Here is a 57,671-nt window from a genome sequence, read left to right as displayed (position 1 = left end):
CTGAAAGCCCCTTTGAGGTAAAACTGGAGTGTGCAAGGATCGAAGAGCTTGAGGCTCTGGAAACGGTTGCAAAAGCCTATAAAGAAAAATTCGGGGAAACCTTAAAAGTCCGGATCTGTGTAACCGGTCCGACCGAGCTTTATCTGAAGGAATTCGGAGGTACACGGTATACGGATATATATTCTCTTTTTGCAAAAAACGTAAACAAATTCGTCCGGAACTCTATGAAATCTGCAAAACATTTCAAGATAGCAACAGTTTCAATTGATGAGCCAAGCATAGGGCTGAACCCTGAACTTGCCTTTGAGGAGAACGATATCGTCTCTGCCCTTACCGAAGCCTCCAAGGCAGCGAGTAAGAGGGGGGCTGATGTGGAAATCCATCTTCATTCACCCCTCTACTACAATTTTGCCTGTGAGACTCCTACAATCAATGTGATAGGGGTGGAGTCTGCAGGCACGCCTTCCTATCTGGAGCTTATTGACAAAAAAGTGCTTGAAGATACGGATTCTTTCCTGAGGCTCGGAATCGCAAGAACAGATATTTACTCCCTGGCAGGAGTCCTGAATGAGAAATACTGTACCAACGTCTGGAAGGATCAGCAGTATCTTCCCGAAATTGTTACACAACTGGAAACTCCGGCTGTTATTGCAAAAAGGCTGAAGCTGGCTTACAGACGGTTTGGCGACCTGATAAAGTATGTGGGTCCTGACTGCGGTCTGGGCGCCTGGCCCAACCAGAGGATAGCTTTTATCCTGCTTTCGAACGTTGCGCAGGGTATCAGGGATTTCAGGGAAAGTTGTTAACCCTGAAACCATTTCTTTTTTATAAGTCAACAAGAAATGTTCAGAAAATTCTCTTAACTATTCCCAGGCCAGCCCTCATTTTTCTTTCCAGTGGAAACTCAGCTAGATCGTAGAAATCTCATGAAATTAGTCTTCTGATGTCAAAACACAGTAGAAATAACGGGGTGTTTTTTTTAGGTGTCTTCGACAATTTTCGAAAATTTTCTGGTTCAGATCAGCCTTCTGATTAAGTTTCTGTTTTTGCTTCCGCGTGACTTTTCCTGTCTTCTGGCTCCATGAGCTTCTCTTTGAATTTCACAAGTTACTCATTCAACCTTCCGCGCCTTCTATCTATGTCGTCCATCATGTCCAGCATTTTACGAATGGAAGTTCGGATAGCATCAGACTGGCTGACGAATTTTTTGTTATCTCCCACATGCCTGTTGAGGTCATCCAGGAGTTCCTGAGGGATTTCAACACTTACTTTTGGCATCAGGGTCGCACTCCAATGTTTTTCTTTTTTTGACTTCGAATTTTATCTTTTCTGGTTGATAACTTCTTCCTTTAACTCTTATTTCTCTCTTCCAGACTCGATTGGTTCTGGCTCGATTGGTTCTTTTACTGATGGGGTTTCAGAAAGGTCTGTTAGAGTTGTTTAGAAAGATATCTGTTAGAGTTGTTTAGAAAGATATTTGTTAGAGTTGTTTAGAAAGATGTTTGTTAGAGTTGTTTAGAAAGATATTTGTTAGAGTTGCATAGATTTGAGAGTTGTACAATGCTTATGAGAGCATAGGGCATAAGGTTTCTCATCAGCATACTGCTATAAGGCTTAAGAAACATTCTTTAGCCGGGTTATATGAATCATCCGCGGCTAAGATTTAAAGAGTCGGAGAACGGTTTAAAAGTGATTTCCGAAAACGAATTCTAAGAAAGAGAACTATAAAAAGAGATTAGTGAGATTAGCGGGCTCGAAGGGATTTGAACCCCCGGCCTATGGATTAAGAGTCCATCGCTCTGCCTGACTAAGCTACGAGCCCACGCATTGTAGTTCTCATTTTATGAGCGACTCTCACAATGTATTTCAATTATTTATAGATTGCGCTTAAGGAAGCACTCAATACATTTTTTAGAAAATGAACGCAGAGTTTTTTTCTGCGTCCCCTTAAGATCCGGGATAATTTTACTTTTATATGAAATTGTTACGTTTTATAGTAAGACTATCTTTTATTCGGGCTTGTTTTATCTTTTATATTAATTATTAATGACTGTCATTACTTGTTGTGTTTTTGAAGTAAGAATCCTGAACTCCTGAAATCAATTTTCAGATAATCTCCCAACTTCTTTATTTTTCTTTTTTGAAATGTATTAAAGCAAAATATTATATACAAGCGGATATGAGTATGACCAATTAATTAACTTATCTGAAGCTCTATTGGGGATTAGTTCACCGTAATAGATTAAGTAGAATGCGTACTTCCTAAATTTGGTTTTTCAAGTTTGGCTTGTTAAGTACTGTTTTTACTCTTTTCTGTTCTATCGATGGAGCTTTCATAAGCTGATTAAAAAAGTCAAAGGAATGAATCTAATGTTTAGAGAAGAACGTATTTCTGTGCCCGTTGAAGAGGGCGAAACTTACGACGTAACTATTCAGGATATCGCTCGCCAGGGAGACGGCATCGCCCGTATCGAAGGCTTTGTAGTTTTTGTCCCGAATACAAGTGTTGGCGACGAAGTCCAGATTAAGGTCGAAAGGGTACTTTCGAAATTTGCATTTGCAAGCGTTGTCGAGTAAGTTTGGGTTGAGAAATCAGTTAATTATGTTAAATTTTAATTAAAGTAATATTAAAGGAATGATTTATAATGTTCAGAGAAGAAAGTCGCTCAGTCCCTGTCGAAGAGGGCGAAGTTTATGATGTTACAATTCAGGATCTCGCTCGCCAGGGAGACGGCATCGCTCGTATTGAGGGTTTTGTAGTCTTTGTTCCTAACACCAGTGTTGGAGACGAAGTCCAGATTAAGGTCGAAAGGGTTCTTCCCAAGTTTGCATTTGCAAGTGTCGTCGAGTAAGTGTGGGTAAAAGAATCAATTTAATTAATGCTAAAAATTAACTCAAATAATTAAGGAATGGTTTTCATGTTCAGAGAAGAAAGTCGCTTAGTCCCTGTAGAAGAGGGCGAAGTTTACGATGTTACAATTCAGGATCTTGCTCGCCAGGGAGACGGCATTGCTCGAATAGAGGGCTTTGTAATCTTTGTCCCAGGCACCAAAGTCGGCGATGAAGTTCGCATTAAGGTCGAAAGGGTACTTCCGAAATTTGCATTTGCAAGCGTTGTCGAGTAAGTGCAACCGGAAAAACGACTCTGTTACGCTAAATATTACTAAATTAAGGAATGATTTTAATGTTCAGAGAAGAAAGTAGCCCTGTTCCTGTTGAAGAAGGCGAAGTCTACGATGTTACAATCCAGGACCTTGCCCGCCAGGGAGACGGCATTGCCCGCATAGAGGGCTTTGTAGTCTTTGTCCCGGGCACCAAGGTCGGCGACGAGGTCAGGATCAAAATCGAAAGGGTACTTCCCAAATACGGTTTTGCCAGCCTCGTTGAGTAAGCAGGACAATTTAATATAAGGACAATAGGACTGAAAAATCATAAATAGAGCATTTTTCAGTCTTTTTGTTGCTAATTTCAGATATTCCCACTAATTTCCGGCTTCCAGAATGTGTCGGAATCTCTTTTTTTCAGTCTGTTCTTCCTGGTTTAGTTTCCTTTGTTCATACATTAACCTTTACCAATCTTTGTTGGGATCTCCAATAGTGAACATTCGATGCTATTATATAATAGGTGTTCAATCATACTTTGAAATCCAATTGACAAAGTTTTTCCCGATGTCTTAAAAACCAGTTGTTTGCGGCTTTCTTTGATTGATAGTCGGGGACAGTAACCCAGAGTGATTTTTAATGATGCGCTTTATCAAGTACCACCCCCGGTCTAACACTTATGTGATTGAAAAAAGAGCTTTTTTTGAAGAGGACCTTATGCTGAACGGCAATGTTATTGTCGGGCAGGAAGTGAAGTTCTGGAAAAGTCTCACCGTATCGGGCAGGCTTGAACTCGGGAAAGGTTCGATTATTCAGGGCAATGTGAAAGCCGAAAGTGCCCTTATCTGTGCGGCAGCAAAAATTCTGGGTAGTATAGAAACGGCTTCCGAACTTGTTCTCCTTGACAGAGCAAGGGTAAATGTTGCGGCCTGTGAGGGGGACATCCGTGCAAGACCTGGCTGCTCTCTCAGTTCAGTAAAAGCGGGAGGGACTCTTGAGCTTGTGGGGAAGGTTGCTGTGAAAAGAGTAGAGCCGCTAACAAAAGTAATTATTCGGGCCGAACAATGATCTTCGTTTTGTTCACGATTTATTCGCACTTTTTTCAGTAAATTCCTTTAGCAGCTTCCTCTTTAGCAGTTTCTTTTCCTTCAAGCCTTCAAGGAGCCCCTTCTTCGATAACTTCCTCTTTCGATAACTGCACTTTTTTCAACAATTTACCTGCTGAACCGTTCCTCTTCCAGAAGTTTGAGGACATGGTCCCTTAAACTGTTTACTTCCGGACTTGTGCGGCTACGTGGGCGTGGTAAGTCCACCTTTACAATCTCCTTTACCCTTCCGGGCCTTGAGGTCATAACCACTATCCTGTCTGAGAGGAAGACAGCTTCGTCCACGCTGTGCGTTACAAAAATGAATGTTACATGTTTTTGTTCCCATATCTTCAGGAGTTCATCCTGGAGTACATTTCGAGTCTGGGCATCAAGAGCTCCGAAGGGTTCGTCCATAAGGAGGACCTCAGGCTCGTTAGCAAGAGCTCTTGCAATGGCTGCTCTTTGCTGCATACCTCCTGAGAGCTCGTGTGGATAGCTGTTTTTGAACTGGCCCAGACCCACAAGGTCCAGGTACTTTTCCACCTGTTTCCGGGCTTCGCTCTTTTTGATTCCCTGCATTTCCAGCCCAAAGGTGATATTATCTATAACGGTTCTCCATGGAAAGAGAGAATACTGCTGGAAAACCATGCCCCTTTTGGGATCAGGGCCTGTTATAGGAACTCCATTGAGTGTAATCTCCCCTGAGGTCAGGGTCTCAAGCCCTGCAGTTATCCGGAGCAGTGTTGTCTTCCCGCAGCCTGAAGGCCCTAGGAGGCAGATAAATTCTCCATCCTGCACATCAAAACTTATGTTAAGCAGAGCTTCGGTCCCGTGCCCCTCTTCTTTTTTTCCGAAGATCCGTGAAACCTTTTTTACACTTACTTGCCCCATTTTATACCACAGTTCCTGATTTCCATTTTAACATTTTTTCATCCACATAGTATCTGAAGAAGCGGTCTATTAAAAGACCTATGAACCCCAGCAGGAGCATATAGACGAGTACAAAATCCATCCTGTGCAGGTAATAATTGTGCCATATCTGGTAGCCGAGCCCCATGCTGCTGACTCCGAACATCTCTGCAGCTACAAGGCACATCCAGCCTACACCCATTGCAATCCTGATTCCTGCAGCAATTGAGGGCATGGCTGAGGGAATCGCAACGAAGCGGATGAGGTCTATGTTCCGGTTACAACCGAGAACCTTTGCTGCCTCAACATAAACCCTCGGTACATTTTTGAAACCCGTATAGGTATTGATGATAATGGGAAAGATCATTCCTGCAAACACAACAAAACCTGCTGCCTGATGGGTAAGCCCGAACCATATTATTGCAAAGGGGATCCAGGCAAGAGGAGGAATCGGACGCAGGATTTCTATTATAGGGTCGAGTGCCCTGTTTGCTGCTTTGAACCATCCCATGGCTATTCCCAGAGGGATTCCGAGTATAAACGCAGCAGCAATACCAATTGAAAAGTGAAGTAAACTTGTCAGGGTATCCATAAAAATTAGCCCGTTTTTGACAATCACGGAAAAAGCGATTACCACATCATAAAAACTCGGCAGAAGCAATTTGTTCTGTACGATCCTATCCGCGACAAGTTGCCATACAGCAACTGCGAATATAAGTGATAATGCTTCTACGCCTTTTTCTTCAATTGTTTTTATGAAATTAATTTTCATGTCTTATTAAAAGGATTCTTAGTTTTTTATCTTTCCGGCAGTTTCCCGTTTTTTAGAACAAATTTGAGTTCAAACTGCCCCTTCTTGTAACAGAGGCAGTTGAACTTATCTCAAAAATTTTCTTTAAAACTCTTTTTTATTCCTCTTTTACGGCTGCTTCGTAAAAGCTGGTGTCAAATATTTCTTCTTCTGTCAGATTTTTCTCGTTATATTTGAGTTCATACTGAATGTTAGCATACTCGACAGTTGAGTTTTCAATCAGTGCAGGATCTGTAATCCAGGCTCCATCCCATTCCTCAAGAGAAGTCTTTACAGTTTCAAGATCTGTAGTAGTCTTATTTGAATATATCTGGGCAGCTTCATCGATGTTTTCCGTGTTGTATTCGGTTGCCTTTATATGGGTCTTCACAATCTGCTCCACAAGATCCGGATGTTCCCTGATAAGTTTTCCACTAACAAGGAGCACACAGCAGGCATGGTTTGGACTCATTTCTCCAGATTGTACGATAGTACGTCCATTACCTTCTTCTTCGATAATTGTGGGGGATGGGTGAGGAAGGAATACCGCATCAACCTGCTTGGCTAAGATAGCAGTGACAGCGTCTCCAGGGCCCATTGGAATGATTGTCACATCTTTCTCAACGTCAAGTCCATTTTTCGCGAGCCAGTCTCTGAGCAGGGTATCCTGAATTGTTCCTGGTGGGAAGGTGGCGATTTTGAGTCCCTTCAGGTCTTTAGGGCTTTCATACTCTTTCTCAGGCCTGAGAACCAGACTTGAGCCATTTATCTGTACAGGTTCAATAATCTTTGCATCAAGTCCACTGCTAAGGGCTTTAATAGCAGGGGCTGCCCCAACATAGGCTATGTCCAGGTCTCCGGCCATCATAGCCTGCATTTCGGGAGCGCCTGTCGGAAACTGGTATTCATTTATTTTTTCAATTCCGTAAGGTGCAAGATCTTCTTGCCACCATCCTTTCTCATAGGCAGTCATGTATGCAATCTGATGGGTACTCGGCTGGTAGCCGATGTTCAGTTCAGTAATTGCAGGAGCCTCTCCAGTTACGTTTACATCCGTATCTTCGGATACACAACCGGATATGAAGATAGATGCGACCAGCAACAAAGTCAGGATAAGTATGCTTGATTTTCTCAAAACTTCACCTCAATAATTATCTCTTCTGACAATAATATCTCACCTGCTAAATAAGATATACTGGAATCGGGTTTTCTTCGGGAAAATCTGCAGGTCTTTTCCCCTCCCTTTTGTTGGCTTTTTACAAATTTATTAAAAAGCCATTCTCTCCTCCCAGTCTTTCATTTATTGTTTGAAAGAACAATTCCCGTGAAAATAAAGAGCAATCCCTTACGCGTTAATATTCTTTGAAATTTGCTATATATAGTTTCTCAAATGCCTTTCTATTATGACCCAAATGTATTAATACATCTGGAGATATTTCTCATTCAGGAACAAAACTCCTGTGAAACGTGAATCCTTTATGCGTATATAAATTGTTTACAGTGTAAGAGGTTGAATTTTAATGAATGTTGCAGACAAGGTCATTAAATCCGCATTCGAGTCCGATGAAGTGTTTCAGAAAACACTTTCCGCTGTAATTAAGGAAGACCTTAATCTGACTGCCGTGGATTTTGCGAAAAAAGCAAGCATCCCTCCGAGTACCCTTTATAAGATCCTATCGGGTAACCGGGACCCCAACATCAAAACCCTCCGCCAGATCGTTAAAACGATCCGTGAAATAAAGGAGTCCGACAGCGGAGACTTTATCGCCGTAATTGCTGCCCGCTCGGTGCTCGATAACATCGTTGAGACGAAGAAAAAGATCGGTGGCAGGCTTGTCACCATCAGGGAATACTCGGCAACATCTATGGAAGAAGCAATTATCTCAGCCGTAAATGCCGAAAGAGACGGAGCAAAAGCCCTGGTCTGTGCCCCAATCGTGGGCCCCACCGTGGAAAAAATACTGAACATCCCCGTCACAACCATCGCACCGAAGAACAGCCTGATAGATGCCATAGAACGTGCGATCAAGAAGATGGAGTGAACTACCTGCTCAATCTAAATATTTAATACAAGTACTTAATAATCAAAATAAGTACTTAATAATCGAATCTCTTTTTAAAAATAGAAAAAAACCCGCGTTTTTCAGTTAACGCGGGAATTTAAATTCTTTTTTGTTTGAGTTTCCTGTTTTCTCAGCTTTTCCATTACTTTTACTACTTTTACTTTTTCAGGTTTGCCGACCTTATAAGTTCATCTATCTTTGCCTGCATGGTTGCTGCATTCCAGCCGCCTTTGGTAAACATGTAAGCCATCCCGCCGCCCAGTAACAGGATAATAGTTATCAGGGCATAAAGCAGCATAGAAGACTTTTCTTTTACCTTATAGGTGGCCTCCTGCCCTCCTATTTTTACATTATAGATGCCTGGTTCCTCTTCACTGTGTTTGAAGGTTACTGGTGTGCTTTCTCCTATATCAAGGGAAATCTGCTTTGAATCAACCGAACTTCCGTTCACAAACAGTTCCACGCTGTAATTCCCTGCAGCATTACCTGTGTTTTCGGCATCAATAGTGATTGTTGTTTCCTTTCCGGCTCTGACCTCTATCGGGTCAATTACCAGGTTGGAGAACTCGAAGATAGCTTCATAGTCCTTCACATTGACTTCAACGCTCTTTTCAAGGAAGCCCTCTCTGGCAGCGCTTATTTTGATTTTGCCGACGTCTTCCGTGGTGAACGTAATCTTTCCGTCGGATCCGGTTTTTCCGAGGGCTTTACTATTGATTGAGACGTTTACACCTTCAATAGGGTCTCCACCAATTGTTTTTAATGCCTCTATGGTAATCGTATCTCCCTTATACACTGTTTCAGGAGAGACATTGATGCTCATCTTTTCTTTCGGAGGAATGACTTTTGCGTTCTTGTTTGCGGTGGTGTACCCGTCCTTCTCGGCGGTTATCTTGAAGGTCCCTTCCTTTTCGGCAGTGTACTCAACAATCCCATTTGCATTGGTTTTGCCTGCGCTGTCCGTGTCGATTTTTACGTTGACGCCTTCGATTGGATTTTCACCTGCATTCACCTTGATCTCAAAAGTGTCGCCTACAATAATCTCATCAGGCAAACTTATCTTGAGTTCCTTGCTGGCTCCACCTTCAGTTTCGACTTCAACTAAGGGGTAGAACCTGAGAGTGCCGGAATCAGCTGTCTTGAACTTGACGTCGCCCATAATGTCAATGGTTTCGTCATCATCAAGCCCGATGGAACCATCGTTCTTCATTGTGATGCCGCTTTCTGAGACACTGGAGATCTCCATCTCGTCGTAGGTCTCCCCATTATTAATTTCAATGTACTTATCCGAGATCTGGAATGTACCCTGTGTGAAGACAGCAGAGGTCTCCCTGCTTTCAAAAACTGTCCCGAAATGGATTATGATTATTGGTACGTCTTCTGCTTTTCCGAGGTCGGTTTCATAGATGTAGTCCTGGCCAGAAGTGATGAAATCTTCATCCACCACTTCTCCGTCCTTTTTAAGCTGGACCCAGACGGAGTCTCCATTAACATCAACATCTTTGATCTCCAGAGAATACCCTTCCTCAAGCACAAGGGCAGAACCTGTGTACATGGACTCTTTATCGTCACTGTCTGTAAGGACTTCGGAAAGGACATTATCCGAAAGAAGGCTCACATCGTCAACTTTTCCTTTGACGGCATTATCCGGGTATCCTGCAAAGAATTTTTTTGCCATAAACCCGACAACTGTGAAATTGCCCCACTCGGAATGTTCAAACTCAACGGGCTGGGGTGAGGACTGGTAGACCAGTTTTCCTAAGGGGATTTCCCTGCCATTAAGCTCCTGTAATTCCAGCTTTTCTGTCCCTATTCCTTCATCTATGTTGTAATAGAAGCCTTCAAAGTTGAAGGGCGTCCAGGTCGGAAGAGAGTTCCCATCGACACCTTTATCGTAGACAGTCCCGCGCAGTTCGTAAGTTCCTGCCTCTGAGGTATCAAGGACAGGGGCAAAGCGCAGTTTGCTGTCATCAGCCACCTGAATCTTTATCTTGCCCATGAGGTCGATAGTTTCACCTTTATCAAGGCCGATATCGTCCTCGTTCTTCATTCTTATTTCATTGCTGCTGAGGGATGTTACTTCCATTTCCCCGTAGGAATCTCCTTTTGTAAGTTCCACATAGTTGTCCGAGATCTGGAAGAGGCCCTGTATGAAGACAGCAGAGGTTTCCCCCCCCAAAAACACCGTGCCGAAATGAGCAATGATTATGGGCACGTCTTCTGCCTCTCCGAGTTCGGTTTCATAAACATAGTCCTGTTCCGAAGAGATGAAGGCGTCATCCACCACATCTCCGTCCTTTTCAAGCTGAACCCAGACGGAGTCTCCTTTGACGTTGACTTCCACAATGTTCAGAGAATAACCATCTTCAAGTGCAATGGATTCTCCTGTATACGCGGACTTTTTATCATCACTGTCGATCAGGATCTTGGCAAGTATACCGTCGGATATCGGGCTTACATCATCGTTTATAACAGAAGAGTTCGTTTTACTGTAACCTGCGAAGTATTTCTCTGCCATGAATCCTATTACCTGGTATGAACCCCATTTCCCGTATTCAAACTCGGTTTTAGTAGGTCTTGTGATGTACTCGATGTTTCCATCTTTTATGTTTCTACCTATGTCCTTGATCGTCATCTCTTCAGAGGACACTCCGGTATCAAGGTCATAGTAGAAGCCTGAGTAGCTCTGAGCATTCCATGTGTATGTAGTGGCCATCCCAAGGCTTTCATCCCAGATCCTGTTCCCGCTTGAGTAGTACTTGGACTGGACTTTTACAGTCCATGTTTTTGTCGATGAAGAATAAGTGTTGCTGGGGTCGCTGACCACTGCTTTAAGAGTGTACTCGCCGGAAGTGTCTCCTTTAAATGCATATGAAGCAGAAAGTCCTTCTTGGGACCCTTTCGTTTCGTTATTGACAAACCATTCAACCTTTATATTCTGGCCATTTGTAGAATTGACATAGAAATTCCTGGTCACTCCCTGAGCTACCTCAACTGTCCCTTCCGAGGGATCAACATTGACAGGTACGCCGTTTGTTCCTACTGTCCATGTCCAGGATTTTGATTCTGCAGTTCCGTTAACGTTTGCTGCTTCCACTTTGATTGTATGTGTACCCACTTTTGCAGAACTGTTCGTATATGAAGACGAATCTACAGACTGGTTTGTATAAAGGAAATTTCCATCAAGGTACCATGTCATATTCGATATCTGGTTCACAGTTGCGGTGAATTTCTTTGAGTCTCCTACGTTGTTGCTTACACTTGATGATGAAGGGTCAGATAAGGTAATCACCGGAACTGCTGTTCCTACCGTCCATGTCCAGGATTTTGATTCTGCAGTTCCGTTAATGTTTGCTGCTTCCACTTTGATTGTGTGTGTACCCACTGTTGCAGAACTGCTTGTATATGAAGACGAATCTACAGACTGGTTTGTGTAAAGGAAATTTCCATCAAGGTACCATGTCATATTCGATATCTGGTTTGCAGTTGCGGTGAACTTCCTTAATTCTCCTACGTTGTTGCTGACACTTGATGACGAAGGGTCTGATAAGGTAATCACCGGAACTGCTGATGTACCTTCCACATTCCAGGTTGCTATTTGTCCTACTCCTTCTATGGAAGCGACCACCTGGTAAGAACCCAACTTGAACACGTGATTGAGAGTTGTAATATTGTTTGCTTCAGTTGGTATTGTTGTGGTCACACCATTTTCAGTCCATATAACGCTTGCTGTTTCGTTTAAAGGAATGGTGAACGTTTGAGTTGCACCCACTGTTCCTGTAACAGGAGAATTCTGTGAGGGCGTGACATCTCCTATTATACTTGGAACTGCAGATGCAGTCCCACAGAATAGCCCCAGCACCAGAATTGCTGTAAATATTTGTAAACTAGCTTTTTTCATATTCTATCCTTCTGAACCTTGTGCATAAATTATATAGTTACTAATTTTATAGTTACGAATTTAGTATGTTTAGCCTGAAGTTTGCTCTATTTTTGTGATCGTGTGAGCTTTTTCAGCCAATAATTTTTAATTTTTTTACTCTCACTCCAGGCTTTTAGTTTATGGGGGGTTAACATCAGTTTATTCAGGAAAGCTAATCAGCCGGTTCGGCTTTTAGCTGCTGGTATCCCCTCTGTTCTATAGTTGTTAGCTTGAATTCCGGGGATTCGAGTACAATACCCGTTTCGTACTTTGTGCATTCCCCTATGATAGTCAAGTTACATATATTTTGTACTTTTTTCAGCCGTTCCGGGTCAACTGTAAAAATGAGTTCGAAGTCCCCTCCTGTGTAAAGGGCAAGTTCCAGCAGTTCCCCGGGACCTGAGGCAAACTTTCTGACTTCCGGGAGGATTGGGAGGGCATTTTCCCGGATCCTGAAACCTACCTTACTCTGCCTGGCAAGGTCGTAAAGAGACATTGCAAGTCCGTCACTTGTATCCATCATGGATGTGACTGCACCTGACTCAGCAAGTTTCCTGGCTTCTTGCGTGCGGGGTACAGGTTCAAAAAGAGCCTTCAGGACGGTTTCGCTGACTGACTTTTTTGACTGAATCGCTTCAAGGGCGGCTCCGGCCGACCCTGTATATCCTGTAACACAGACAAGATCTCCGGGCTTTGCCCCTTTTCGCAGGAGGAGCTGGCTTTTTTTAACTCTTCCCAGAGCTGTTCCTGTAATTGTCAGTTCTGCGTGGGTATCGAGGTCGCCTCCTACAACAGCAGTCCCGCAGAACTCGGCGCACGCCTGTATACCTTTTGCAAGTTCTTCGACAAAAGCAATTTCAGTGTCTGCAGGCATGCCTATTGCCATAAGGAGCCCAGCAGGTTCTGCGCCCATGGCTGCAATATCGCTCAGGTTTACGGCTGCGGACATCCATCCCATCTGCCAGGGAGTCATCTCTACCGGAAAGTCCGTGGTCCTGTGCAGCATATCAGTCGTAACAACCAGACAGTCTTCACCTTTCAGGTCAAGGACGGCACAGTCATCGGAACCAGCGCCTATAATGATTCCTTCCTGTCCTCTTTCCTTTCCTTCAGGGGCATTGAAAATCTCAGATAAGCGGGAGATTAGAGAGCGCTCTCCGATTGAAGATACTTTTGTTTCTTTCATGGTCATTTTTTGGAAGCGATTACTTCTGCTTTCCTTTTTTATAGATACGTACCCTTCTCCGGGCTAAAATGGACTGAGTCTATCTCCTTTATGTAACTTTTGTAACCCCAGAGGTTACACAAAAGTTTGGTGGTATGGATACAGGAGTTTTCGATTATTGTCAGGAGTACAGCAGGAATATCCCCGGAAAAACTTTAGGGAAACTTTCCGGGATACCTGTACTTCCTGGATATCTGTACTTCTGGGTACAGGATAATTGAATTCCGGGTAAAGGGGTTTTACCAGGGGTTTAATCAGTTTCTTTTATGTTTTGGCATGTATAAGACTTTTGTAAACTTCAAATTCATTTGAACCTTTAACATGGTTTTTTGTAAAAATCTGGCAAGAGAAAAATGAATAAGATACAAATTTATAGAAAGATGAACGAGTGAACGGATCAAAATATATTCCCGGGAATTCAGGCAAAAAAGGGAAAAAGTGACAGTAAAATACCATCAAAATGCAATAAAATACCAGTAAAATACCAGCAAGTCAGGTTACAGTAAGGCTGTTTGATGGTGCCATATTATATCAGACACCTTCTTCTCCTTCTTCTTTTGTCCTGATCCTTACGTTTTCCAGGAATCCTTTTGCTACTTTCCCAAGTTCAAGAAGTTCTCCCCTCTCCAGAACCCTGTTTTTCCTGAGGTTCTCCTGAAGGCTGTGTTCCGGGATTCCCTGCTGCAGCACATAAGTAACCTCTCTGTTTTTGATACGGTCTGAAATCCAGGCTGCTATCCGGGAGATTTCCTCCTCGTTTCCGATAAATCCTCTGACCACTGTTGTCCGGAGTTCCAGTTCCAGGCCACTGGCATCTGCTGTCTCGATTGTTTTTGCAATGGCTTTAGTAATCTCTTCTGGAGTCTTTTTGGCGGCAGTTTTCTTTCCAGCGTCCGTGTATTCCTTCCGTCCAGCAACTTTTCCATAAAGCTCTGGATCGTCAAGAGGGGCTTTTACGTCGATAAAGAACTTATCAACCAGTTTCCGTTCAACCAGTTCGGCTGCCCTTTCAGGGTAACAACCGTTTGTATGGACCCCGACTGCAAGCCCGAGATTCCTTGCAAACTCTGCAAGGGGGACAACAGCGTCCTGCATGAGAGGCTCCCCTCCCGAAAAAACAACCGCACTTACAAAAGGTTTCGAGTTTTTTATCTGCTCTTTCACAAAGTCAAGTTCCACAAGACCTGGCCCTTCAAGGTACGGATGGTTCTGACAGTAAGGGCAGCGAAGAGGGCATCCCCGAAAAAAGATAGTGACAGCAGCCTTTCCTGTCCAGTCAAGGGTTGAAATCGGGACAGTGCCTGCGTAGTTTACCTTCATAGCAGTTACCATTTCCAGTTTGCGTAAAAAAGGTTAAAGGGACCTCATCTGAGTTCCCTTGTGCTGTAGCGTTTCCTGTCCTTGAGTTCCTGGCGCTTACCTCTGTTCCAGCCTTCCACGGACTGAAGATAGCCAGTAATCCTTGAGAGGTGCTGCACATTTTCAGATCCGCATTTCGGGCATTTGTCAAGCAGGCCGGCGGCTACATATCCCTCGTCAGTGCATACGGTCATGTCCCGTGTGAAGGCAAAGTATCCCGTCTGGGTGTTCTTTGCTATATGCATGGCAAGTTCCTGCAGGCCGTCAGGATCCGGTTTTCCTTCTCCAAGCCAGATATGCATGATGTTTCCGCCGTCTACTATCGGGAAGAAAGTGTGCTCATACTTTATCCTTTCAGGCAGAGACACGTCTGCACCCGGTGGGATATGAGTTCCGTTAGTATAGTAAATTGGCAGGTCATGGGTCTCATTGAACTCTTTCTTTGCGGTTTCCAGGTCCCCTTTAATTGTGAGCTCGGCTTTATCAGTATATTCCCTGTGCAGGAGGTCTGAGACTGCAAAACGCTGGGCTGTAGTTTCAGCAGGAGTCCTTGCAAGGGCAATTTCCATGCCATTTTCTTTTGAGAGCTTCTGGGCATGCATTTTCATTTCGAACATAGCCCGGATGGCAAGCTTATACGCAGCAGGAGATTCGTGGATCTGGTAGCCTGTGTGGTACTGGACCATCTCATTAATTCCTATTACTCCAATAGTATACACAAGGCTGTCGAAGTCCACAGCCATTGCTCCCTTTTCTCCGGTGTTCGGGTCCTTGGGACACTGGGCTGCAAAGGGAATCCTGTTTTTCTTGATCAGGCTGTTCATCCATTTTCGCTTGATCTTGAAAACTTCCACACCCTGGTTCATCAGGGTCTTGAGTTCAGTGAAAAGTTCCTCATCATCATATTCAGCCCTGTATGCAGCCCTGGGACAGTTTAAGGACAGGACCATCCACGAGCCCATGGAGAAATGCCTTCCATCCTTGAAATGCAGCTTGTCACCGAAGTCTTTATCGTCGGTAGGGTTTGAAGAGAACTGATAGGCACAGCACTGGTAACATGAAATCCCCTCTCCTGCGCCTCTGTACTCGGGAAGCTGGTTGTCAAAGTAGGGGGTTCCGAATTTGGCAGCCAGTTCAAAGGTCATCCTGTACAGCTCTTTGTAAGTCGGAAGCTCGGGGTGAGCCCTGTTAAAACTCTCGTCTTCTTCCATGAAGTCAGGTTCAAGAGAAATTTCTGGCTTCGGGAAGCTGAAAGGTTTGCCCCAGGCATCTCCTTCAAGCATGACATCCATAAGAGCCTTGAACCCAAGCCGGATCTCTTTTTCAAATTCTCCGTAGGTTCTGAGGGGAGCCTGCTTACCATCCCAGACCTTACCCATGGCAACAACTGGAATGTTTCTCCAGAGCTTCGGAACACCAGGGGAAAGCTGCACGGATGAAAAAACTGTCTGTCCGCCTCTTGCGCACATCATCTGCATCATTTCATAGACGAACATCTGCATAAGCTGTCTTATCTCAACTTCGGACTTGCCTTCCAGATAGGGGGCCATAAATGTCAGGAAATTGTAAAAGCCCTGTCCGCCTGCAAAGTTGGTCTGAGCCGAACCCATTGCTTTTACAGCATGAAGGAAAGCTACCTCGGCATTCTTTGCAGGTTTTGCAACACTTGATTGGGTGCCTACCCCATCAGGCATCAGTCCGTAATAAAAGAAGTAGCGAAGGTCCCAGTCCTGGCAAAAAGGCCTTGTGCCCATGTATTCGAGGTCGTGGATATGGAAGTCCCCGTTCAGGTGCAGGTCCGCAAGCTCTTTTGGCATCAGAAGGAGATTTTGCTCTTTGGACATTTTGTCGGCTTTTCTTTTGTGGGATGTCTCAGCATTGTTCAGCTGGTTTGCATTATCGTTTGCCCCAAAGCCGTATCCGGAGTCGATTTCGTAGGCATCGTAGACCGAAGCCCCGACTCTTGTCATTATATTTCTCCATTCTACGCGCCCTCTGTCAAGAAGAATATTGTTGACTATTTCCCGGATAAGGGGTCCTGAAAGAAATTTGATATTCATCTTTCGGATGATCCTTTCCGCTTCTTTTGCAATATCAACAGCTTCTTCTTTTGTGATTGCAGGCTTGTTGTAGAAGATCTCACTTAATTTTGTTTCTTTCAGGAGCTGGCTTACAATGATATTCCTGTCCCAGTTAAGGATGAAACCTTCTGTTGTCCTTACTTTGGGGAGGGGAGAGACGGAAAGCCCATCAAGTGTTTTTTGCACGGGCTGATTATCAGATAACTGGTCTTTTTTGGGGAGGGAAGAGGTGGAGAGCCCGTCAAGTGTCTTTTGCACTGGCTGATTATCAGATAATTCATCATCGGTTAAGAGAATATCGCCTGTCATTTTCTCATCTTCAGTTGTTGTTTTAAGGAGGGATATGGAAATTATTTAAGTCGTTTTGAAGCTTAGCGGGTTTTGTCACAGAATTCCCCGGAGTTTTTCCGGATTCACTTCTTCCCCGCGGAATATTTCGGTATACGTGAGGAATTCACTATTGATCTGTAATACAGGCGCTGTCACTGTGAAGACCCCGTTGAAACGCAGTTCGGTCAGAGCTTCCGGGGTGGACATATCTGCTACTTCGAAGGGTACTGAATTTGCTTCCAGGAATTTTTTCAATTTATTGCATTTCGGACAACGTTCCGTTGTGTAAACTATTATTTTTGCCATAATTTGCGCCCCTCTGATTTATGGTACAGTCTTTTTAACATGTTTTTTACATGCCTTTTACATGTTTCGTTTTTCATCAATACATATTGCTTTTATTTACAGTGTGCGGAGCGTGAGTATGCCGGCGCAGAGCGCATCAAAGCAATAAAACAAAACCCCGCATGGGTACTATTCCTTAGCCAACCCGGTTTATTCTATAATAACTCTCCCAGACTAGTCAGCAATATCTGAACAGGGCATGCAGTTTATATAGAGTGTCCCTCTTGATATCATTTTTTCACTCTATTGAGTGAAGGTTATCTTAATTTTCAGGTAATTATTCTAAATGCCAGATCTTACTTATAATGGTTTTTCAACTCATCTTTGAATACAATTACCCTCTTACTTTGTATACAAAGACCGTTGTTTGTTATCAGATCTGGTGACAATCTTATGGGCTTCTGTTTTTTTAAAAATACCTAATTTGTGGGATCATTTTCAAGTACAGAAGACTTTATTTTGTATGGGAGATACTTTAATGGATATAGGTATGGACATCATCTATATGGCTTTATTCCTTGAAAACATTACAATATATTAGTAAAGGACATTTTCAGTTTCAAGATATTACTGAAAATTTTTTTTCTCCGTCTCCTCAGGTCTGAGAATTCAAACCTGAGCATTTCTTCTATGTCCACTTAAATACTTTTATTTCTCTCTGAAGATCTTTATTCTTCTCCAATCGGGTTGAAAATTATGAAAAAAGCATTATATCATGGGTCTTTCATACTTCTGTCAAGTGCAAAGAGAGGTGTCACGCCATAGAGAAACTATTATCTTCCGGTTGTAAACCCCTTGATGACCTCCTGGGAGGAGGTTTCGAGAGAGGGATCGTAACTCAGGTTTTCGGAGCCGCAGGAACCGGAAAAACAAATATCTGTATCCAGCTTGCAGTGGAATGTGTAAAGCAGGGACAGAAAGTCATTTTCATAGATACGGAAGGGCTTTCTCCTGTTCGTTTCAAGCAGATTGCAGGGGAAAATGCAAAGGAAATAGCCAGGAGCATAATTATCTACGAACCCCTGAGTTTTGAAGAGCAGTATGCGTCCGTAAGAGAGGTGGAGAGGATAGCAGGTGAAAATATCGGGCTTGTGATTCTGGATTCTGCAACTTCATACTACAGGTTTGAACTCGAAGATGAGGAGACCGGTATAAAAAGCCGCAGAGAACTTGCCAACCAGATAGGGTTTCTGCATGCTCTGGCTCGCAAACACGGTTTTGTTGCAGTTATAACAAATCAGGTATACTCAAATATTATTGCAGGAGGGGTGCGCCCATTGGGGGGCAGTTCCCTGGAACATATCTCAAAGACGATCATCCAGCTGGAAAAAACAGGTGAAGGGACAAGGCGCGCCACTCTCTTCAAACACCGCTCCCGTCCCGAAGGCACAAATGCGGAGTTTAAAATTACGGCTGAAGGAATCCGTTAAATCAGTAAAAACATTGAGATAAATTCTGTTGAGATCAATTCCGTAGAAAAATTTCAGTCAGCAGGAAATATTCCGGAACAGAAAAAAGTAAAATTCCCGGAAACATCCGGGATTTTCTGGCCTCAAAACTGTCTTCAATAAGAATTTCTTCTTCTTCAGGAATTTTTTTCCGTCTTGCTTTAACGTTCTCGTGTTCCGGCTATGAACTCTTCAGTCCTGCGGTATGCCTCATCATCAGGATACTGTATAGCCGGATGTTTCATGAAGTAGGAAGCCGGGGAGTACAGCACTCCTCCTATCCCGCGGTCAAGAGCCAGCTTACAGCAGCGAATGGCATCAATTACCACACCTCCGGAGTTTGGAGAGTCTTCCACTGAAAGCCGGAGTTCAATGTTCATGGGCACGTCCCCAAAAAGTTTACCTTCCATTCGAAGGAAGCATACCTTGTTGTCTTTCTGCCAGGCAACGTAGTCGCTCGGTCCGATATGGATATTTTCATCCTCAAGCCTATGAAAGAGCACGGACTGGACGGCTTCGGTCTTGGATTCACGCTTGGAAGCAAGCCTGTCCCTGTTGAGCATATTGAGGAAATCGGTGTTTCCGCCAGTGTTCAGCTGATATGTCCTTTCGAGCTTTACACCGCGTTTTTCAAACAGGTCTGCAAGGACTCTGTGGGTAATTGTTGCTCCAAGCTGGGCTTTGATATCGTCTCCGATAACAGGAATATTCTTTTCTTCAAACCGTTTTGCCCACTCAGGATTGCTTGCAATGAAAACAGGCATGTTGTTGATTAAAGCCACTCCGGCTTCAAGAGCGCATTCGGCATAGAAACGGACAGCTTCTTCAGAACCGACAGGAAGGTAATTAAGAAGCATTTCGGCTCCTGAATCCTTCAGTTCTTTTACGATGTCTGCTTTTGTGGCTTCAGGCTCTCTGCTGACAACAAATGTGTAATTTTCCCTATAATTCTTCATGTGGTCAGAGACCCCATCAAGAACTCTGCCCATCTTAACCTTCACACCTGTGGAAGGAATGTCTGGGCAAAAAACCGCTGTGCAGTTCGGGGGGGCAAAAATGGCCTCGGAAACGTCTTTTCCTACCTTCCTGGCATCAATATCGAAGGCAGCAACAACTTTGATATCGCCGGGCCTATACCCTCCAATGTCCCTGTGCATAAGTCCTATGGGATCCCTATCTTCGGTTTTATAGTACTCGATGCCCTGTATCAAAGAGCTTGCACAGTTCCCGATTCCTGCAATTGCTATTTTTATTTTTGTCATAAGCGCTTACTCTCCGATGAATACCCTGACTCTCATAAACCACAACTTGCATGAAACGACAGGTTCTCAAAACTTCCAAACTTTCATAATTTATGGATCCAGGGATTTATGGATCCAAGGATTTACGGATTCAAGGTCCATGAAATTTATAGGAAGAAGCGTAAAACCTCCCGGTCTTTAGCCTGGGGGCAGTTCACGAAATTATGATTCCTGAAATTACGAATCTTCCTGTGTCTTAACTATGGCTTTTAAATATTTTCTTATTTGTACTGTTACTTTATAAATCTATTATATCTAACATATCTAACATATCTAACTTTGCTCTTTGCTAAATAAATACCATGTTTGTTTATCTATATCTAAGACTTACTCTATACATGCTTGCTTATAATGAAATTAAATTATTAATCTGATGCTCGGCTTCTAAACATCATTTGTATTGTTATCTTGTATTGTTATCTTGTATTGTTATCTTGTATTGTTATTTTCAATCCGAGCCAGAGATTTTTAATTTGAACCCTCTTATTCAAGTTTTCAGGTTGTCTGATAGTGATAGGGAAACGAAACACTCACACCTGTAAAAGGAAGAGTCGAATAGGTTTTTATTGGATGGGTGGCTTGAAAAGGAAGTCGGAAGATTTCCCGGCAGAACCTGATTTTCACATCGGAAAGTGATTTAATGAGGACAATTGACTGGAACGAAGAGTCCAATTCTGTGGTGCTGGTAGACCAGACCTTGCTCCCGCAGGAGTACAGGGTAATAGAATGCAAAACCCTGAGTTCGCTCTATGAAGCTATAAAATCTCTCCGGATCAGGGGTGCACCTGCACTCGGTGCTGCAGGAGGTTTTGGAATTGCTCTGGCAGCTTTCCTTAGCGGGGCAAAAGATATCGAATCCATAATCCGTGACCTCGAGGTTGCGGCAAAAGCACTTAAATCGACCCGCCCTACGGCCGTAAACCTGGGCTGGGGTGTGGACAGGGTTTTAAAAGCAGTTTCTGATGCCTTCAATGTTCAGGGAGTACGGGATATTGCCCTTCAGGAAGCCCGGGATATTGCAGAAGAGGATATCGAAACCAATAAGCTCATAGGTAAATACGGATCAAAGTTCCTGAAAGATGGAGATACCGTACTCACGCACTGCAATGCAGGAAGGCTTGCCTGTGTTGACTGGGGGACAGCTCTCGGAGTTGTACGTTCGGCTGTTGCAGAAGGCAAAGATATCAAAGTTATCGCCTGCGAGACAAGACCTTTGAACCAGGGGAGCAGGATCACCACCTGGGAACTCATGCAGGACAAAATCCCTGTGACCCTTATTGCAGATTCGATGGCTGGCTGGGCAATGCGCCAGGGGCTCGTAAACAGCGTGCTCGTAGGAGCCGACCGAATTACCCAGGATGTTGTTTTTAACAAGATCGGTACCTATACGCACTCTATCCTTGCAAAAGAGCATGAAATTCCCTTTTATGTGGCAGCCCCGGTCTCTACTTTCGATTTCGAAGGCTGGGAAGGAAGTGTAAAGATTGAAATGCGAAATCCTGACGAACTGCGGTTCTCAGGCTGCGAACAGCTTGCCCCAAAAGATGTTGAGGTTTATAATCCCGCTTTTGATGCAACTCCCATGGAAAATGTGACTGCGGTAATCACTGAAAGAGGCGCATTTTACCCGCCTTTCCTGCTGGACGAGGTTCTGATCTAAGGTCTTCAGTCTCTGGTTTTTCGGATCCTTGGATCCTTAAGATCACAGGTTTCCTTTCTTGTCGCAGGATTGCTCCGGAATAGCTCTGCAGGATTTATATATGAGAACTGTAAATTATCTGGTAACTATCTAAATGAGTAGTTCAAAACTAACAGTAAATTTACAGTTGAGTTACATTTTCTAATTTCAAGATAATATTCCTAAATAAATAAATAAATAAATAAATAAATAAATAAATAAGTAAATGAGTAACTAAATAAGTAAATGTATAAATAATCAATTAAATATATATAAACACACGGATAATTCTCTATCTAAATACATATTCCAAAAATAATACTTCATATGGTTATCACAGGATATGATAACGAATATTGATCCAATGAATCCAAATCTTAAACTAAATTTCTAATTAAATGTAACTTCCAATCAAGAACGTAACTTTTAATCAATTAATCAGTATCACATGATCAATATCACATAATCAATATCACATAATCAATATCACATAATCAATATCACATAATCAGTATCACATAATCAATATCACATAATCAATATCACATGCATTCATAAGGTGTTTTACTCATGGCTAAAAAATCAGGTACCGGACTTCAGTCCTCAGCAGGGCTCATGCGCTACTACGAAGCTGACAAAAATGCGGTTCACATCCAACCCAAAACAGTTCTGATTGCCGGCGCCCTTGCGGGCATAGTAGTACTATTCTTAAGTGCTGTAAACGGCTTCTGGCCGTAACTACGGTTTTCTGGCAGGGTTCCCTTGAGCAAGCATATTTCTGGAAAAAAAGAACTCAAAAAAACGAAGAAAGCTTCTTCAGGCGCCAGAATCCCGAAACCCTTTGTTTTTTTCCTGGGCTTTCTCCTGATAGCTATGGGTATCTTCGGGGTCATGTACAACCCCTCTAATTCCATAGGGGAAACTCTTCCGTGGGAGATTTCGAAGGCAGGCACATTATCTTTTCCCCCGAGGGACGAGCCTGTGTTTACGGTTCAGGAAATTGAAGACCTGTACTCTCCTGAAGATCCGGATATTCTGAAACTGGTATCTTTTGAGAGCAGAGGCGAAAAAGTCCAGGCTCTACTGAGGGTTCCTGCAAACTCTTCTTCTTCCGCCGGTATAGTTCTGCTTCCGGGAGCAGGAGTTAGCAAAGAAGGTGAACAGGGGCTGGCTGCCGAACTCTCTAAAATGGGGTATGCAACCCTTGCCCTTGACCAGCGTAATCAGGGCGCAGTAAACATTAAAAGAGATCTCGAACTTTTCAGGGCAGGGCTTGAACCTGTTGAATACCTTATGGTTTATGATACCCTCAAAGCCGTAGATGTGCTTTCCGTCCAGCCTGAAATAAATCCTGAAAGGCTTGCAATCCTCGGGGAAAGTAACGGTGGCAGGTTTGCAATTATTGCCTGTGCTCTTGACCCTTCCCTTAAAGGAGTTATAGGGATCAGTACTTCCGGGTACGGCATTGAAGAGAGTGACCCTGCCGGCATAGCTGACTCCGAAGCTTATCGTTTCTCCCGCTCAATTGACCCTGACACCTATTTAAGTGCCCTGCCTCCTTCAAGGCTTGTGCTGATTCATTCTTTTAATGATACTGTAATCTCCCATGAACTGGCACTCAGGACCTTTGACCTTGCAAAAGAACCGAAGGCAATGTATAATGTTACTGAAAAAACGCACGGATACACAGCTTCCATGCGCTCCGATCTTGAAAAAGAACTTGAGCTCCTTCTGAACTGAAAACATTCGGGCATAGGACCCTGTTCAATTGATTTTCTAAAAGTGTTTTGAATATGGCATCTTCTCAGCAACTCTCAGGTTTACGGGAACTTCATGGAATAGGTGAGCGAGTAGCCAGCAGGCTTGTCGAGCATTTTGGAAGTGAGGATGCAGCTCTCCAGGCAATTCTTGAAGGAGACATAGCTTCGCTTTCCGAGGTCAATGGGGTCAGCCATACATTTGCCCTTTCCCTTGCCAGGGATGTCAGGGCCCAGGCTGAGGGATGTGCAATTTCCGATTTTCTGAAAACAAAAGAGGCTCTTGACCTGTACTCCCGCCTGCTTGAGCTGATAAAGACGTTTGCTCACACGCCGCATGCGAGGGACAAGCTGGACCTTTTTTACCCGTTTCCTGCGTCCCGTATGGACCTTATCCAGGAGAGAAGGGCTTTTGTAGAAGAGTACCTGGAGCTGGCAGATGCTCTCTCTGCGGATAAGGCGTTCCTGAATCTCCTTTCCAGCGTGAAAAAACTCAGGCCGATACCGGGAAACCTGAGGGTAAGGGACAGGACCATCCTCTCCGGGGACCAGAAAACTCTGGATGCAGCCAGGGAAAGGTTCCAGGCATTTTTGCCTGTCCAGGTTGTGGAGGATTTTTCCGAGTTCGTAGATCTCGCGAGAGGCTACTCGAATGTGATTATTTTTGATGATACTTATCTTAGTTTTGACCTTCCTGAAGGGCTTGAGCCCGAGTTTTTCCAGGACCCTTCAAAAGCGGAATTCTGGCAGATCCTGCCTGAAGTGGAGCTGGCTTTTTTTGCAAGGAACCTGGCCTGCATCCTTGCTTGCCTGAATATAGCATCAACTCTGCGGTCTTCAGGCTTTGATTTCTTCGAGGAACTCTCAGAAGAGGATATTGAGACCCTTAAAACAGCCCTTCTAAAAGTGGGAGAGGATGGAAAGCCTGTTGAGGGTTTTGACCCCGAACTTGACAGGCTTGGAGCTGCCCTGAAAAACCTTGATCCTGTGCTGACCTCTGCCTTAAATGAGGCAAACCAGCACATGAACCTGAAACTCGAATCAAGTTCCCTTACCCTGAGCGGGCAGGAACTCATCAAGCTTGTGAGCGGGGGAATGGAAATTAAAGACCTGCTTGCAAAAGAACTCCACAGGGTCTACACAGGCGAGGTCGGAGCCGTAAAAGAGGGACTCGCAGAAAAGCTCAATTTCCAGAAACAGGAAAAACTGATGCTTGACTCTCTCTTTTCCGACGAAATTTCCTATCCTCTCAGGGTAGAACAGGCTCAACTGCAGCTTTTCAGGCAAAAACTGAATATGTCCCTTGAAAAAGCAAGGCTTACCCGCAAAAGGGAGCTTGCAAAAGTCCTCTCAACTTTCCGCCAGCCTGTAGAAAGGCTTGTCAGGGAGGTACTTGACTTTGACCTGGGTTTTTCCATAGCCTGCTTTGCCGCGCAGTTCCGGCTGAAAATGCCGGAGACTGTCCCCGAAGCTGGAATTGGCTTTGAAGAGGGAGAAAATCTTTTCCTGAAAGCCAGGTACGGAGAAATTGACCCTGTCAGTTATTCCGTCGGAAAAACTCGTTTTTCTCCGGAAGGTCTCGAAAACAGGGTTGTACTTTTGAGCGGTGTGAACTCCGGGGGCAAAACCTCTTTACTTGAATTGCTTGCCCAGTGTGTAGTCCTCGGACACATGGGCTTTCCTGTCCCTGCAAAAGAACTTGAGCTGGGGCCTGTAGAAGAATTCTATTATTTTGGAAAATCAAAAGGAACTCTTGATGCAGGAGCCTTTGAAACAACCCTCAAGCAATTTTCCGTGCTATCCGAAGCTTCCGGAAAACTTGTGCTTGCAGATGAGCTGGAATCAATTACCGAACCAGGAGCCTCAGCCCGGATCATAGCAGGGATCCTTGAATACCTTGCCCGGAACGAAGAGAGCCTTGGGGTTTTTGTCTCCCATCTTTCGGGATTGATCCTTGAAAATACCGGGACAGACATCAGAGTGGACGGAATCGAAGCCGAGGGGCTGGATTCCAGCCTGGAACTTATAGTAAACCGAAACCCGGTATACAATCGTGTGGCAAGAAGCACTCCTGAGTTGATTGTAGAAAGGTTACTGAGGAAGACCACAGGAAAAGAACAGGAATTTTATGCCCATTTAATGGATAAATTTAAAAATTAAAAGGCAATTTGAATGTTAATGGATATTTTTTCAAGTCAAAATCTATATCTTATATTCTACTATCAGGGCAATTTATAAATTTCTTCTAAAATATCTTTATTTCAAACACGTGTGGTATTTTCTGGCGGTTTTTGATGGTTTTCCCTGATACTATCTTGTTATTTTCGGTTTTGTAGATCCGCTATGTTCTTTTTTGTGGCATTGTGCCTAATTTTTTGTTTATTTTTCTCTGTTTTCTAAGAGATAATATTATAAGTCTTTAGTACTATATATTAATAAATAGTAGTGAGTTGACTAAGATTTCGGGCAGTTCTTACATTCCTGTTAATCCAAAAGTTTATATACGTCTTAGTGTCAATGCATCTCCGATAACTTTATAAGAAGATGCGCCTTGCCTCGGACAGGGAATAGAAAACTCAGTCGGCTAATGGTTATTGAAAGGGTTGATATGCAGTTCAGGGAATATTTTTCCGAAAACTGGCTATTTTAGCTGTTGAGTAAATTCGAGGTTATCTTCTTTTAAACCCTGCTAATTATACTGAACGAACATCTGATAATAATGTCAAATAATGAAACAGGCAAAAATCTTATATTCCGATCTTCTTATATTTTTGAGGATGGCTCTGAAGAAACACAAAACCCAGGCTACGCGTGATAGGAATGGAGCGTAACTTCCCAATTCATTGTGCAGATTTTGATAGATTGGTTACGGATAGTGTTGATGGGGTCCGGGTTGAAGTATCAGGTATGCCTGACCTGAGTGACCCATGCCTTTATGCGGACCGGGAATACAGCTGGCTCCAGTTTAATGACAGAGTACTCGAAGAAGCTCTGGATGAACGTAATCCTCTGCTTGAGAGAGTTAAGTTTCTTTCCATCTTCGGGAGCAACCTTGATGAGTTTTTCATGGTCAGGGTCTCCGGGGTCAAGAAACGTATTACTGAAGGGGCAAAGGAAGACCGCGCAGATGAACTGGCTCAGGAGCAGCTGCAGGTCATCCGGGAAGAACTTCTAAAGCAGCTTCCTCTAAAAGACAGCTGCTGGAATGAAGTGCTCGAACCGGCTCTAAGGGAAAAGGGAATTAAAGTCCTTAACTACTTTGAGCTTTCCGGAGAAGATAGAGAAAAGCTCAGGGACTACTTCGAAAGAAATATTTTTCCGCTACTTACTCCCCTTGGTTTCGACTCAGGTCATCCTTTCCCCCATATTTCAAATCTCAGTCTTAACCTTGCCGTACTTATTGATGATCTGGAATACGGGGAACGTTTTGCCAGGGTCAAGATCCCTCCTCTGTTCACAAGGTTGATCGTTGTTCCTGAAGAAGGCCAGGAAAAAATAATTTCCAGTTTTGAAGAACTAAAATCAGGGCGTTTTGTGTGGCTCGAACAGCTGATTGCTGCAAACCTCGATCTGCTGTTCCCCGGACAGCGTATCCTCGGAGCTTATCCTTTCAGGATCACACGAGATGCTGATCTCGGCTTTGACGAGGACGGGGACAAAGACCTCCTGACTGCTGTAAAGCAGAGGGTGGGGAGAAACTACTTCGGGCCTGCTGTCCGGCTTGAAACCGACTATACTATGCCTGAAAGGGTTTCTGATATTCTCCTTAAGAACCTGGAGCTAACTCCTCCTCTGATGTTCAGGGCAGCGGCGCCTCTGGGCCTCTCAAGCCTCATGAAGCTTACGCAAATTAATCGTCCGGAACTCAAATATGAGCCTTTTGAGCAGAGAAAACATTCCTCTCTGGCTAATAAGGAAAATATTTTTACAGCCTTGAAAAAGAAGGATGTCCTTCTCTATCACCCTTACGACAGTTTCGAATCGGTAACCGATCTGGTTGAAGAAGCCGCTGATGACCCGGATGTTCTGGCAATTAAAATGACGTTATACAGGGTAGATGACAACTCCAGGATTATCCAGGCTCTTATGAAAGCTGCGGACCGGAACAAGCAGGTTGCAGTCCTTGTCGAACTTAAAGCCCGCTTTGACGAAGAGAATAACATTGGATGGGCAAAGGAACTCGAACGTAAGGGCGTTCACGTAGCCTACGGCTTTCCCGGACGCAAAACCCATGCCAAGATGTGCCTTATTGTAAGAGCCGAAACAGAAGGCATCAGATATTATGTGCATATGAGCACGGGAAACTATAACGCTGTCACAGGAAGACTCTATACTGATTTCGGCTACCTCACAAGTGATCCTTTCATAGGCAAAGACGTCTCTGACCTTTTCAATGCCCTCACAGGTTATTCCAGGAAGGACCATTATATCAAGCTCCTGGTAGCTCCGCAGAATATGAGGCATCAGATCCTTGAACGCATCAGGCGCGAGATTGACCTGCACGAAAAATTTGGGGACGGTCACCTGCTTTTCAAGATGAATTCCCTTGTGGACTACCAGTGCATCCGGGAACTCTACAGAGCTTCACTGGTTGGAGTAAAGGTAGACCTCATTGTCAGGGGCATCTGCTGCCTCAGGCCCGGCATTTACGGGCTGAGCGAAAATATCAGAGTCACTTCTATAGTCGGGCGTTTTCTTGAGCACTCGAGAGTATATTATTTCAGGAACGGCGGAAAAGAAGAGATCTTTATGGGCAGTGCCGACCTTATGCCCCGCAACCTTGACAACCGGGTCGAAGTTCTCTTTCCAGTATCTTCAGATTACATTCCTATCATGCGCGATGTCATCCTCGGTACCCACCTGAAAGATAACATAAAAGCTCGCCTTCTCCTCCCTAATGGCAGGACTGAAAGGATCTACCCACAGCCCGATGAAGAAGAACTGGATTCTCAGCTCTGGATGCTTGAGAACAGAGGCATCTGGGAGCTTAAAACGGAAAACGGCTGAAAGAAAACTTTCATAATCTTTTTTTGTTTTCTCTCTTCCCTTCCCTTTTGTTTTCTCTTTTCCTTTAGTTTTCTGTGTTTTCCTTTTCCATTTGAAGTTTTACTTGAAATTTTTATGCTACTCTCTGGAGTTTCATAAACCCTCAGCAGGAAAACCCCTGAGTATTTAGCTCAGGGGTAATTGACATGGGCAGGGTTTTTGAACTTACAATTTCACATATATAGAAAGATAGAACTCAGGAAAATACTATCCGGAAAATCAAAGTTGCGCTGGCGCACCCCGCTACAAGCAACGGGGTATTCGACTGAAATAAATCTCAAATTGAATCAAAATGTAAACTGATATTGTGGAGTTTATGAAGCTCTCTTAATCCTTCTATAAAAACGAAAGGAAGGGCTTTCAGGTGGTCATAAATGGAACCCGAGAAAAATTCCGACGGCAGGGTTGTTGCGTTTATTGATATAGGGACGAACTCGGTCCGGCTTCTTCTGGTCCGGATCAATTCCAACGGGTCTTACCAGCCCCTGACCAAGCAGAAGGAAACGGTGCGGCTTGGAGAAAAGGAGTTTATAGACAGGATCCTGCAGCTAAAAGCAATGGAGAGGGCAACCGTTGTCTGTAAAAAGTTCATGGAACTTGCAAGGGCTTACAGGGCAGAAGAGATCATAGCTGTGGCAACCTCTGCAACCCGGGATGCGAGCAATAGGGTCCAGTTTCTTGAAATGATTAAAAGAGAGGCAAACCTTGAGGTCTGTACGATTTCAGGGTTAGAAGAAGCCCGCCTGATCTATCTGGGGGTCTCAAGCGGGCTCCGCCTTGGTTATTCAAAAGCCCTTTTTATTGATATCGGGGGTGGGAGCACTGAAGTATCGGTAGGGGACCAGAGTCAGTGTTACTTCCTTCACTCCCTTAATCTCGGGTCAATCCGTCTGACAAACATGTTTCTTCCGGATGAAACAGGTCCGGTTTCCGAGGAGCGTTATGAGCAGATCAAAGCCTACATACGGCGCAAGACTGCGGATATAACAAAAGAACTTTCCAGGTACAGGGTAGGCTGTGTGATTGGGAGCTCGGGGACTATCGAAAACCTTGCAAAAATCGCTTTTGTTTACCTTCATAAAACAGCCCATGAAAGTTTCGAGAAGCTGGAGTACGAAGACCTGAAGAAAATTGTCCGGGCAATGTGCGCCCTGCCGCTTGAAGAGAGGCGCAAATTTCCGGGGATAAACTCCCAGAGGGCAGACATCATTCTTTCAGGCGCTGCAATCATCGAGACGCTTATGGAGGGACTCGAACTTTCAGAGATTACGGTCAGCAAGCGCGGGCTCAGGGAAGGGCTGCTAGTGGACTATATCTCAAAGAGCGAATTCTCTTATATGGTCACGCAGATGTCGGTAAGAAAACGCAGCATCATGCAGCTTGGCCTTGCCTGCAACTTTGACGAAGAACATGCACATATCGTTACCAGGCTTGCCCTTGAACTCTTTGACAGCATTCAGGCTCTTGGGGTCTATGAGTTTCAGGAGAGCGAGAGAGAGCTTCTCGAGTATGGCGCGACTCTGCACGATATAGGGACATTTCTCTCATATGATACCCATCAGGCACATGCCTATCACCTTATAAGAGAGAGCAGCCTCCCCGGCTTCCAGCCTGAAGAAATAGAAATCATTGCAAACCTTGCGTATTTCCACAGGAAAAACACCCCTAAAAAGAAGCATCCCAACCTTGCAGGGTTAAGTAAAGAAGCTGTAAAAAGTATCAGGGCGCTCAGTGCCCTTCTCCGTATTGCCGAAGGGCTTGACCGTACCCATACCGGTATTGTATCCCATGTCCGTTTCTATATTGCTTCCACCGAAAGTCTTGTGCTTGAAATGCACGCCCAGCAGGAGTGCCAGCTCGAAATCTGGGAAGTTGAGAAACAGAAAAAATTCTTTAAGAAGATTTTTGGATACTCTCTCCAGTCCAAAGTACTTATAGAACAGGCTGTGGGAGCCCCAGTAGTTTTTGAAGGGGGCATCGAAGTTGAGGAAGTCCCACGGGACTGAAGCTTATTCAGGAACAGAATTTCCTCAAAAGTGGAGCCTTTTCAAAAATTGAATTTTTCCAATTTAAACTGGTTTTTAAAAGTTAATTGAAATCCTTCAGAGGCCTTCATACAGGTTTCTGACTGCACTTTCAATTCTCTTCCTAAACTCTTCGGTCCGGATTTTTTCCCAGGCATCAGGAAAAGTGTTGAGCAGGGCTAACAGTTCTTCCTCCCTGTAAGCAAGGTAAGCTTCCACTCCACCAGGGCTTTCGGAAATCTGCATTTCACTCGATGCCTTTTCACTTTCTGAAGGGCCCCAGGTCCCGGTCTTCAGGTAAGATTCCAGCATTCCGGTTGCAACTGCTGCATCATGCAGGTCTCCAAGGTGGTCCTGCAAAACTTTGAAATCTTTTATTAAGGTCTCAACTTCTTTCCCGAGTACGCCCTCAAAGAACTCTAAAGTATAACGCAGCCCTTTGGCAGCAATCCTGAGCCTGTGCAGCCTCTCAACCGAAACATAGGGTCCCTCCACCCATTCGGAGTAGGCACTTATGTCGGCTAAACGGGCATAGAGGATCGAAGGAAGTACATCCTTTACCCGGTGCGGCAGAGAGTCATGTTTCTCCGTAGTTGTGGGGAGAGCCCAGCTTTCCGGAAAGTCCAGAAAGTCCGAAAAGTCTTTCTTAAAACGGCTGTACTTTTCACTGTCAAGGTAATCGAGCATATCTTCCCTGGCTTTTTCTCTCTCCTCCGCAAGTGTAAGAAAAAGAGGGTCAAGGTCATGTTCACGCCCGGAAGGTAGGGTTTTCAGGTAAGTTTCTGCTTTTTCCCGGAAAACGTCCAGATCCCGGACTCCTCCCATGGCACCAAGTGTTCTCTTGAGCCCTTTAAGGTGAGGCTCCAGTTTTTCGGAGTCAAGGTATTCATCAAAGACTATTGTTGCTGCCCTCATCCTGCGGACCGCAACGCGCATGTCATGCAGCTCTTCGATGTCTTCTCCTTTTCGGGTTCCCTTTTCATGGGCTAGCATCTGGGAGAACTGGTATGTAAAGATCCTGTGCGCAACAAAGGCCATGGAATCTTCCGGGCTGACCGTGAATTTCTGAGTTTCTTTTCTTTTTTTCTTCTCAATTCTTTTTTCAGTTTTGTCCTCAACTTTCCCCCGGCGTTTTTTTCCTCCTTTTTCTTCAGCTTCTTCTTCAGCTTCTTCTCTCTCTTCTCGTGGTTTTTTTTCTGAGGCTCTTCCCGAGGCTATTTCCAGGGCTCTTTCTAAGTCTCCGGATTCAAGAGGTTCCCTTGCCTTCGTAAATCGGAGTTTGGTGCTGAAGAGATATTCCCAGAGTTCGCTTCTTTTTTCCGCCTTTTTTGCAGTTTTTTCTGCATCAGGTCCCAGCAGTTCTATTTCGACAGTTCCCTCAAGTTGCCTGAACCTGGAGGGCAGAAACCCCTGAGCTCCTTTGTCGGAAAGGTTTGCAATCCGGAGAAAAGCTGCAAGAATGAGGGCTTTATTCTGAAAAGCCGGAGAAAGACCTGTATTCTCTTCTTCAAGGACTACAGAAAGCTTTTTTTCACTTATTTCGGGGTTCTGAAGCTCCATGATAAGGGCAAGCATTTGCAGGTCATTTGGTTTCAGTCCTTTAATCGGATGGGTAAGGAGAATTTCTCTGCTCATTATGGCTTCTTCTCCTCTGTATACTGAACTTCCGATATCCTGCAGGAGGGCTGCAAGGCCGAGCAGTTCCTTTTCCTCCTTTCCGAGCCCGTGATAAGCAGAAAGTCCGTCAAAGAGGGCGAGGGTCCCTGCCCTGATATTTTCTGCTCTTTCTCTGTTAACTCCATACAGTTCCATAAGGGCTTCAGGGGTCCATTCCTCAATGCCCATCTCACTCCAGCCTTTATGGGGTTCCCCTCTTCCGGACTGGAAATGAAATGCCAGGCTTTTTCCAGGGGTTTTTTCTTTAGTTCCTGTAAAAGGAAAGACTAGAAGCCCTTCTTTTTCAAACCGCGAGAGCAGAGCTTCTATTTCCGGTTCCGGGACTTTAAGTAGAAGGCTGAGTTCTGCAGGATTACTGCCCCTGTCAATTAATAGAAGAATCTTGGCTTGCTTTCCGTATATGTTTTTGTGACCTGCAAGCTGTGCGCAGACAGCTCTTTCTTTCAAGTTCAGGAAGGTTTTTTCCGGAAGGTTTTCCCTGAAAATATAGGCTCTTTCAAACTTGGAAAAAGGGCTCTCTACAAGGCTGTAATGACTGAGCAGGAAATCCCGGATAGTCTCAAGGTCATCAACAGTCCCACCGCTTTTAAGTTCCACCTCAAACTCATTGTAGAGTTTTTTCCTGCTTTCGCTTTTGAGATTTACCCTGTCCAGATAGAGTTCAGCTACCTGTTTTTCTTCAAGATTTAACTTGCGAATTGTCCTTTTCTGTTTGAGAGTAATAAGTGGAGACAGGTCAAGCCCTGAGGTAAACTCAAAAATCATATTTCTGATCCGGAGAGCGGGGCATTCAAGCACGGAAAGCCCTTCAGGCAGGAAACTTACATATTCTTCTCTTCTGTGGGTCCCGCCTTCAAAACCTCCCAGACTTTTGATTGTCACCCATTTCCCTTTTTCTCCGGCAGCTTTTCTTACTCTCAAGTAATACCCGGCAGCCATAATGTCTTTATTTTCAGTATCAAGAAAAGTGTCCTCAATTATCTGGATCTTAGCTTCAGAAATAGTATAAGATGCAAGCCTGGAGAGATTTTCAAGCGCTTTAAAATCTGTCTCTTCCGGTACCAAAAATTTTGACTCAATTTCCATATTAATTCTCCCCACCCTGCTGTGAATACTGAGTATATATGTACTTATTCTTCAACTGTGAATGCTGAGTGTATATGTACTCATTCTTCAAATATGTCGCCAATCTTCAAATAGATACTCAGGAATCTATGATATTTTTAATTATTCTCTAATGATTCTTTAATTAATATTCTATTAATTATTTATAAAGTATCTTAACTACCGTCAACAGGGTTAAATCATAAGTTTTTTCTTTACCCGGAGATTGGTTGCTATATTACTGGATTATTAATTTTCCTGGATGATTACTCAAACTACAAAATAATGGTTCAAAAATAGTTATTAATCCAGTAAAAATTCAAAAAAGCTAAAACGTAATAATACATATTTATTAAAAATTTAAACAGAGCAATAGATATATTTACCAAAAATTTTACTTATTTATATTAAACAGGGAGTTTGACCTTTTAAAACCTGTGTTCAAACTGTGGAACTCACATTATTTAATTGCACTGCAATCTCTTGAGATCCAGCCATTCAAACATACTTTTACAGGCCAGCCCTCAATCAGTAGTATCCGGCAATTGCAAGGATTCAGTTACAAAAATCCAGTAGCAAAAGGATACATTATAAAGGATATATCAATAACAAAGGAGCAAGTTTCCTTGACAGGCAACGATATACTACTCTGGGACGAAACCCTATTTAAGGACCTCTCGGTACTTGAGCCGGATTATCTCCCAGAATATTTTCCCCACAGGGATTCACAGTTAAATGCGCTCAGGTTTGCGCTCAGACCGGCCCTGCGCGGCATGCGGCCTTTAAATTGTTTGCTGGTCGGTCCTCCAGGAACAGGGAAGACCAGTGCTGTTATGAAGGTTTTCAGAGAAGTTGAGGCTCATGCTCCGGGTGTTGTGGCTGTAAAGGTCAACTGCCAGATTGATTCCACACGTTTTGCCGTAATTTCCAGGATTTACAGGCAACTGTTCGGGATCTCTCCTCCGAATTCCGGGATTGCTTTTCGGAAACTCTTTGAAAACGTTGTAAATTTCCTGATTTCTTCTGAAAAAGTGTTGATTGTGGCGCTGGATGACCTTAATTATCTCTGCTGTGAGGGACACGCCAACGAAGTGATGTATTCCCTGCTAAGGGCTCACGAGCAGTATCCCGGAGCAAAGATAGGGGTTATCGGGATCGTAAACGATGCATCTGACCTTTATTGCCTGGATGCAAGGGTTAACTCTGTTTTCCTGCCTGAAGAAATATCCTCTCCAAGGTATGGGAAGGCAGAGATTCTGGACATCCTTAAGGATAGGGTCAGGTACGGCTTTTACCCGAAAGTAATCTCTGAAGAAGTACTGGAGCTTGTTGTCTCATATGTGGAAAAAACAGGAGATCTGAGGGTTGGAATCGATCTTCTAAGACGTTCAGGGTTCAACGCTGAGCGCAGGGGAAGCCGCATGATCTTATCAGAAGATGTGGAAAAAGCCTACGAGGCTTCCAAACTTCTCCACCTGTGCAGGGGCATAAGCCTCCTCTCAGACCCTGAAAAACAGCTGCTTGAACTGATAGCAAGGACAGATGATGTTAAGGCTGGAGAACTCTATAAATCTTTCCACGAGTTGACACAGCTCGGCTACACCCGTTTTTACGGCATGGTCAACAGGCTTCAGACTCTCAACTATGTGGACGCTGACTTTACAGGCAAGGGCAAGCGAGGCAGGACACGGATAATCAAAACAAAGTATGAAGCTGATGACATCCTTAACTGCCTTAAAAAAGGCTGAAAAATGATTTAATTTGCAAAAAATTATTTTATAAATTCGTTTATATGACTTTTGTTGAAAAAATAGCCTGATTATTCGAAAAACCTGAAAAGAAGCCTGAAAGAGAATTAGTGAACGGAGATTCACATGGATTTTCCGGTGAGAGGCCGGAAAACAGGCTTTCAGGCTTGAAATGTTTTCTGATTAAACTTTAAAAAAGGAGCAGTAAAGAAACTGCACCTTTTTTGGATTCAATCACTTTTCGGTTTTACCTTATTTTTCAGGAATTTACATCATTCCTGGGGGCATTCCGCCCATTCCCGGCATTCCGCCCATTCCTGGGGGCATTCCGCCCATATCTTCAGGGCCAGGGGCTGCACGGGTAGAAGCTATGATGTCGTCGATCCTGAGGATCATGACTGCAGACTCTGTGGCTGCGTTGATGACCTGGGTCTTGACTCTGAGGGGTTCGACTACGAAGTTCTTCCACATGTCAACGACCTTGCCTTCATAGACATCAAGCCCTGCGGTCTTCATGCCTTTCTCGTGCTGGGAGCGCAGCTCCATGAGCATGTCGATTGGGTCGAGGCCTGCGTTTTCTGCAAGGGTTCTGGGAATTACTTCGAGGGCTTCGGCATAGGCCTTAACAGCAAGCTGTTCCCTTCCTTCGAGGGTTGCTGCGTATTCCTGGAGCCTGAGGGCAACCTCAACTTCAGGGGAGCCGCCGCCTGCAACGAGCTTTTCGTCTTCGATTGCAACGCCTACAACGCGGAGAGCGTCTTCGAGAGCGCTGTCAATGCTGTCAACTACATGTTCTGTGCCGCCGCGCAGGAGGATGGTTACGGCCTTGGGGTTGTTGCAGCCTGTGACAAAGGTCATGTTGTCGCCGCCAACCTTCTTCTCTTCCACGAGCCCTGCGTATCCGAGGTCTTCGGAGGTGACTTCATCCATGTTGGTGATGAGTTTGCCGCCAGTTGCCCTTGCGAGCTTTTCCATGTCGCTCTTCTTGACTCTGCGGATGGCAAAGATGCCTGCCTTTGCGAGGTAGTGCTGGGCAAGGTCTTCAATGCCCTTCTGGCAGAAGACAACGTTTGCACCGCTGCCGATTACCTTCTGGACGATCTTCTTGAGCATCTGCTCTTCCTGGTCAAGGAAGGACTGGAGCTGGTCAGGAGAAGTTATTGAGATTTCGGCGTCTACTTCAGTGTCTTTGAGTTCGATTGCACTGTTAAGGAGGAGGAGCTTTGCATCCTTGACTTTTTCAGGCATGTTGGAGTGGATTCTTTCCTTGTCAATGATCATGCCCTTAATAAGTTCGGAATCCTCGACTCTGCCACCTACTTTCTTGACAACGCTGATGTTGTCCCTGTCCACTGTCCTCTTCTTTTCGTTTGTGTCCACAACGCTTGTGACAGCGTCCACGGCAATTTCGGAGAGGAGTCTCTTGGAGGCCTCTGCACCTTTTCCGGTCATGGCGGTTTCCGCGATGCTGACCAGCAGGTCATGGTTAGACATATCTACATTCATTGCCAGGGAGTTAAGGACTTCAACAGCTTTTTCGGCTGCCAGCCTGTATCCGGATGCAATGATTGTCGGGTGAATTTCCTGTTCGATTAAGTCCTCAGCTTTCTTTAAGAGTTCCCCTGCGACTACTGCTGCACTGGTGGTTCCGTCTCCCACTTCATCGTCTTGGGTCTTGGATACTTCTACCACCATCTTTGCTGCAGGGTGCTCGATGTCCATCTCTTTGAGAATGGTTGCCCCGTCGTTTGTGATGACCACATCACCCATTGCGTCCACAAGCATTTTGTCCATACCTTTGGGACCGAGGGTTGTTCTGACTGCTTCGGCTACTGCCTTTGCGGCCATAATGTTGTTACTCTGGGCATCCCTGCCTCTTGTTCTCTTACTTCCTTCTTTCAAAATGAATATTGGCTGTCCTGCCATGATTTAAATCCTCCATTAGTGTGAATTTGGAATAGCTATGGAATTAAAATCGCATTTTACATGTTTGTACTTCTATATAAACTCATCCCGCAGGTCTCTCTGTAATAAGTGTACTTTGGTATTTGTTTCCTTTAAAAAACAGCCTGTGATGAACTCGTTTTATACCGGATTTCTTTAACAGAAAAGACCAGATTAAAAAGACTCAATCTATACTTTAGTAGTCAATCTTTTTCCAGAATAACCGGAGCAAATAACCCGGAAAATTATCTGGAAAATTACCTGGCAATTACGCGGAAAAACAAATGATAAAAACAAATAAGGACAAATAAACGGGGGCAAAGATATATTCATTTCTCTACCTGGAATACGAAAACAGTAATCTTTTCTCTTGTTAATTTCAGGTTAAAACAGGCAAAAGTAACCTGTATCCTGGCACAGAAGTATCAGGTGATACTGACCATTCTCAGGTAATTAAAGCTGTCATGTTTAAGTTATCACATTAAGCTGTCAGGCAATTTTAGCAAGTATCATAACTTAACAAGTATCATAACTTAACAAGTATCATAACTTAGCAAGTATCATAACTTAGCAAGGCATCATAATTTAGCAAGGTATCATGAGAATGTACTTAATGTATAACTCTCTCAATAAATATGCTCTCTTCCATGCCTTTCCCTCAAATTTAGGGAATCAACTACTATATAATCTTACTCCCTCTTTCTTACATAATATTTTTACTTGTTATATCTCATTACTTACTAATTATTTTTCATCTTCAATTCCAAATGTAAATATTTAATTCCAATTAATCATATGTTCTTTTCGGCAACTGTAAAACATATTGGCTGATGTGGAAAATGTGCCTACTTCTCCGTTTTCTATGGTTTTGTGACTTATGTTGTTAGTCTTCATGCTTTACATTTTCTTTGAAATTGGTTAAGATTTTGACGCTAGATTATTTTTCTCCAGCGAAAACTTTTTTTAATCTGATTTCCTTTGTATTAATAAAAAATCTCAAGAAGAATGTTTTATACCTAAGTAAATATTATATTTTATGTTTGCTCAATATCCGCAATTTAATTCACTATATATACTCATCACATTATTAAAAAACTTAATATCTCTGGAACACATTATATAATTTTTGGGGGCGCGCCAACGGCAAATATCAGAGGAAAAGTACTGGGTATCGACCTGGGAACCACCAATTCTTGTATGGCGATAATTGAGCTTGGTGAACCCAGGGTCATTACCAATTCCGAAGGAAAAAGGCTTACGCCTTCAGTTGTAGGTTTTTCAAAGAAGAATGAGTTACTTGTAGGAGATCTTGCAAAAAGGCAGATGATTTCCAACCATGAGAATACTGTCCAATCCATAAAGAGGAATATGGGGAAACCCGACTACAGGGTGTCACTGAATAATGAAAAATATACTCCTCATGGAATCTCCGCAAAGATCCTTCAAAAACTAAAACATGATGCAGAGAAATACTTAGGGGATGCCGTTGAAAAAGCGGTAATTACTGTCCCTGCTTATTTTAACGATTCTCAACGCTTTGCAACAAAAAAGGCAGGTGAACTTGCAGGTCTGGAAGTACTTAGAGTCATAAATGAACCTACTGCAGCTGCGCTCGCTTACGGTTTAACCGATGGGATGGATAATCGGAAAATTCTGGTTTACGACCTGGGGGGCGGTACTTTTGATGTTTCAATTCTTAAGATTAAAAACGGAATTTTCGAAGTACTGGCTACCAGCGGGGACACCGAACTTGGCGGCGATGATTTCGACAGGCGGATTGTTGAACATCTACTTGCCGAGTTCCAGAAGGCTGAAGGCAAAGACCTTTCAGATATGCCACAGTCGATGCAGCGCGTTAAGGAGGCTGCAGAACGCTGTAAGATTGACCTGTCCGCCCTCACAACTGCAAATGTTAACCTGCCCTATATTTTTGAAAGTAAAACCCTGGATATAGATATAACAAGAGACCAATTCGACATGATGACTGAGGACCTTGTTAAGAAAACTTTATCAATTATGGAAAAAACCCTGCAGGATGGAAAGCTTTCTCCTGTAGAAATTGATGAAGTTATTTTTGTAGGAGGTTCTACCAGAATACCTGCTGTAGTGAAAACTGTAGAAGAGTTCATGGGAAAAAAGGCTCTTCAGAACATTAACCCAGACGAAGTGGTAGCAATGGGGGCTGCTGTTCAGGCAGGGATCCTTGGAAATGAATATCTTAAATCTCCCAGGGAAGAGGTTGACGCAGGCAATCTTGTGCTTCTTGACGTAACCTCTCTTACACTCGGGTTTGAAACCGTGGGAGATTTGATGGCGCCAGTAATTCCAAGGAATACAACAATTCCCACAAGAAATAGTAAAATCTTTACCACCCATTACGACAATCAGAGGGTCGTGAGAGGGAAAATCCTCCAGGGAGAAGAGCGAGCTGCATCAAAAAACGTTACCTTAGGAATGCTTGTTCTCGATAATATTCCCTCTGCCCCAAAAGGCATCCCGCGTATAGAGGTTACTTTTGACATTGACGCTAACGGATTAATAAATGCTACAGCCAAAGACCTTGGGACCGGAATCACGCGAAGTGTTACTATAGAAAGGCCAGAAGGTCTCAATGATTAATTGCTTAATCGATTAACGGCTCAATAATAGATATACAGGTTCAGAGGGTGAAAAGCAGTGGACTATTATCAGTTGTTCGATATTCCCAGAGGTGCAAGCCCTGAGGAGGTCGAAGACAGGTATCACTATTTTGCAAAAAAATATCATCCGGACAGAGCTAAGTCCCCTGATGCCCATGAAAAGTTCATAAAGATCAAGGAAGCTTACGAAACTCTCAAAGACCCTCAAAAAAGAACGGCATATGATAGGTCTTTGCCCCCGGAAGAAAAGGCAACTGAAGTTTTTGCCACTCCTGGGAATTCCAATAGCCAGGAATCTGCCCATGACTCCCAGGGTCCGGATATTCCCGATATACCGTCAGGCTCTAAATCTCCCTTTAGATCGACTACCATTTCCTATGTTCCGTTCAAATCTTCCAGTGATCCTCTGAACTCTGGCCAATCCAATTCCCCTTCCGAATCTAAAACTATTGACTGGTCCAAATATGTCTCTTCCGGAAAGCACCAGGATTCTGAAGACGGAAACCCTTCAGGTAAATCAAACAGAGATAGTGCCGATTGGTCAAGTGTAAAAGTCAGATATGAAGGACTCGTAGAAGAAGTTGATGACAGCAAGCGCAAAAAGAGTTTTTCAGTCAGCTCTTTTTTACTGAAAAGTTTTGTCTACGCCCTTGTTTTTGTCTTTCTTCTGGCAACCGTTGCAGTTGTTTCTCCGGATCAATTAAAAGCTGTCGGGCTGGAAAGTGTAGTAGACTTATTCGATAAAATAATATGACAAAAAGCTGACAGGTGCCTGTTATTTCTTTATTTATTTCTTTGTTTATTTCTTTGTTTATTTCTTTGTTTAATTTCTTCGTTTATTTCTTTGTTTATTTCTTTGTTTATTTCTTCGTTTATTTCTTCGTTTTTTATCCTGCGCTCTTAATGCGTTGTTTCGGGAAGTTTTGAAAGCCCTTCTTCAATTTCCTCGACGTTTTCAAAAGCAATCCCGAGGGGAACTTCAAGATCTTCATATCCGCTGTGTTTTCTTGACCCTTTACACCCGAAAGATAAACCCATACCCTGTTCCAGGGCCAGTACAGTACAATCTCCACAGATTGAAGCTGCACCCATTGTGTTCATTACTGTCCTTTTTCCTTCAGAATAGGCATTCGCCTGGACAATGCGCATGGCTTTCTCAGGTTTAAGGAAAAGAATTAACACATCAAAGTTACCCCTGTTAAGGGAAAGCGGCTCGATAACTATGGAACAAAATTCTCTCTTTAATCTTGGAAGGGAAAGGGCTGCTTTTTCTGCAGCCTGCATATTCCTGTATCTTCCGGATTTAAGGTAATATTCAGAAGGGCTTTCCTCAGAGAGACCCAGGACATAGTCTCCGGGAGAGCAGCTCTGTCCGGAAATCCGAAATTTCTCTCCCATGCGGGCTTTCTGCACAAGTTCGCAAAAGAGAAAGCCGGATTTTTCTGGAAGTTCTTCACTTCCTTTTCCGGCTACTTTTTCTTTTGTCTCTGCTTCCTGGAATGGTACTGTTCCCTGGAATGGTACTGCTCCCCGGAATCCTTCTTTTGTATCCCCTTCTTCTATCTCAAAGGTTACACATACAGGCTCTCCAGTTTCCATCAGCCTTTTAAGTTCCGGGTATCCTGAAAACGGTACTTCTTCTCTTTGCATACGGCCCATTCCTGTTTTTACTGCTTATTTTTACTTGAATTCCGCTTTTACGGAGGTGAAGATCGGGCCTCTGAAATCTATTTTTTTATTTTTACCTGTGATATACCGCTGGACAGTAGAGCCTATTTTAATGTTGACTTCAGAGGGGACCTTGACAATTCTTACCCTGACAATATGCTCATCTGCTCCGGACATTGCGGCTTCTTCAATTTCCCAGGCAGCCTGGGCAGCAAAAGCCTCTATAAAACGTATGCCTGCCCTTGCAGAGTGGTTTTCAAAAGCTTTCTGCCATTTCTTGTTATTCGGGATTCCCAGAATGTCTCCCTGATAGGCAACGACCTCATTAAAGGCTGCAGGACCGCAGAGTTTTGTATTCTCTTCTGGTTCGATTACGGAGACTTTTACTTTCCTTCCGCAAACTTCCCCTTCCCAGGCAGGGAACTCACAGGGGCTTGGCTCTTCTCCGTGCAGTTCGCACTGAGAAACGATGCCATCTACAATAGCCTGCCCTTCCGGAGTCTCAGGCATTTTGTCTACAAAGACCTGCTTTGCAAGTTCACTGTCAGGCATCTCCCACTCGCTGTACTGCGGAATCTGCGGGTAGGTCAGGGAGCGGACATCGGGGGCATCATGCAGGATCATGGCAAGCCTTTCGACCCCAAGCCCGAGGTTCATGACAGGGTACGGAATATCATATTCTGCAAGTGCTGTTGGAGAGTATATTCCGAAAGTTGCAACCTCAATCCAGCCGTCAGAGTACTTGGAGTTCGAGCCCACGAGTTTCGGGTGGAAGGCAAAGACCTCGATCTGGGTGTCAGGCACATAGTATTTGCTGCGTTTTTCATCGGGCCTGAAGAGGAACTTTTCAAAGCCGAACTGGGAGAGGAGCCCCTGGGCAACGGCTTTCCCGTGGTCTACGGTCACGTCCTCGTCCATGATCACGCAGGAAGCTGAGTAGTAGGTCATGAGCCTTGAGGCATCTTCCTGCTGCTCTCTCCTGAAACAGCGGTCTATCGAGAAGAAGTGGAATGGAGGCTCTTCTCTCTCAAGGAGGGAACTGAGGGAAATGAACCAGCCGCTTGTCATATGGCTGCGCAGCGTTTTTGTGCTTGCCTGGGGTACAAGCTCTTTGAATTCAGGAAAAACCCTTTCAATCATGTCAGCTACAAGGGCATCGGAAACCCCGAGAGCTGCTGAGATCTCGGGAACAAGGTCATCTCCCTCAACCTTCCCTTTTTTGTAAGCGTGGAGTTCTTTCCTGATTTTGTCTATTCCTTCTTCTCCTATGTCGCCCAGGATTTCTGTTACCTGTGCAATGCGCTCGTCAGAAATCCCTACATTGGGGCGGGGCAGCCCTGCAAGATAGAAACAGCGGTCAAGGACTGCGAGGGCTTCGCTTCCGAACTGCTTGTGAACCTCTTTTTCATCAACTATAAGAGGGTTCATCATTTCTTCAAAACCCATGCGCAGATAGGCTTCCCTCAGTTTCTGGATTGTATCATAAACAGGGTGAGCCTTCCCGTATCTCAGGGTAGTTCTTGGGTAACGTTCGTTAAGGGTAGGTGTTTTGACCATTTTTTTACCCTCGTTCCAGGCAAGGTCAAAATTCTCTTTTGCATCCTTTTTTATTTTTTCTGGATCAAATCTCATGGATATCCTCTTGTAACTGATTATTGGAATTCTGGATCTGTCAGACCCTTACGGTTTTATCGTTTATATGCATATGTTGAATTGTTTAGCGGCCCGGTTAAGTACACTGGATAAGGGGCGTCAGGTAGCCGGGTACTAAATTGTAATTTTACTACACCAAATAGTAAATGATTTTAGTGGTATTATGAAAATTATTTAGCTCTCCTTTTCAGCCTGTAGCTCTGTAAGGGCGCTGCAGGAGAGAGTTGTCTTACAGTCTGGATTCCAGGCTCTGCATTGCAAGCTCAAGCTTTTTCTGCTGAATTGAGTTTACCACATCGCCGCGTGTTTTTTCTATCAGAGATCGGGATACATCGGTCTTTCGCCTGAGCCCTCCGGTTATCGCGTCAGGGTAGTCAAAGTCCATAAGGACTGCATGGATATTTTCCATGATCCCTAAAAATACTTCGGCCTTTTCAAAGGAATCTTCCCTGATAAGGTCAAGGACATGTCTCCTGAGTTCTCCCACTACATCTCCAAGCCCGTTAAGATAGGCAGCGTACTCAACTCTCAGTTCATCCGGAGATGGAAGATTTTGTGTCTTTCCTTCGTCTTTTAAAAGGATGTAGAGAACTGAAACTTCCGTATATTCCTGCTGGGCATGTTCTACAAATCCGGCGTGGTAAATATCAGCATGTCCTTCGAACCTGGCTTCAAGCTTTTTTAAAGCTCTTCCAGCCGCCTCTATGCTGTTACCAGCTTTTTCAAAGTCCTTCCCATGCAGGGCAAAGCTTGCTGTCCTGCATTCCCTGACAGTTTCCCTTGAAATTTTCAGTCCTTCTTCTCTGATCTTATCTTTAACCTCGAAATTCTCCCTTATCCGTATAGAAATTTCTTTCAGCATTACTTTTGCCCCCCTGTAAGCTTTTTATATTTTTATGGAATGAAGTGTAAAACCCTCAGGTTTTGGCCTGGGGAAGTTCACGATACTGGCTTTCCACCGGTATCAAGTTATTCTCTATTTTTTTACACATTTAGATGTGTTTTCGGTTTTTATATGCTTTTTCAAGCTTCTATGCCTATATCTCAGCATTCCCTTCTAATTGTATTATGTCTATGGCCTGAACCTGTTGCCTGTCACAGTTTATAATTTTCTTTATTCTGTATAAACTGATTATGAGGTTCTTTATATCTTTATCCCTATTTTTATCTCTTCTTTCGCGTATAAACTCTATACATTTATTATCCTTTTGAAGCCCTGGTCATAGTATGAATTTGAAATTCGATTCAGAAAAAAATCGAGAAAAGATAAAAGTTATGTCGAAAAAAAAATGAAAAAGGTTTTTACCTTATCGGTATCCCTTATCATTTAAGTTGATTCGAAAAGCAGCTGGAGGCGACCATCTTACTAAGTCGCTTCCCTTCGGCTCTTAGTTTAGAATCAAATAAAGTTCGGGATTTTTAACAGAATCGTCTCAAGAAACGAATCTGAGCGTTTTTCTTTCCGGGAGCCGGTTTCTTTCTTTAAGATACTCTCGGAAAAAATCCTTTTTACGGGATTAGAACAATTCTTTTGTTTTCTCTGGCTTTACTCATCTACTGGAATGGTTTCAAGCTGGCTTGAAAGGTTCCATATCAGAGTCCTCGTGTGCAGAGGAAGGTTCGGGTCGTTGCTTACATCTTCAAGAATGGAAATGCTTGATGCTGCTCTAAGGAACAGAGGTTCGGAGTCTTTGTTCAGGATATCTATGATTTCATTCACAGAACGCCTGATATTTCTTGGAACTGAAGAGTCACTGGTTATGCTTTCTAGGACATGAAGACATTGTTTGATAACTTCTGCTGAATCATTTGATGACATTTGAATCACCTTCGCAGTCAATTATGATTAAAAATTAGAGCTAATAAATTAGTGTTAGACAGGCTCGTTATATAAAATATTATCGGTAATCCGTGAGCCCGATTGTGTCAGGGTCTTCTCTATACGATTCTGGATACAGACCCTTTTCCGTTTTGTGCATGATAAAGGTAGTTTCATATAGAGGGAGCTACAGGAAAAATCTTATTAAATAAGTGAGAAACTGTGCAAAAAGGAATGTTAGGCATATGGATTCTGAAAAAGACCAAAAAGTAAAGCGTATAGCCCGTTTCCTGGAACTCGGAGGCACAATGCTTGCCGAACACTGCAAAGTCTGCGGAGCTCCAAAATTTCGTTATCAGGGCACGGTAATCTGTCCTATCTGTGATGTCCGGGAAGAAAAGGAAGAAACTCCGGCTCCCGAACCTGCGGCAGAAGTCCGGGTCCCAGAAGCCAGGTCTTCTACTGAGAGAGACAGATCCTCTTTTGAGACCAGAAATAAAGTACAGGCACGCAGACTGAAAGCAAGGTTCGGGCAAAGAACGCCGGATGCCGAAAATGAAGAAGATGAAGTTCTCCCGTCTGTGGAAGAAGAGATTCCAGAGACTACTTATGAGGCTGAAGAGGTCGGAAGAACGGTTCCTGAAGTTCAGACCGCACCCGCAGTCCGGGCAGGGAAAAGGACTGCATCATCTATGGTTTCTACAGCTCATGGAAACCGCGATGTGCTGGAAAACCTTCTCTTTAAAAAGATGGTCAGTATCGCAGATTCCCTTCAGGACGAAAAGAACCCGCGCAGCATTGCTGAGCAATTCGAGCTGATCGAAAAAGGCATTGGTCTGGTAGAGCGGCTGAGGCAGGTGTGAACTGCCCCCAGGCGAAAGACCTGGGGGTTTTACGCTCCTTTCTATAAAATCTAATTGCAGGCAAAGCGGAAATAGATAGGGTAAGGGATAGGCGAGCCAGAAATAAGATCAATTCAAGTTATGATCAATTCAAGTTATGATCAATTCAAGTCAAGATCAATTCAAGTTAATAATAGGTATAACTAGTGTTGAAGATATGCAGGCTTGATGATCTGCCGAAAAACATCCCCTGAAAGAGGAAGCTCGGAAAAACTGGTTGCATATAAATTATATAATCGGAAGAAAAGTTCACAATAGAACGGAGTCGTAGAAAAAGAATCTGTTATAAGGTATAAAAATCAAAAAAGAAGATTTTCCGGACAAAATCTGGAAAAAAAAGCTCTTCTGAAGATTTGCTTGAGAAATCTGGTTTTCCCTGTTTCTTTTCCGTCTTCAAGAAGTTTGGTATGCCCTGACTGGCAGGAATTTCCCTGAAAAACCTATTTTTTTCTCGGGAAACTTTGGGCTTGACGTGTACCCTTTCTCTCTCATGCCTGCGGCAAAGTCCGTCGAATGTCGATTTTGCTCTATGGGGCATCTTTTCAGGCTAGTCTTATTTTTATACAAGCGTTTTAATTCGAATCACAAGATATATTTATTATATATTATATATCTATTATTTTTATCATATTTCCTGATCTTTCATTATAGTTTTGCACTTTTTGATTACAGGAATCCACGTTTCCGATTTCAATTCCACATGGGGCACATTTTTGAAAATTATGCCTCTTCACGATACGATGCTGTTTTTCTTAATAACTCCGTTAACTTCCCAAAGATGATACAGGATGAGGTTTTTTTCTATAATTATTTATCGTTAAGGATTCTGCAATTATTTTTCAAATCTGCATTTTGAAATGGCACAGATCTATCACGATTTATCATAAATTTCTTTTAGGTGTGTTTATATTTATGACCAGCTGAATGTATATTGAGAGGTGATGAAAGCATGAGAGAGATATACAGAGACCTGCTTTCATGTCTTATTACCTTTTTGAGGTTGCTTGGAGCACTGATCCTTCTCTTCCCGTTTGGGTGGGTTTTCATTCTCCTCGGTGTGCTGCCTGAGCCAAAATGCACAGTTCAAAGGCGGCATCTCGAAAAAATATTCTGCAACGTCAAAAGGTATTGATAGGACAGGTTTTTTTCGAGTGGGATTTCCCCAGGGAATTCCTCTTTAAAAAACGATTTTTTTCCGGAGCCTACAGGTTGAGCACTGTTATTTCAGGCTTATAGTATGCGGTTTTCCTCGAATGCTGTTGCCGGCTATCCTCCTATAGTCATAATAGGTCTTTTTCAGCCTGAATCTCGGGAAAATTTATTTTTTATTTATTTTTCACTTAATTTTTTTCTTTTTTTCATTCAGTTCTAACTGTAACTGATGAGATACCGGACTTATTCCCGTTAATTTGCTTTTTTCCTGTTTATCCTTTATACGGACTTTCGAGCACTTCTCTGATCCTGGCGGCTGCTTTAGGCCCTATTAGTTTTACTTTTTTCAACTCTTCAGTATCAGCCAGCATAATAGCCTCTACTGATCCAAAGTGCAAAAGGAGGTTTCTGGCGGCCTTTGGCCCGATATTCGAAATAGAAGAAATAAGGTATTCCTGCTGCTCTACAAGGGAGCTGGCAGATTTCTTCCCGTGCGGATTGATTTCATGTTTGTTTTCTGTTTGTTCCCTCTTTGCGAGTATTTTCAAAATAGAAGCTGTTTCTTCCTCATCTCTGGAATAAAGGATGGCTACTCTAAAGTCGAGTGCAATGGATGCAAGTGAGCCGTAAATGGCGTTAGGGTTGATCTGCCTGGAAGTGAAAAGGTCTTCTCCTTCAATAATCAGGACAGGTTTTTCATAAACCCTCGCAAGGTCTGAAAGCTGGGCAAAGAGGTTGCGCTTTCCGTCGATCAGAGAACTTGCAAAGTCATCCGTGCGCTTTCTTTCTACTGCAAGACGATCGCTTACCACATAGTCCCCTACTTCGAGAGCCTCAAAGCTAAGTTCCATCCCGAGTCTGTCCAGGGTTTTTGCAACTCCGCATTTTGTCTCCCTGTGGTCGATCACTATTCTGAGAGGCTCGGTTTCGGGTTCTGTTCCGGATATTCCCGGTTTATTTACAGATTTCCTTCCGGAAAGAGCTTCGAAGTCTACCAGGGTTTTTTGCCTTTCTTTTGCGTTTACATCTGCTTTTTCATTTCCATCCTTCTTTCCATTCTCATCTGCACCTGTTTCCAGGTACGTTTCCAGGTATATGTCTTTATTTTCTCCGTTTTTCCTGATGTCCGCAGGACTGCTATTGAAACCGTTTCCGTCTTCATCCTCGTTTTCCATTTCGATTTCTTCCATTTTCAGCTTCGAGTCTGAAGTACAGGATAGGTTTTCGAAATCCGAAAGTTCTGCACTCTTCTTTGAAGCCTTTGGGGTAAGAACGGTTTCAAGCCCGTGCATGCTGTTAAGCATCTTCTTTTCCTTGTTTTTGCTGCTCCAGTAGTAGGCTTCGTCCCGTGTGCCCTTTGTCACAAGCACAATTACTCTGCCTTTTTGCTGCCTGCCAGTCCTGCCCTTACGCTGGATGCTGCGGATTTCCGAGGGGATGGGTTCGTAAAATAACACCATGTCCGTGGAGGGGATATCAAGCCCTTCTTCAGCAACTGAAGTAGCTACAAGTACGTTGTATTCCCCTGCCCTGAATTTATCGAGGATTCCCGCTTGCTGTTTCTGTGTAAGTCCTTTGTCTTTATGCCGTGAACCCTGCCCCACAAAACGGATAGGGGCAACTCCTGGAGCCTCAGAAAGGGCATTTGCCACTATTTCGGCAGTGTCCCTGTAGTTGGTAAACACAATTACCCGGGAATCAGGGTTTTCTTCCAGCTGTTCGGATACGATCTTCCGTGCAAGCGCAAGTTTAGGATGTTCGACATCGCATTCCTTTACTCTGTACAGGGCTTTTCTCATGTAGAGATCGTCCATGAGCCTTTTTGCTGCCTTGCTCGAACTGCTGGAAGAGGCTTCAGCCTCCAATTTTTCCAGGTACTTTTTTAGAGTCTCAAGTCCCTGTGTCTCCACCATTTCCACAGCATGGTTAACCTTCATCATCTCAGCAACCACAGACATGGCAGAGAAAATTGCAGGGTCGCCCCCTATACGGATTTTATCCTGGAGTTGTTTCTGGAGAAGCAGGAGATCTTTTTTGGAGACGTATTTTCCACTGCCTGCGGAAAACCCCATTTCTCTTATGATTCCGAGCCTATCATCCAGGATCTTCTCCAGATATCCCCGAATTTCAGCCATTTCGGCAGGAAGCTGGACCTGAAGCCACTCTAATTCTTTTTCCTGCACATAAGGGCGAACATCCCTGTCTTTCTCGGTTTTCACAGCTACATTTTCAACATGCAAAGCCTGACAGACCTCTGCGATTTTCTCGTCTGAGCTGCCCGGGCTTGCGGTAATTCCTAGCACATGGGGATTTTTTGCGCTCTCAAAGTACTTTTCCGCAATAAAGGTATAAGCATAATTTCCGACTGCCCTGTGGGCTTCATCAAAAGTGATGTGGCTGACGTCTTCAAGGCTGATCCGTTTCGTAAGAAGGTCGTTTTCAATAACCTGGGGAGTAGACACTATCAATTTTCCCTGTGCCCAGAGCTTTTCCCGCTCAGCAGGGGCAATGCTGCCTGTAAAAGCTAGAATTTCTTCTTCGGGAAGGGTCATCACCTTTTTAAAAAAAGCAGCATGCTGGTCTACAAGAGGTTTTGTAGGAGAAAGTATCAGGGCTTTTCCCCCGAAACGCTGGAGCCTGGAAGCAATTACGAAAAGAGCTATAATGGTTTTTCCAAGTCCTGTGGGGAGCACAACCAGGCTTGAGCCCTCCAGGGCTTTTCCTGCAAGGTTGAGCTGGTAAAGTCTCTGCTCAACTGTGTCGGGCTTTATCAATGGATGCTTCATACATGCCTGTTTCTCAGGAAAAAGACTCTCGTTCATTTTGCGTCAGGATTATTTTGTTTCAGATTTATCTTTGTTTCAGCCTTATTTCATTTCAGCCTTATTTCATTTCAAGGTTCTTTTATTTCAAAGCTTTAATTCAATTCTAAAAAAGTAATATTAATCCGTAATAAAAAATAAAAGTTTTGCTGCAGGCTTCTCAGCCCGCAGCTCAGGAATTGCAGTATCCTTTATTTTAGAAGTTAAAAGGCTTGCCTGCGGATTCGAAATCTCTGCCCCTGTAGATCAATTCGTAGAGCACGTTTTCGATTCCGTCGATCGGAGCCCGTACCTGGCGCATGGCGTCCCTGTCCCTGATTGTAACGGTCCCATCTTCAAGGGTGTCGTAGTCCACGGTAACTGAGTAAGGAGTCCCGATTTCGTCGTTTCTCCTGTAGCGGCGCCCGATGGTCCCGGAGTCGTCATAATTGACAAGCAGGCTCTTTTCCCTGAGTTTTGCAATGATCTCTTTTGCAGGGTCTGCAAGCTCTTTACGGGTCAGGAGTGGAAGAACTGCTACCTGCACAGGCGCGACTGCGCTTGAGAAATGCATTACAAGGCGGGCTTCCTCTTCACCTTCTCCTTCACCCTTTGCTGCTTCAGGTTCATTTTCTGTTTCTTCTGCTTCTCCTGCACCTTTAAGTCCGGATTCGGCTGCCTTCTGAGCAACGTTTTCTTCGTCAAAGGCGTGTTCCATTACGCCGTAGAAGATCCTGTCTATACCATAGGAAGGCTCAATCACGTGAGGAATTACGTTTTCTCCGCTGACTTTTACGGTCTCCTCAGCAAAGTCCACCACATCGGAGCTGACTGTCAGTTCTTCCCCGTCTACGGTGACTTTGATTTGATCTTTTGAGAGCGAGAGCTCTGCTTCTGAAAGCTGTTTTAAGGCATCTGCAACGGCTTTTGCTTTGCCCTTGAAGAGCGGGCCGAGCTTTCCCATGTTTGGTTTTACAACAAAACGGGTCACCATTTTGGGCTCTTCGTATTCCACATAAACGTAAAGCTCGGTCTTGCTGACTTTTGCATGGGCTTTAAGGTCATAGTCCGTCCTGTCGGCAATTCCCACGATCTCTACCCAGCCGAAGCGTTCTGTCTCGATTTCAGCATCCCAGCAGTCGATTGCATAATGCGCCATCTCGTCTTTCAGGTGCTGTCTGAACCTTAGTCTTGCAGGGTCGATACCTACCTTTGTCAGGAACTCGTTCGTGAGCGCGATGTTGTAGCCCAGAACCTCGTGGGCAATGATTCCCTTTTCCACGGCCTCTCTTACGGTTATCCTGAATGGTTCGCCCTTCTGTTGTGCCTCCTGCGAATAAAGACTAAGTTCCCTGTCTGCAAAACGCTCAAAGTTGGGGTGTTTCTTGTTCCTGGGGTCAACGAAGATCTCACACTCGGCCTGCGTGAACTCCCTGAGCCTTATTACGCCCTGCCTTGGCGCAATCTCGTTCCTGTAAGACTTGCCGATCTGTACTGCTCCAAAAGGCAGCTTATCCCTGTAGAAGCGGGACAACCTCTGGAAGTCCACAAACATCCCCTGCGCCGTTTCCGGCCTGAGGTAACCCTGCCTTCCGGTGCCGGGTCCGATTGTGGTCTTGAACATCAGGTTAAACTCATAGGCGTCGTTGAATTCTCCGCCGCATTCAGGACAGGTGATCCCTTTTTCTTTAATGACCTGCGTGAGCTGTTCTGCACTCAGGGTTCCTGCCGCATTCATTACGTTTTCCACAAGGTGGTCAGCCCTGAATGCTTCCCCGCATTTTTTGCATTCGCAGAGGGGGTCTGAAAAGCCGCCCACGTGCCCGGATGCGACAAAAACATCCTCAATTCCTATGGTCGGGCATTCGATTTCCATATGCCCTTCCTGGATGACGTAAAACTCTCTCCAGATCTGCTCAATCCGCCTCTTTAACGTGCTCCCGAGAGGCCCGTAATCATAAAACCCACGGCTTCCGCCATACAGCTCAAAAGAGTTCCACAAAAAGCCGCGGCGCTTTGCCAGCTCGAATACCTTCTCGTACTTGTCCATTTTATAATCCTCGTGAAATTGATTGGGGGATATAGGGTAATTGTAAATTCTTGATTTGTCCGAAATATTAGATGGATAAAGGGAATCATTATATTAAATTTGCACTGCTCTGGGGTGGGTTGTTGAAAAGGTTGAGTCGGATTTTCCGGGGAGTCCGGCAGAAAAATAACAATAAAGTTGTAAAAATTCGGCAGGACTTGCTTTATTCTGAATTAGTTGGGAGAAGCCGTATGGTAAAGGCTGTCAACAAAGCACTTTGAAAAGGATTCCGAAGACCATTCAAGGAACAGAATGGAGGTCCCTTGATACTCTCGCATTTCAACTCTTATCTTATGATAACCGGCAGGGAGATATATTGTTCCTGTTTTTGTGGTTATGGGATGCCTTGCTGAAGAGCTCGGTTCTTTAATGACAGTTGTGCCGTCAATATAAAGCTGTGCCCAATCATCTGAAGTCAGATAAAATGTATAACTGGAATTCTGCTCTATTTTGATGAAGCCTTCATAAACGACACTGAAAGTATCCAGCGTATTCAGGATACCATAAGGCCAGTTTTGGATGTCGCTGCCATGAATACTGGCGGCTAAATATGTATTTTCTGCAAACTTCAGTCTGGAATCAGTATGTTTAACTGCGGGGCCATTGAAATGCGTCCCCTGGTAATAGTAACCAACAATCCCTGGCTTGTATTTCGTATCATTCCCTGGCTGATATTCCGTATCATTCCCTGGCTGATATTCCGTATCATTCCCTGGCTGATATTCCGTATCATTCCCTGGCTGATATTCCGTATCAATCCCATTCATGAACCTGATATTCTGGATAAAAACAGGTTTTTTAGTCCTGAGATCAATGACCTTAAAAGTTGCGAAGTCTCCGGCGTTTATGGGTATCAAATTTCCTTTCCTATCCTTCAGAGGCAGTAGCTTAGTATCACCGACCTTCAAAACTTCAAGGTTTGAAGCCTCAAGGAGGTTATTCTTTCCGGCCATATCAAGGATTACGGAAGTCGTTGAGTTACTGAAATCTATAGGGTCGCCCCCACGATGCTCTATTTTCAGCGTACTGGTGTTATATTCATAAACCCTGAGGTCTGCAAGCGGGGCCGGATCTAAATTATCCGGATTATTTCCAGCAAAAAAAGCAGATGCTATAAGAGCCACAATCAAAAAAACAATAGCAAGCATAAGAGCTGTTCCTATTAGTGGGGCAAGTCCAGCTCTGTTTTTCAGCAGATTTTCCGACATCATGTATATCTTTTAAACAAAAGTCATCAATCACAGTACGAAATATTATTACATTTATGCTGTCGGTTTTGGATCAAATTAAACTGTATTTCAGGGTCCAGGCATAAAACCGATCTTCTCGGTCAGTTCATATTACGAGTCTTATAAATCTCCCTACATAATGACATATTATATATTTTTAAACACTGTTTATATACTTTTCTACTCTATAATGGACTTTCCGCAGATGTCGGTGTACTTTTCTTTTACCTTATTTTGTCCTCAGCCGGATTTGCACTTAAATTTCGCTTTGCACGATAAATGGAGGTAAAGAATAAATCTCCGTCAGCGTCTTCTGTTTTCGATCCCGGGTTTATAAGCTATGCTCCGTTTTCGTGGCCTTTCCTCTTTTGCTATTAATATTCAGCTTTTTTTTCATGCTTGATGCCTGAAAGGTTCATTGGAGGGTCTGGATATTATTTGAGTTGTCATATAAAATTCTCTTATACAAGCTCAACAACTTTTAATATCACAAGCTTCTAAAGCTAGAGTCGGTGGGGTAAACTATGGCATTTTCAATATGGGGATGCCTCTTTGAGATTACGTCGGATAGTGTATACTACGCAGGGTGCCTTCGAACAGAAGGCTCCTTTTTGAGATAGAGTTGGGTAGAATACGTTATACACCGGGCATTTTCAAACAGAGAGTGCTTTGAGTTAACGTCTGATAGAATACATTATCAGTGGGGTTATGGTAAAAATGCTATTAAAAAGTTTAAAAGAAATCATAAAAACCGTAATAGAAGAGAAAAGTTTACAAACGGAAACGATTATGGAGATCGCGGAATGGGTCCATAGTCTGGAGTTTCTAACAATAAAGGTGATAATGTTTTCTTTAACTGTTTATCACCTGTATGAATACACGGTTCAAAATATATTTTGAACTGTGTGTTAAAACTGTACTTTAAAACCGCAGTTAATATGGTACTGCAGGTTTGCCTCCTTTCGAGTTTGAATTGAAAAATCTGCTTTCTACTGAAACGAAATGTTTCCGGACTACAGTTAAGGGGAACCCTGTGGGGCACCAGTGGTCAGTTAAAGCAGACAGACGGCTGCCGCTTTTGTTATGGCAGGACTTATGCAGCTCAACCGTACTCATATGAAACGAGAACGAAACGAGAACGAAAATGAGAACGAAAATGAGAACGAAAATGAGAACCGCAAATCTGAGGCCCCAAACGTTAAGGCAAAATGCTTTTTCAAAGCTCAGGTCTGTCAGGTTCCGTTTCATAACTGTGTAAGTAGCATCCTTAGAAAAGGAGGCTTTGCTTCAAGCATGGCTTCAAAACGCCTGGGGTTGAAACAATCTACATAGGGTGGATCAGACACCCTACTCTAATACCCCGCCTGTTTCAAAAATCCTCAGGTTAAAGCTAATCGGAGTTAAAATTACCGGTTAATAGCCATAAAAGGAAGCATTCTCAAATCAAAAATAAACCTTCTCAGTCCAAAAAGAACCAGGGCTCAGCAAATGCTAAACAAACAGCTCTGTGATTTATTTTTTGCTTCGGCACTTTTGCCGTTGCATTTTTTTGTTTTTAATTTCACTCTCTCGTTTTATTTCTTTCCCCTTGTCACTTTTTAGGCTTTGTCATCCGATAGGGATGCCTGTTCTTCCATATGCAGCTATTTTCCATAAATTTTAAATTAGCCGGAAACTTATGGGAACGCTAATGGTCCCAAAAATTCTTGTTACAAATGATGATGGTGTTTATTCGACTGGCCTGAAAGCTGCCTTTGACAGTGTTTCGGACCTGGGGGAAGTTACGATTTCGGCTCCTTCTGTCCAGCAGAGCGGGGTCGGACGTTCGATTTCTATCTTTGAACCCCTCCGGATTACAAAAACCGATGTAGGAGGCGCACCTGCTTATGCTGTGGGTGGGACTCCAACGGATTCTGTAATTCTGGGCATCTTTACCATCCTCAAACAAATGCCAGACCTGGTGCTCTCGGGCTTTAACATTGGAGAGAACATCAGCACGGATACGATCACCACCTCAGGGACTATCGGAGGAGCCCTTGAAGCTGCAAGCTATGGCGTTCCGGCAATTGCCGCCTCCATGCAGGTGCTTGACGAAGGGCAAAAATTCGACGATCCCAGGGACTATCACAGAGAACGCTTCGAAGCCGGGATCAAAATCGTAAACAGAGTGGCTCGAAACGTCCTCAGGTACGGCATGCCTGAAAATGTGGATCTTTTAAACATCAACATTCCCTACCATGCCGAAGAAGACACCCCCATAGAAATAACCCGCCTTGCGCGGAAGGTCTTCAAAACTGACGTGGAAGAGCGGCGTGACCCCAGGGGCAGGCCGTATTACTGGATTGCAGGAGACCTTATCCGCGAAGAAGAAGAAGGGACGGATGTGCACGCTATCATGCAGAAAGGGCACGTTTCAATAACTCCTATCTCTCTGGACTCAACGGCAAGAATAGAATTTTCGGAGATCGAAAAATATCTCTGAGCCCTTGAGCCCTTAATAGTCTCTGAAACAGAAGGAAAGGCTCACTGAAAAAAGAATAAAATAGCTTTTAAAAAAGAAGGATAAGATCTTTCCGGAGAAAATACTGTTTTTCCCCTTTCAGCCGGAAGCCCCGTTTTATTCTTTTATTTTATTCTTTTTCCCTGTTTTGCTTTTTATTTTATTCTTTTTCCCCTTTTTGTTTTTTGTTTTATTCTTTTTCCCCTTTTTGTTTTATTCCTTTTCTACTTTTATGGATATTTCCTTCCATTCGTCGTCAATAGTGTGGAGTGACTCAACCATCGCTTTGATCACGTTTCCTAAGATTTTCTGGACAAACTCGTTCGTGGGAATTTTTCTGTCATCTACTGAAAGTTCAATTTTCACTTTTTCTCCTCCTTATTTTCCAGATTTTTCTTCTTTTCTTTCATCTACTTTTTTATGTTTTCTTTTGTCTTTTTCCTTATTTCGATCCCTATTGCAGGAGTACAGTAAGGTTTCCTCCGGCTTACTGCAAGCCTGAGAAGTTTTTCGATCTCTTCGGGGCTCTTTGCTTCCCGGGCATCAACAAGGTTATCATGTACAAGCAGGCAGGGCTTGAACTTTCCATCGGCTGTAATCCTTAGCCTGCTGCAGTGGGCGCAGAACTCCGAGTTGTCCATTGGCCGCACAAATTCCACTTCCACTCCATCGATAATATATTTTTTCCGGTGGTGCAGGTGCCGGACTCTTACCTCGCTTGCCCGTTCTTCAAGGCTTTTTTCGAGGGCTTTTGAGTCAATAGTATACTTTGAAAGCCCTGGATCGATATTCATGAGCTCAATAAGCTGCAGGATAACATTTCCTTCATAAGGACGGATAAAATCCATCATTGCATCGATCTCATTGTCGTTTATGCCTTTCAGGAGCACCATGTTCAGCTTTACCGGTGTCAGTCCAGCTTCAACTGCGCTGTCGATACCTTTTATTACTTTCTCAAGAGAGCCCTTAGGAGCTCCGGTAATCGCTTCGTATTTTTCTGGGACAAGAGAGTCCAGGCTCACATTTATCCTGTCCAGGCCTGCAGCTTTCAGGGTTTTTGCACGCTTTTCAAGCAGGATGCCGTTTGTGGTTGCCGAGACTTCTTTAAGGGAGGGGAGACAGGCAAGGATTTCTTCAAAGTCCTTTCTGAAAAGAGGTTCCCCCCCTGAGAACTTTACTTTGCGGACTCCGAATTTTTCTGCTTCCCTGACAATCCCGCAGATAAGTTCCGGGCTCATCTCGTGCCCTAAAGGGCCGCAGGTGCAGCAGTCTGCTCCTTCATTATGGCAGTACATGCAGGCAAGGTTGCACCTTTCCGTTATGGATATGCGAAGCCCGGTTACTTTGCGCCCGTAAGGGTCAACCAGGATTTTTTCTTCTTTTTCTTTCGGAAGCAGGGAATTTTTCCCTGAATTGTTGTCCTTCATATTTCCTCGGCGGATTTATATAATCGAGGTAATAATATTTTTCGGTAGAATCTTAATCTGATCACTGGAGTGATCAAAAGTATAATGACTAAAAAGAATAGCTGCTAGCGATATGTTTCATCTACTATAATACATAATTGCAGCTAATATAAATCGATAGCGCATATTATTTCGGAAATTCGCGGAAGAAAAATATTGCAGTTTGATTCTTTACTCTGGCTTTCTTCAGGTTTAATTACTTCGAAGGGGTGGAGGGCCACGAATACTCCTCCTTGCAGGTAGGGGACGAAGTGAACTCTCGCCGGCTTTTCTTTTTGTTCCTTTAGTTCTATCGATCCGTTGGAATGTGACCGCGTATGCCATCAAGCGCTATATCAAGGAACCGCAGAGGACACCGAAAGCCGAGTTTCAATCGCCTAATTAAGGAAATCTATGCAAAGGAGAGTCAACGAGTTTTGAGATATCCAAAAATCAGGTAAATTTACTATTAAAAATGTTAAAAAAGTTATCTGGAAAATAGTTGCATCCAATGGTTGCATTTTAACTTTTTGTGCGGAGAGTATGTCTAACCCTCCGGCACATAAGTTATTTTCTGGCCAATTGATTCTACTTATTCAATGGTCTTGTATAATATCTGCAGGGCTTACCTGTTCAGAGATTTTCTTATTAACATTCTTTTGCTGGGGTTTCTGCAACTTCCGGGCAGTCTTCTGCTTCATCTGCTGGGGTTTCTACAACTTCCGGGCAGTCTTCTGCTTCATCTGCTGGAGTTTCTACAACTTCGGGGCAGTCTTCTGCTTCATCTGCTGGAGTTTCTACAACTTCGGGGCAGTCTTCTGCTTCATCTGCTGG

43 protein-coding genes and 1 tRNA gene (1 of these 44 running past the window's edge) are annotated in these 57,671 nt (G+C 43.8%); 21 read left to right on the top strand and 23 right to left on the bottom strand.

What is annotated here, in order from left to right; genetic code table 11:
- On the top strand, nt 1-806 hold the 3' portion of the coding sequence (locus tag EO98_RS12395; protein WP_048138604.1) for a methionine synthase. 229 nt of this gene lie to the left of the window's left edge; only the last 806 of its 1,035 coding nucleotides appear in the window; its start codon lies off the left edge, out of view; the stop codon is at nt 804-806.
- Nucleotides 807-1,107: 301 nt separating this feature from the next.
- Here the strand turns inward: EO98_RS12395 and EO98_RS12390 are convergent, their stop codons facing one another.
- Both EO98_RS12390 and EO98_RS12385 read right to left on the bottom strand, forming a co-directional pair.
- Complete coding sequence (locus tag EO98_RS12390) at nt 1,108-1,278, bottom strand: CopG family transcriptional regulator (RefSeq protein ID WP_048128601.1); 171 nt, start codon at nt 1,276-1,278, stop codon at nt 1,108-1,110.
- Nucleotides 1,279-1,748: 470 nt separating this feature from the next.
- Nucleotides 1,749-1,822 (bottom strand) — tRNA-Lys (locus tag EO98_RS12385).
- 548 nt (nt 1,823-2,370) lie between these two features.
- Between EO98_RS12385 and EO98_RS12380 the strand changes: the two genes are divergently transcribed.
- From EO98_RS12380 to EO98_RS12360, 5 genes are all read left to right on the top strand, one after another.
- Nucleotides 2,371-2,577: a TRAM domain-containing protein gene (locus EO98_RS12380; protein ID WP_048130083.1), complete on the top strand. Its 207-nt coding sequence runs from the start codon at nt 2,371-2,373 to the stop codon at nt 2,575-2,577.
- 68 nt (nt 2,578-2,645) lie between these two features.
- Nucleotides 2,646-2,852 carry a TRAM domain-containing protein gene (locus tag EO98_RS12375; RefSeq protein WP_048133129.1) on the top strand — a complete coding sequence of 69 codons (207 nt, stop codon included), beginning with the start codon at nt 2,646-2,648 and terminating at the stop codon, nt 2,850-2,852.
- A 66-nt stretch (nt 2,853-2,918) separates the two neighbouring features.
- A complete protein-coding gene (locus EO98_RS12370) occupies nt 2,919-3,125 on the top strand; it encodes a TRAM domain-containing protein (protein WP_048133127.1) in 207 nt (68 codons plus the stop codon).
- 59 nt (nt 3,126-3,184) lie between these two features.
- A complete protein-coding gene (locus EO98_RS12365) occupies nt 3,185-3,391 on the top strand; it encodes a TRAM domain-containing protein (RefSeq protein WP_048133125.1) in 207 nt (68 codons plus the stop codon).
- Between the two features lie 349 nt (nt 3,392-3,740).
- Nucleotides 3,741-4,169 carry a polymer-forming cytoskeletal protein gene (locus EO98_RS12360; protein WP_048138601.1) on the top strand — a complete coding sequence of 143 codons (429 nt, stop codon included), beginning with the start codon at nt 3,741-3,743 and terminating at the stop codon, nt 4,167-4,169.
- A gap of 146 nt (nt 4,170-4,315) precedes the next feature.
- Here EO98_RS12360 and EO98_RS12355 read toward each other — a convergent pair whose 3' ends face one another.
- The 3 genes from EO98_RS12355 to EO98_RS12345 all read right to left on the bottom strand — a co-directional run bounded on the left by EO98_RS12355 (nt 4,316) and on the right by EO98_RS12345 (nt 7,023).
- Nucleotides 4,316-5,080, bottom strand: a complete 765-nt coding sequence (locus EO98_RS12355; protein WP_048138599.1) for an ABC transporter ATP-binding protein — start codon at nt 5,078-5,080, stop codon at nt 4,316-4,318.
- Between the two features lies 1 nt (nt 5,081).
- Nucleotides 5,082-5,870: an ABC transporter permease gene (locus tag EO98_RS12350; protein ID WP_048138597.1), complete on the bottom strand. Its 789-nt coding sequence runs from the start codon at nt 5,868-5,870 to the stop codon at nt 5,082-5,084.
- A 136-nt stretch (nt 5,871-6,006) separates the two neighbouring features.
- Nucleotides 6,007-7,023: an ABC transporter substrate-binding protein gene (locus EO98_RS12345; RefSeq protein WP_048138595.1), complete on the bottom strand. Its 1,017-nt coding sequence runs from the start codon at nt 7,021-7,023 to the stop codon at nt 6,007-6,009.
- Nucleotides 7,024-7,408: 385 nt separating this feature from the next.
- Here EO98_RS12345 and EO98_RS12340 point away from each other — a divergent pair, with 385 nt between their 5' ends.
- A complete protein-coding gene (locus EO98_RS12340; protein ID WP_048133115.1) occupies nt 7,409-7,930 on the top strand; it encodes a helix-turn-helix domain-containing protein in 522 nt (173 codons plus the stop codon).
- Nucleotides 7,931-8,108: 178 nt separating this feature from the next.
- Here the strand turns inward: EO98_RS12340 and EO98_RS12335 are convergent, their stop codons facing one another.
- The 5 genes from EO98_RS12335 to EO98_RS12315 all read right to left on the bottom strand — a co-directional run bounded on the left by EO98_RS12335 (nt 8,109) and on the right by EO98_RS12315 (nt 17,174).
- Nucleotides 8,109-11,852, bottom strand: a complete 3,744-nt coding sequence (locus EO98_RS12335) for an S-layer protein domain-containing protein (protein WP_082098600.1) — start codon at nt 11,850-11,852, stop codon at nt 8,109-8,111.
- 193 nt (nt 11,853-12,045) lie between these two features.
- Nucleotides 12,046-13,059, bottom strand: a complete 1,014-nt coding sequence (thiL, locus tag EO98_RS12330; RefSeq protein ID WP_048138664.1) for a thiamine-phosphate kinase — start codon at nt 13,057-13,059, stop codon at nt 12,046-12,048.
- 570 nt (nt 13,060-13,629) lie between these two features.
- Nucleotides 13,630-14,430 carry an anaerobic ribonucleoside-triphosphate reductase activating protein gene (locus EO98_RS12325; protein WP_048138593.1) on the bottom strand — a complete coding sequence of 267 codons (801 nt, stop codon included), beginning with the start codon at nt 14,428-14,430 and terminating at the stop codon, nt 13,630-13,632.
- Nucleotides 14,431-14,462: 32 nt separating this feature from the next.
- The gene (gene nrdD, locus EO98_RS12320; RefSeq protein ID WP_048138592.1) at nt 14,463-16,847 is read right to left on the bottom strand and encodes an anaerobic ribonucleoside-triphosphate reductase; all 2,385 of its coding nucleotides are present in this window, start codon (nt 16,845-16,847) and stop codon (nt 14,463-14,465) included.
- A 75-nt stretch (nt 16,848-16,922) separates the two neighbouring features.
- Complete coding sequence (locus EO98_RS12315; protein ID WP_048133108.1) at nt 16,923-17,174, bottom strand: glutaredoxin family protein; 252 nt, start codon at nt 17,172-17,174, stop codon at nt 16,923-16,925.
- Nucleotides 17,175-17,920: 746 nt separating this feature from the next.
- Between EO98_RS12315 and radB the strand changes: the two genes are divergently transcribed.
- Nucleotides 17,921-18,643 (top strand): DNA repair and recombination protein RadB, encoded by a 723-nt coding sequence (gene radB / locus EO98_RS12310; protein ID WP_156161129.1) that lies wholly within the window; start codon nt 17,921-17,923, stop codon nt 18,641-18,643.
- A 179-nt stretch (nt 18,644-18,822) separates the two neighbouring features.
- On the opposite strand, the gene EO98_RS12305 is transcribed toward radB, so the two are convergent.
- Nucleotides 18,823-19,923 (bottom strand): inositol-3-phosphate synthase, encoded by a 1,101-nt coding sequence (locus EO98_RS12305; protein WP_048138589.1) that lies wholly within the window; start codon nt 19,921-19,923, stop codon nt 18,823-18,825.
- A 679-nt stretch (nt 19,924-20,602) separates the two neighbouring features.
- On the opposite strand from EO98_RS12305, the gene EO98_RS12300 reads away from it, so the two are divergent.
- The 6 genes from EO98_RS12300 to EO98_RS12275 all read left to right on the top strand — a co-directional run bounded on the left by EO98_RS12300 (nt 20,603) and on the right by EO98_RS12275 (nt 30,449).
- Nucleotides 20,603-21,622, top strand: coding sequence for an S-methyl-5-thioribose-1-phosphate isomerase (locus EO98_RS12300; RefSeq protein ID WP_048138587.1), 1,020 nt, complete (start codon nt 20,603-20,605; stop codon nt 21,620-21,622).
- Nucleotides 21,623-22,210: 588 nt separating this feature from the next.
- On the top strand, nt 22,211-22,378 hold the full coding sequence (locus tag EO98_RS12295; protein WP_048135448.1) for a preprotein translocase subunit Sec61beta: 168 nt from the start codon (nt 22,211-22,213) through the stop codon (nt 22,376-22,378).
- A gap of 24 nt (nt 22,379-22,402) precedes the next feature.
- Nucleotides 22,403-23,380, top strand: coding sequence for an alpha/beta hydrolase (locus tag EO98_RS12290; RefSeq protein ID WP_235283496.1), 978 nt, complete (start codon nt 22,403-22,405; stop codon nt 23,378-23,380).
- A 53-nt stretch (nt 23,381-23,433) separates the two neighbouring features.
- Complete coding sequence (locus EO98_RS12285; protein WP_048138585.1) at nt 23,434-25,557, top strand: helix-hairpin-helix domain-containing protein; 2,124 nt, start codon at nt 23,434-23,436, stop codon at nt 25,555-25,557.
- Between the two features lie 660 nt (nt 25,558-26,217).
- Nucleotides 26,218-28,404 (top strand): polyphosphate kinase 1, encoded by a 2,187-nt coding sequence (gene ppk1 / locus EO98_RS12280; protein WP_052734457.1) that lies wholly within the window; start codon nt 26,218-26,220, stop codon nt 28,402-28,404.
- Between the two features lie 413 nt (nt 28,405-28,817).
- Entirely contained in the window at nt 28,818-30,449 is a 1,632-nt protein-coding gene (locus tag EO98_RS12275) for a Ppx/GppA phosphatase family protein (RefSeq protein ID WP_048138582.1), read from the top strand.
- A 96-nt stretch (nt 30,450-30,545) separates the two neighbouring features.
- On the opposite strand, the gene EO98_RS12270 is transcribed toward EO98_RS12275, so the two are convergent.
- Entirely contained in the window at nt 30,546-33,230 is a 2,685-nt protein-coding gene (locus EO98_RS12270; RefSeq protein ID WP_048138580.1) for a CHAD domain-containing protein, read from the bottom strand.
- 644 nt (nt 33,231-33,874) lie between these two features.
- Here EO98_RS12270 and EO98_RS12265 point away from each other — a divergent pair.
- Entirely contained in the window at nt 33,875-34,996 is a 1,122-nt protein-coding gene (locus tag EO98_RS12265) for an ORC1-type DNA replication protein (protein WP_048138577.1), read from the top strand.
- Nucleotides 34,997-35,263: 267 nt separating this feature from the next.
- Here EO98_RS12265 and thsA read toward each other — a convergent pair whose 3' ends face one another.
- Nucleotides 35,264-36,922 carry a thermosome subunit alpha gene (gene thsA, locus EO98_RS12260; protein ID WP_048138573.1) on the bottom strand — a complete coding sequence of 553 codons (1,659 nt, stop codon included), beginning with the start codon at nt 36,920-36,922 and terminating at the stop codon, nt 35,264-35,266.
- Nucleotides 36,923-38,008: 1,086 nt separating this feature from the next.
- On the opposite strand from thsA, the gene dnaK reads away from it, so the two are divergent.
- Both dnaK and EO98_RS12250 read left to right on the top strand, forming a co-directional pair.
- Entirely contained in the window at nt 38,009-39,559 is a 1,551-nt protein-coding gene (dnaK, locus tag EO98_RS12255) for a molecular chaperone DnaK (RefSeq protein ID WP_369799048.1), read from the top strand.
- Between the two features lie 57 nt (nt 39,560-39,616).
- On the top strand, nt 39,617-40,333 hold the full coding sequence (locus EO98_RS12250; RefSeq protein WP_048138572.1) for a J domain-containing protein: 717 nt from the start codon (nt 39,617-39,619) through the stop codon (nt 40,331-40,333).
- Nucleotides 40,334-40,479: 146 nt separating this feature from the next.
- Here EO98_RS12250 and EO98_RS12245 read toward each other — a convergent pair whose 3' ends face one another.
- The 4 genes from EO98_RS12245 to EO98_RS12230 form a co-directional block, all read right to left on the bottom strand.
- Nucleotides 40,480-41,229, bottom strand: a complete 750-nt coding sequence (locus EO98_RS12245) for a DUF169 domain-containing protein (protein ID WP_048138571.1) — start codon at nt 41,227-41,229, stop codon at nt 40,480-40,482.
- Between the two features lie 30 nt (nt 41,230-41,259).
- Entirely contained in the window at nt 41,260-42,879 is a 1,620-nt protein-coding gene (gene sepS, locus EO98_RS12240) for an O-phosphoserine--tRNA ligase (RefSeq protein ID WP_048138570.1), read from the bottom strand.
- A gap of 250 nt (nt 42,880-43,129) precedes the next feature.
- On the bottom strand, nt 43,130-43,762 hold the full coding sequence (locus EO98_RS12235) for a haloacid dehalogenase (RefSeq protein ID WP_048138569.1): 633 nt from the start codon (nt 43,760-43,762) through the stop codon (nt 43,130-43,132).
- A 684-nt stretch (nt 43,763-44,446) separates the two neighbouring features.
- On the bottom strand, nt 44,447-44,719 hold the full coding sequence (locus EO98_RS12230) for a UPF0147 family protein (RefSeq protein WP_048135465.1): 273 nt from the start codon (nt 44,717-44,719) through the stop codon (nt 44,447-44,449).
- A gap of 245 nt (nt 44,720-44,964) precedes the next feature.
- On the opposite strand from EO98_RS12230, the gene EO98_RS12225 reads away from it, so the two are divergent.
- Nucleotides 44,965-45,582 (top strand): Sjogren's syndrome/scleroderma autoantigen 1 family protein, encoded by a 618-nt coding sequence (locus EO98_RS12225; RefSeq protein WP_048138567.1) that lies wholly within the window; start codon nt 44,965-44,967, stop codon nt 45,580-45,582.
- A 988-nt stretch (nt 45,583-46,570) separates the two neighbouring features.
- Nucleotides 46,571-46,753 (top strand): hypothetical protein, encoded by a 183-nt coding sequence (locus EO98_RS12215; RefSeq protein WP_048135471.1) that lies wholly within the window; start codon nt 46,571-46,573, stop codon nt 46,751-46,753.
- 292 nt (nt 46,754-47,045) lie between these two features.
- On the opposite strand, the gene EO98_RS12210 is transcribed toward EO98_RS12215, so the two are convergent.
- The 3 genes from EO98_RS12210 to EO98_RS12200 form a co-directional block, all read right to left on the bottom strand.
- On the bottom strand, nt 47,046-49,595 hold the full coding sequence (locus EO98_RS12210) for a DEAD/DEAH box helicase (RefSeq protein WP_048138564.1): 2,550 nt from the start codon (nt 49,593-49,595) through the stop codon (nt 47,046-47,048).
- A 196-nt stretch (nt 49,596-49,791) separates the two neighbouring features.
- Nucleotides 49,792-51,624 (bottom strand): glycine--tRNA ligase, encoded by a 1,833-nt coding sequence (gene glyS, locus EO98_RS12205; RefSeq protein WP_048138561.1) that lies wholly within the window; start codon nt 51,622-51,624, stop codon nt 49,792-49,794.
- A 212-nt stretch (nt 51,625-51,836) separates the two neighbouring features.
- The gene (locus EO98_RS12200) at nt 51,837-52,874 is read right to left on the bottom strand and encodes a PA14 domain-containing protein (RefSeq protein ID WP_082098598.1); all 1,038 of its coding nucleotides are present in this window, start codon (nt 52,872-52,874) and stop codon (nt 51,837-51,839) included.
- Nucleotides 52,875-53,975: 1,101 nt separating this feature from the next.
- On the opposite strand from EO98_RS12200, the gene EO98_RS12190 reads away from it, so the two are divergent.
- Together EO98_RS12190 and surE are read left to right on the top strand one after the other, a co-directional pair.
- A complete protein-coding gene (locus tag EO98_RS12190; protein ID WP_048138555.1) occupies nt 53,976-54,224 on the top strand; it encodes a hypothetical protein in 249 nt (82 codons plus the stop codon).
- 346 nt (nt 54,225-54,570) lie between these two features.
- Complete coding sequence (gene surE, locus EO98_RS12185; RefSeq protein WP_048138553.1) at nt 54,571-55,374, top strand: 5'/3'-nucleotidase SurE; 804 nt, start codon at nt 54,571-54,573, stop codon at nt 55,372-55,374.
- Between the two features lie 231 nt (nt 55,375-55,605).
- Here surE and EO98_RS18910 read toward each other — a convergent pair whose 3' ends face one another.
- From EO98_RS18910 to EO98_RS18770, 3 genes are all read right to left on the bottom strand, one after another.
- Nucleotides 55,606-55,758, bottom strand: coding sequence for a hypothetical protein (locus EO98_RS18910; RefSeq protein ID WP_200895052.1), 153 nt, complete (start codon nt 55,756-55,758; stop codon nt 55,606-55,608).
- Nucleotides 55,759-55,802: 44 nt separating this feature from the next.
- A complete protein-coding gene (moaA, locus tag EO98_RS12180; RefSeq protein WP_048138550.1) occupies nt 55,803-56,819 on the bottom strand; it encodes a GTP 3',8-cyclase MoaA in 1,017 nt (338 codons plus the stop codon).
- A gap of 666 nt (nt 56,820-57,485) precedes the next feature.
- The coding region (locus tag EO98_RS18770; protein ID WP_048160063.1) for a hypothetical protein at nt 57,486-57,671 on the bottom strand (186 nt) is incomplete at its 5' end.

The organism is Methanosarcina sp. 2.H.T.1A.6, assembly GCF_000979455.1.
Taxonomy (GTDB): domain Archaea; phylum Halobacteriota; class Methanosarcinia; order Methanosarcinales; family Methanosarcinaceae; genus Methanosarcina.
The sequence above is the reverse complement of the archived record's forward strand: the minus strand, read 5'-3'. Positions and strand labels throughout refer to the sequence as shown.

Bases quoted from the DNA above. Each gene is read 5' to 3' on its own strand.
- thsA (WP_048138573.1), bottom strand. From the start codon at position 36,922: ATGGCAGGACAGCCAATATTCATTTTGAAAGAAGGAAGTAAGAGAACA.
- EO98_RS12305 (WP_048138589.1), bottom strand. From the start codon at position 19,923: ATGACAAAAATAAAAATAGCAATTGCAGGAATCGGGAACTGTGCAAGC.
- EO98_RS12355 (WP_048138599.1), bottom strand. From the start codon at position 5,080: ATGGGGCAAGTAAGTGTAAAAAAGGTTTCACGGATCTTCGGAAAAAAA.
- EO98_RS12365 (WP_048133125.1), top strand. From the start codon at position 3,185: ATGTTCAGAGAAGAAAGTAGCCCTGTTCCTGTTGAAGAAGGCGAAGTC.
- EO98_RS12190 (WP_048138555.1), top strand. From the start codon at position 53,976: ATGGCAGGACTTATGCAGCTCAACCGTACTCATATGAAACGAGAACGA.
- EO98_RS12360 (WP_048138601.1), top strand. From the start codon at position 3,741: ATGATGCGCTTTATCAAGTACCACCCCCGGTCTAACACTTATGTGATT.
- EO98_RS12210 (WP_048138564.1), bottom strand. From the start codon at position 49,595: ATGAACGAGAGTCTTTTTCCTGAGAAACAGGCATGTATGAAGCATCCA.
- thiL (WP_048138664.1), bottom strand. From the start codon at position 13,059: ATGAAAGAAACAAAAGTATCTTCAATCGGAGAGCGCTCTCTAATCTCC.
- moaA (WP_048138550.1), bottom strand. From the start codon at position 56,819: ATGAAGGACAACAATTCAGGGAAAAATTCCCTGCTTCCGAAAGAAAAA.
- EO98_RS12285 (WP_048138585.1), top strand. From the start codon at position 23,434: ATGGCATCTTCTCAGCAACTCTCAGGTTTACGGGAACTTCATGGAATA.
- EO98_RS12390 (WP_048128601.1), bottom strand. From the start codon at position 1,278: ATGCCAAAAGTAAGTGTTGAAATCCCTCAGGAACTCCTGGATGACCTC.
- EO98_RS12295 (WP_048135448.1), top strand. From the start codon at position 22,211: ATGGCTAAAAAATCAGGTACCGGACTTCAGTCCTCAGCAGGGCTCATG.
- EO98_RS12270 (WP_048138580.1), bottom strand. From the start codon at position 33,230: ATGGAAATTGAGTCAAAATTTTTGGTACCGGAAGAGACAGATTTTAAA.
- EO98_RS12275 (WP_048138582.1), top strand. From the start codon at position 28,818: ATGGAACCCGAGAAAAATTCCGACGGCAGGGTTGTTGCGTTTATTGAT.
- EO98_RS12225 (WP_048138567.1), top strand. From the start codon at position 44,965: ATGGATTCTGAAAAAGACCAAAAAGTAAAGCGTATAGCCCGTTTCCTG.
- EO98_RS12335 (WP_082098600.1), bottom strand. From the start codon at position 11,852: ATGAAAAAAGCTAGTTTACAAATATTTACAGCAATTCTGGTGCTGGGG.
- EO98_RS12340 (WP_048133115.1), top strand. From the start codon at position 7,409: ATGAATGTTGCAGACAAGGTCATTAAATCCGCATTCGAGTCCGATGAA.
- EO98_RS12215 (WP_048135471.1), top strand. From the start codon at position 46,571: ATGAGAGAGATATACAGAGACCTGCTTTCATGTCTTATTACCTTTTTG.
- EO98_RS12370 (WP_048133127.1), top strand. From the start codon at position 2,919: ATGTTCAGAGAAGAAAGTCGCTTAGTCCCTGTAGAAGAGGGCGAAGTT.
- sepS (WP_048138570.1), bottom strand. From the start codon at position 42,879: ATGAGATTTGATCCAGAAAAAATAAAAAAGGATGCAAAAGAGAATTTT.
- ppk1 (WP_052734457.1), top strand. From the start codon at position 26,218: ATGGAGCGTAACTTCCCAATTCATTGTGCAGATTTTGATAGATTGGTT.
- EO98_RS12350 (WP_048138597.1), bottom strand. From the start codon at position 5,870: ATGAAAATTAATTTCATAAAAACAATTGAAGAAAAAGGCGTAGAAGCA.
- glyS (WP_048138561.1), bottom strand. From the start codon at position 51,624: ATGGACAAGTACGAGAAGGTATTCGAGCTGGCAAAGCGCCGCGGCTTT.
- EO98_RS12375 (WP_048133129.1), top strand. From the start codon at position 2,646: ATGTTCAGAGAAGAAAGTCGCTCAGTCCCTGTCGAAGAGGGCGAAGTT.
- surE (WP_048138553.1), top strand. From the start codon at position 54,571: ATGGGAACGCTAATGGTCCCAAAAATTCTTGTTACAAATGATGATGGT.
- EO98_RS12315 (WP_048133108.1), bottom strand. From the start codon at position 17,174: ATGGCAAAAATAATAGTTTACACAACGGAACGTTGTCCGAAATGCAAT.
- EO98_RS12200 (WP_082098598.1), bottom strand. From the start codon at position 52,874: ATGATGTCGGAAAATCTGCTGAAAAACAGAGCTGGACTTGCCCCACTA.
- EO98_RS12380 (WP_048130083.1), top strand. From the start codon at position 2,371: ATGTTTAGAGAAGAACGTATTTCTGTGCCCGTTGAAGAGGGCGAAACT.
- EO98_RS12235 (WP_048138569.1), bottom strand. From the start codon at position 43,762: ATGCTGAAAGAAATTTCTATACGGATAAGGGAGAATTTCGAGGTTAAA.
- nrdD (WP_048138592.1), bottom strand. From the start codon at position 16,847: ATGACAGGCGATATTCTCTTAACCGATGATGAATTATCTGATAATCAG.
- EO98_RS12300 (WP_048138587.1), top strand. From the start codon at position 20,603: ATGAGGACAATTGACTGGAACGAAGAGTCCAATTCTGTGGTGCTGGTA.
- EO98_RS12230 (WP_048135465.1), bottom strand. From the start codon at position 44,719: ATGTCATCAAATGATTCAGCAGAAGTTATCAAACAATGTCTTCATGTC.
- EO98_RS12325 (WP_048138593.1), bottom strand. From the start codon at position 14,430: ATGGTAACTGCTATGAAGGTAAACTACGCAGGCACTGTCCCGATTTCA.
- EO98_RS12245 (WP_048138571.1), bottom strand. From the start codon at position 41,229: ATGCAAAGAGAAGAAGTACCGTTTTCAGGATACCCGGAACTTAAAAGG.